This window comes from Pseudomonas sp. RP-B7 (assembly GCF_059803535.1).
On record NZ_JAPFHC010000021.1, the window covers coordinates 57,672 to 102,195 of the forward strand.

The following is a 44,524-nucleotide window of genomic DNA, read 5'->3' on the forward strand; positions in this document are numbered from 1 at the left end:
TACTTGATCCCGCACACCGCCAAGGATGCCGAAGTGATCGCGGTGATCGACTCCGATTACTGCGTATCGCCGAACTGGCTCAAGCACATGGTGCCGCACTTCGCCGACCCGAAAATCGCGGTGGTGCAGTCGCCGCAGGATTACCGCGACCAGAACGAAAGCACCTTCAAGAAGCTCTGCTACGCGGAATACAAGGGCTTCTTCCATATCGGCATGGTCACCCGCAACGACCGTGACGCGATCATCCAGCACGGCACCATGACCATGACCCGTCGCTCGGTGCTCGAAGAACTCGGCTGGGCCGACTGGTGCATTTGTGAAGATGCCGAACTCGGCCTACGGGTGTTCGAGAAAGGCCTGTCGGCAGCGTATTACCACGACAGCTACGGCAAGGGCTTGATGCCGGATACCTTTATCGACTTCAAGAAACAGCGTTTCCGCTGGGCCTATGGTGCAATCCAGATCATCAAGCGCCACACCGCAAGCCTCTTGCGTGGCAAGGGCACCGAGCTGACCCGTGGCCAGCGTTACCACTTCCTCGCGGGCTGGTTGCCGTGGGTGGCGGACGGCATGAACATCTTCTTCACCGTCGGCGCGCTGTTGTGGTCGGCGGCGATGATCATCGTGCCGACGCGGGTCGACCCGCCGCTGCTGATTTTCGCGATTCCGCCGTTGGCGCTGTTCGTGTTCAAGGTGGGCAAGATCATCTTCCTGTACCGCCGTGCCGTAGGCGTGAACCTCAAGGACGCGTTCTGCGCAGCATTGGCCGGCCTGGCGTTGTCCCACACCATCGCCAAGGCGGTGCTGTATGGCTTCTTCACCAGCAGTATTCCGTTCTTTCGTACACCGAAAAACGCGGATAACCACGGCTTCTGGGTAGCGATTTCCGAAGCCCGCGAAGAAATGTTCATCATGCTGCTGTTGTGGGGTGCCGCACTGGGGATCTATCTGGTGCAAGGCCTGCCGAGCAATGACATGCGCTTCTGGGTGGTGATGCTGCTGGTACAGTCGCTGCCGTACGTGGCGGCGCTGATCATGGCGTTCCTGTCGTCGTTGCCGAAACCTTCGGCAGCCGTGGAGCCCGCGCCAGCTGCGTAAAAACTTGCGCAATGCACTAAACGGCGGCCTCTGGTCGCCGTTTTGCTATAAGATAACGGCCGTTTTGCAAGACTTGGCCTGCACCAGTGCTTCATGTGAAAGCAGGTCTATGTGGGAGCGGGCTTGCTCGCGAATGCGGTGTGTCAGCCACACATGAATTGACTGACCCACCGCATTCGCGAGCAAGCCCGCTCCCACATTGGATCTGCGCCAGTTTAAGGTCCTCATACGTCCTGCGCCCATTACACGCTTCCCGGAGTTTTCCCATGACGGCCCATGCCGACCTTTCGCCGACCCTTCAACTTGCCATCGACCTGATCCGTCGCCCCTCTGTGACGCCGATCGACGCCGATTGCCAGAAGCTGATGATGCAGCGCCTGGGCGACGCCGGTTTTGCGCTTGAGCCGATGCGTATTGAAGACGTGGACAACTTCTGGGCCACCCATGGCAAGCACGATGGCCCGGTGCTGTGCTTTGCCGGTCACACCGACGTGGTGCCGACCGGCCCGGTGCAGGCCTGGCAGAACGACCCGTTCGACGCGCTGATCGATGACAACGGCATGCTCTGCGGCCGTGGCGCAGCGGACATGAAAGGCAGCCTGGCCGCGATGCTCGTCGCGTCCGAGCGTTTTGTCGCCGACTACCCGGACCACAAGGGCTCGGTCGCCTTCCTGATCACCAGCGATGAAGAAGGCCCGGCGCACCACGGCACCAAGGCCGTGATCGAACGCCTGGCCGCACGCAAGGAACGCCTGGACTGGTGCATCGTCGGCGAACCGTCGAGCACAACGCTGGTGGGTGACGTGGTCAAGAACGGCCGTCGCGGCTCCCTCGGCGCCACCCTGACCGTGCGCGGCGTACAAGGCCACGTGGCCTACCCACACCTGGCGAAGAACCCGATCCACCTGGCCGCTCCGGCCCTGGCTGAACTGGCCGCCGAGCATTGGGACGACGGCAACACCTTCTTCCCGCCGACCAGCTTCCAGATTTCCAACCTGAATTCCGGCACCGGCGCGACCAACGTGATCCCGGGCGACCTGACGGCGGTGTTCAACTTCCGCTTCTCCACCGAATCCACCGTCGAAGGTCTGCAGCAGCGGGTCGCCCAGATTCTCGACAAGCATGGCCTGGACTGGCACGTGGAGTGGGCGCTGTCGGGCCTGCCGTTCCTCACCGAGCCGGGCGCGCTGCTGGATGCGGTATCCGCGAGCATCAAGGCGATCACCGGGCGTGAGACCCAGGCGTCCACCAGCGGTGGCACCTCCGATGGGCGTTTCATCGCCACCCTCGGTACCCAGGTGGTCGAACTGGGCCCGGTCAACGCGACGATCCACCAGGTCAACGAGCGCATTCTGGCCAGCGACCTCGACGTGCTGACCGAAATCTACTACCAGACCCTGATCAAGTTGCTCGCCTGATGCTGGCCTGCCCCATTTGCAGTGCGCCGCTCAACGCGGTCGACAATGGCGTCGCATGCCCCGCCGGGCACCGTTTCGACCGCGCACGCCAGGGTTACCTGAACCTGTTGCCGGTGCAGCACAAAAACAGCCGCGACCCGGGCGATAACCTCGCCATGGTCGAGGCGCGCCGCGACTTCCTCAACGCCGGCCATTACGCGCCGGTCGCCAGGCGCCTGGCCGAACTGGCCGCTGAGCGCGCCCCGGCGCGCTGGGTGGACATCGGCTGCGGCGAGGGTTACTACACCGCGCAAATCGCCGACGCCCTGCCCCGCGCCGACGGCTATGCGCTGGACATCTCCAAGGAAGCGGTCAAGCGTGCGTGCAAACGCAACCCGGCGCTGACCTGGTTGATCGCCAGCATGGCCCGCGTGCCCTTGGCGTCAGGCAGTTGCCAATTCCTCGCCAGCGTATTCAGCCCGCTGGACTGGGAAGAGGCCAAGCGCCTGCTGAGCCCCGGCGGCGGTTTGATGAAAGTCGGCCCGACCAGCGGTCACCTGATGGAACTGCGCGAGCGCCTTTACGACGAGGTGCGTGAGTACACCGACGACAAACACCTGGCCCTGGTGCCGGAAGGCATGAGCCTGGCGCACAGCGAAACCCTAGAGTTCACGCTAAGCCTGGCGCAACCCCAGGACCGCGCCAACCTGCTGGCCATGACACCCCATGGCTGGCGCGCCAGTGCCGAACGCCGCAGCGACGTGATCGAGGCCGCCGAGCCGCTGATCGTCACCGTGTCGATGCGCTACGACTATTTCGTGCTTCAATAACCGACTTTTCCGCGAATGGATTTTTTAAATCCCGCAACGAGGAACATCCATGCGCCAACCCGATATCGAGATTTACCTGAAGGACGCCGACGTCGACTACAAGGCTATCGCCGCCTGGCTGGGCGCCGCCCTGGGCCCGTGCACCGACTGGGTCCAGAAAGGCCAGACCTACAAGTGCAAGGCCGGTAACGTGCCTGTCACCTGGCTGCCGAAGGCTGTAGGCAAATGGAACAGCCTGTACCTGGAAAGCGACCAGACCCCGTGGGACGACGACATCGCCTGCGCCCGCGCTGCATTTGCTGCGCTGAACGTCGAAGTGCGTTGCGCACCGGGTACGTGGGTTGAGGAAGAAGGCGAAGAAAGCGCCGATCGCTGGATGCGCATCAGCACAGATGGCGAAGAAGAAATCACCTGGAAAACCGCATAAAACCTGAGTTGTGAACCCAATCAACTGTGGGAGCTGGCTTGTGTGGGAGCTGGCTTGCCTGCGATGCAAGCACCTCGGTCTGTCAGGCAGACCAGGGTGATGCTATCGCAGGCAAGCCAGCTCCCACATGGGTTCAGCGGCGTTGCATGAATCTAGGTCAAAGACCCACCACATCCTCCGCCTGCAAGCCCTTCTCGCCGGTCACCACGGCGTATTCCACCTGCTGGCCCTCGGCCAACGAACGATGGCCTTCACCGCGAATGGCGCGGTAGTGCACAAACACATCCTTGCCATCATCCCGCTGAATAAACCCGTAACCCTTTGCATCGTTGAACCACTTCACATTGCCGGTTTCGCGCGTTGTCATCTGTCTTCCTCCCATATGCTTTTTATTGTTGAGTCGGTCGCATTGAACTGCCGAGTATAAGACAGGTTCAAAAACCATCAACTCAAGTTTACTTCGCGGCTTTTTTGCCGATTTTCGGCGAATACGGCACACTACCCGCCCGAGCACCTGCTCGGTTTTTCCCACTTGAAGCAGCACGCCTATGACCCGCTCCCCGTTCCGCCGTCTGGTGTTTGGCACCTTGCGCCGACTGTTGTACCTCTGGGTTCGCTCGGAGACGATCAACCAGTCGTCCCTTACCCTTAACCTCGACCGCAGTCGGCCGGTGTTCTACGTCCTGCAATCGCCCTCCCTCACCGAATTGGCCGTGGTCGATGCCGAGTGCACCAAGGCCGGCCTGCCGCGCCCGGTGCTGCCGGTATCGGTGGGCCCGTTGATGGAGCCGGCGGCGTTCTTCTACCTCACGCCCGAGCCGGACTGGCTCGGCCGCCAGGACAAGCGCGGCGCGCCGCCGACCCTGACCCGACTGGTCAACACCCTCAGCGAGCACGCCGAAGAGAATGCACAAATCATTCCGGTCAGCGTGTTCTGGGGCCAGTCGCCGGAAAGCGAGTCCAGCCCGTGGAAACTGCTGTTCGCCGACAGCTGGGCGGTCACCGGCCGCCTGCGCCGGTTGCTGAGCATCCTGATCCTCGGTCGCAAGACCCGTGTGCAATTCTCCGCGCCTATCAACCTGCGTGAGTTGATCGAGCACAATAAAGGCCACGAACGCACCGTCCGCATGGCCCAACGGATCCTGCGGGTGCACTTTCGCAACCTGAAGACCGCCGTGATCGGCCCCGACCTGTCCCACCGACGCAACCTGGTCAAAGGCCTGGTCAACATGCCGCTGGTGCGCCAAGCCATTGCGGACGAGGCCGAACGCGAAAAAATCGCCCCGGACAAAGCCAAGGCCCTGGCCCTGCGCTACGGCAACGAGATCGCGTCGGACTACACCTACACCGCGATCCGCTTCCTCGAAGTGGTGCTGAGCTGGTTCTGGAACAAGATCTACGACGGCATCAAGGTCAACAACATCGAAGGCGTGCAAAAGGTTGCCCAGGGCTACGAGGTGATCTACGTACCGTGCCACCGCAGCCACATCGACTACCTGCTGCTCTCCTACCTGCTGTTCAAGAATGGCCTGACCCCGCCGCACATCGCCGCCGGGATCAACCTGAACATGCCGGTGATCGGCAGCCTGCTGCGCCGTGGCGGTGCGTTTTTCATGCGCCGCACCTTCAAGGGCAACCCGCTGTACACCTCGGTGTTCAACGAATACCTGCATACCCTGTTCACCAAAGGCTTCCCGGTGGAGTACTTCGTCGAAGGCGGCCGCTCGCGTACCGGGCGCATGCTGCAGCCAAAGACCGGCATGCTGGCAATCACCCTGCGCAGCTTCCTGCGCTCTTCGCGCATGCCCATCGTCTTCGTGCCGGTGTACATCGGCTATGAGCGCGTGCTCGAAGGCCGGACCTATCTCGGTGAGTTGCGCGGCGCGAGCAAGAAGAAAGAGTCGATCTTCGATATTTTCAAAGTGGTCGGCGCGCTCAAGCAGCGCTTTGGCCAAGTCGCGGTCAACTTCGGCGAGCCGATCAAACTGGCGGAGTTCCTCGACGCCGAGCAACCGGACTGGCGCGCCCAGGAGCTGGGCCCGAACTACAAACCGGCATGGCTCAACGAAACCACCAACCGCCTCGGCGAGCGGGTGGCCCGCCACCTCAACGAAGCCGCTGCGGTCAACCCGGTCAACCTGGTGGCCCTGGCGTTGCTCTCAACCACACGCCTGGCCCTGGATGAACAGGCCATGGCACGCCAGTTGGACCTGTACCTGGCGCTGCTGCGCCGCGTGCCCTACTCGCCCCACACCACGTTGCCCGAAGGCGATGGCCTGGCGCTGATCAAGCACGTCAAGGACATGGATCTGCTGTCGGAACAGAGCGACGCCCTCGGTAAGATTGTGTACCTGGGCGAGCAAAACGCTGTCCTGATGACCTACTACCGCAACAACGTGCTGCACATCTTTGCCCTCCCGGCATTGCTCGCCAGTTTTTTCCAGAGCAGCTCGCGGATGAGCCGCGAACAGATCCTGCGCTACACCCACGCGCTGTACCCGTACCTGCAATCGGAGCTGTTTATCCGCTGGTCGCTGGATGAGCTGGACAGCGTGGTCGACCAGTGGCTGGAAGCCTTCGTCGAGCAAGGCCTGCTGCGCTTCGAGAACAACGTGTACCTGCGCCCGGCCCCGAGTTCAACGCACTTCGTGCTGCTGACGCTATTGTCCAAGAGCATCGCCCAGACCCTGCAACGCTTCTACATGGCGATCTCGCTGCTGCTCAACAGCGGCCAGAACAGCATCAGCGCCGAGGAGTTGGAGGACCTGTGCACGGTGATGGCCCAGCGCCTGTCGATCCTGCATGGTCTCAACGCACCGGAGTTCTTCGACAAGAGCCTTTTCCGACATTTTATTCAGACGTTGCTGGAGCAAGATGTGCTGCGCCGCGATGAAGCCGGCAAGCTGAGCTACCACGACCTGCTCGGCGAACTGGCCGAAGGCGCGGCCAAGCGCGTGTTGCCGGCGGAAATTCGCCTGTCGATCCGCCAGGTCGCACTGCATCGCGTCGATGGCGCGGCGCAAACGCCGCTCGAACCTGACGCCCCCACGCCTGAAGAAAGCCGCTAGATTGAATAAGGCGCCGGGCGGTTTCCGGCGCCGTTGACAAGGAGCAACACCATGAAAAAGATCATCCTCCTCGGCCTCACCGCCCTGCTCGGAGCCTGCCAATCCATGACGCCCGCCCCCAAGGCCAGCCTCGATGGCGAAGTATTCTACCTGCAACGCATCGCCCTGCCGCCCACCGCCATCTTGAGTGTCAGCCTGCAAGACGTGTCCCTGGCCGACGCGCCAGCCGTGACGCTGGCGGAGCAGAAAGGCCCGGTCAAAGGCCAGGTGCCCCTGGCGTTTCACCTGAGCTACGACCCAGCACAGGTCAAGCCTGGCCACAGTTATTCGGTCAGCGCTCGCATCGAAGTGGATGGCAAGCTAATGTTTATCACCACCGAACGGCACTCTGTGCAGCTCAACGGCCAGGACCCGCAACCCCTGCGCTTGCGCGTTGACGCCGCGGCCCACTGATAGCCTCCAGAATACACGCCCCATCAAAAGGAAGCGCCCATGCTCCGCAACTCCCTTCGCTTTACTGCCCTGTGTGCCGGCCTGCTGCTCGGCGCCAACGCCATGGCCCTGGACCTCAGCAGCCTGTCCCAGGGCGACGCCAGCGGCGGCCTGAAGGACGCCCTGACCCAAGGCGCACAGATCGCCGTGAAACAACTGGGTGTACCGGGAGGTTTCAGTAACAATCCGCAAGTGAAGATCGGTTTGCCGGGCAAGTTGGGCAAAGTGGCCGACAAGCTGAAGATGTTCGGCATGGGTGACCAGGTCACGCAGTTGGAAACCAGCATGAACAAAGCTGCGGAGTCCGCCGTGACCCAGGCCCAGCCGATCCTGGTAAATGCCGTGAAAAACATGAGCGTGACCGACGCCAAGGGCATCCTCAGCGGCGGCCAGGACTCGGCCACCCAATACCTGAACAAAAGCAGCCGCGAGCAGATCCGCGCCAAGTTCCTGCCCATCGTGAAAGCGGCGACCGACAAGGTCGGCGTGGCCCAGCAGTACAACGCCCTGGCCGGCAAGGCTGCGGCGTTTGGCGCAGTGGACGCAAAAAGCGCCAACGTCGAAAACTACGTGACCGAGCAGGCGCTGGATGGCTTGTTCAAGATGATCGCGCAACAGGAAGAAACCATTCGCAAGAACCCGGCGGCCGCGGCCACCAGCCTGGCGAAGAAGGTGTTCGGCGCGCTGTAAACGTTGGAAGGATCGCTCCCTGCAACGGGGAGCGATCTAATGCAGGACCGATTCCGCCAACCGCCCCACCATCAACGTGGCAAAGCAGCCAATCGCGATCGAGGTGGCGCGGTTGATCTTCAACGGCGTCAGCCAGGCCTTTTGAATCCCTTCGAAGCGACTGCCCAGCACAATCCACGCCGACCCTACCGGGATCACCACCAACACCAGGGTGAGCATGAACCCGGCATAGCCTGGCAACGTGGCAAAGGCGCCGACCGGCGCGATGAACGACACGATCAACAGGCCTTTGGGATTCATCACCGTCAGCCAGAAGAAATACAGCCCGGAGAAACGGTCGCGGCTCGGGTCGGCCGCGCTGTTCTTGCGTTGCCAGAGTTTGTACGAGACATACAGCAGGTAACACGCCGCCGCCAGTTGCGTGGCCTTCAACGCCCATGGCGAATACGCCGCCAGATACAGCAAGGCCACACCCCACAGCGAAACCTGCAGCAGGTAGGCCAGGCACTCGACAAATGCCAGTTGCCACGAGGCCCGCCAGCCGAACAACAGCCCTGCGCGAAACAGCAGGGTGTTGGTCGGGCCAGGGGCAAGCAATAACAACATCAGGGCTGAAACAGTGGCCAACATGATTACGCGACGTCCTTCCTCACTCGGAACCACGCAGCATACAGGGCCGGCAGGAACAATAGGGTCAACGCCGTCGCCACAATCAACCCACCCATGATCGCCACTGCCATCGGCCCGAAGAACACGCTGCGCGACAGCGGGATCATCGCCAGCACCGCCGCGAGGGCGGTGAGAACAATCGGACGGAAGCGTCGGACGGTAGCTTCGATAATGGCCTGCCATGGCGCCAACCCGGCCTTGATGTCCTGCTCGATCTGGTCCACCAGGATCACCGAGTTGCGCATGATCATGCCCGACAGCGCGATGGTGCCAAGCATGGCCACAAAGCCGAAGGGCTGGCGGAACACCAACAGGAACAGTGTCACGCCGATCAGGCCCAGCGGCGCCGTCAGAAACACCATCGCCGTACGTGAGAAGCTGCGCAGTTGCAGCATCAGCAAGGTCAGCACCACCACGATAAACAGCGGTACGCCGGCTTTGACCGAGTTTTGCCCACGGGCAGAATCCTCGACGGTACCGCCGACTTCCAGCAAGTAGCCATCCGGCAGTTCGGCGCGCACGCCTTCAAGGGTCGGCTGGATCTGCTGGACCAGGGTCGCCGGTTGCTCCTTGCCATAGATGTCGGCGCGGATCGTCACCGTCGGCAGACGATTGCGGTGCCAGATGATGCCCTCTTCGAAGCCGTATTCGAGGGTGGCGATTTGCGACAGCGCCACACTTTTACCGTTGTCGGTCGGCACGGCGAGGCTTGGCAGCAGCGACAACTCGGTGCGCTCGTGGACGGTGCCGCGCAGGAGGATTTCGATCAACTCGTTGTCCTCCCGGTATTGGCTGACGCTGGAACCTGTCAGCGAACTCTGTAGGAATTTCGACAGATTGGCGGTGCTCACACCGAGGGCGCGGGCGCGATCCTGGTCGATATTGAGGTAGACGATCTTGCTCGGCTCTTCCCAATCCAGGTGCACGTTGGCCACGTGGGTATTTTCGCGAACCTTGGCCGCCACTTTCCGCGCCAGGGCGCGGACTTCTTCGATGTGTTCGCCAGTCACGCGGAACTGCACCGGGTAGCCTACAGGCGGGCCGTTTTCCAGGCGCGTGACCCGCGAGCGTAGCTCGGGGAATTGTTCGTTGAGGGTTTCGATCAGCCAGGTGCGCAGGCTTTCACGTTCCTCGATGGTTTTGGCCAACACCACAAACTGGGCGAAACTGGCGGCCGGCAACTGCTGGTCCAGGGGCAGGTAGAAACGCGGCGAACCGGTGCCTATGTAAGCCACGTAGTTGTCGATACCGGCGTGATCCTTGAGCAGCGCTTCCAGACGTTTGACCTGCTCGGCGGTGTTGCTCAGGGAGGTGCCTTCGGCCAGCTTCAGGTCGACCATCAGCTCCAGGCGACCGGAGGCCGGGAAGAACTGTTGCGGCACAAAACGGAACAGCGCCACCGAGCCGATAAACAGCAGCAGGGTCAGTACGATCACGGTTTTACGCCGGCGCACGCACCACTCCACCAAACGTCTTACACGCTGGTAGAAGGGGGTTCCGTAGGGATCAGGACCGTCGGCACCATGTTTGGCCGCATGAATCTTCGCCAGGTCCGGCAGGAGTTTTTCCCCTAGGTACGGCACAAACACCACGGCCGCGACCCAAGAGGCCAGCAAGGCGATGGTCACCACCTGGAAAATCGAGCGGGTGTATTCACCAGTGCTCGACTGCGCTGTGGCAATCGGCAGAAAACCCGCGGCGGTGATCAAGGTGCCGGTGAGCATCGGGAACGCAGTGCTGGTCCAGGCGAAACTCGCGGCCTTGAGCCGGTCATAGCCCTGCTCCATTTTGATCGCCATCATTTCCACGGCGATGATCGCATCATCCACCAGCAGGCCCAGGGCCAATACCAATGCGCCGAGGGAGATCTTGTGCAGGCCGATCCCGAGGTAATACATACTGGCAAAGGTCATCGCCAGCACCAGCGGAATTGCCAGGGCGACCACCATGCCGGTGCGTACACCGAGGGAGAAGAAGCTGACCAGCAACACAATGGCCAGTGCCTCGGCCAGGACCTGGACGAATTCGCCGACACTGGTTTTCACCGCAGCCGGTTGATCCGACACCTTGCGCAGCTCCATGCCTGCCGGAAGGTTCTTCTGCAAGCGTGCGAATTCGCCTTCAAGCGCCTTGCCCAGCACCAGGATGTCGCCGCCGTCGCGCATGGCCACGGCCAGGCCGATGGCGTCCGCGCCCATATAGCGCATGCGCGGTGCCGGAGGATCGTTGAAGCCCCGGTGGATGTCGGCGACATCGCCGATACGGAAGGTGCGGTCACCCACACGAATCGGGAAGTTGCGGATCTCTTCCACCGTCTTGAAATTACCCGACACCCGCAGTTGCACGCGTTCGGTCGGGGTTTCGAAGAAGCCGGCGGTAGAGACCGCGTTCTGTTCTTGCAACGCCTGCTGTACCGCCGCCAACGGCAGGCCGAGGGTCGCCAGCTTGAGGTTGGACAACTCGATCCAGATCTTCTCGTCCTGTAGGCCAAGCAACTCAACCTTGCCCACATCCGGCACGCGTTGCAGTTGAATCTGGATACGGTCGGCGTAGTCCTTGAGCACGGCGTAGTCAAAACCATCGCCGGTCAGGGCGTAGATGTTGCCGAAGGTGGTGCCGAACTCATCGTTGAAAAACGGCCCCTGGATGTCCGGCGGCAAGGTCTGGCGGATGTCGCTGATCTTTTTGCGCACCTGATACCACAGCTCGGGGATCTGCGCCGAGTGCATGGAGTCGCGGGCCATAAAGGTGACTTGGGATTCGCCGGGACGCGAGAAGGAGACAATGCGCTCGTAGTCGCCGGTCTCCATCAGTTTTTTCTCGATGCGCTCGGTGACCTGGCGCGAAACTTCCTGAGCCGTAGCGCCGGGCCAGTTGGTCTTGATCACCATGGCCTTGAAGGTGAACGGCGGGTCTTCGCTTTGCCCCAGCTTGGTGTAGGACAAGGTGCCGACCACTGCCAGCAGGATCATCAGGAACAGTACGATCTGGCGATTACGCAACGCCCATTCGGAAAGATTGAAACCCATCGGGGACTACTCCTTGGCCGCCAGATTCACTATCCGGTTGGAGCGATCCACCGGGCGCACTTGCTGGCCCTCATGGAGCACATGCACGCCGGCGGCGATCACCCAATCAGTGGGACTCAAGCCTTCCAGCACCGGCACGGATTTTTCGCCGAACGCACCGATGCGCACCGGGGTGCGTTTAAGCGTGTTGTCTGCCTGTACACGCCACACGTAGGACGCACCGTTCTCCGCACTGAGGGCAGACAACGGCACCGACAGCGGAATCACACCGTCAGCCTGTATGAAAACCCGCGCACTCTGGCCCAGTTCGGCAGGGACCTTGCCGCCGGTAAATGCCACACGCGCGGCAAAGGTGCGCGATTTCGGGTCGGCTGCTGGCGACAGTTCACGGATACGCCCGGCGAAACGCTGATCCGGCTGGCTCCACAATTCGACGGACACCGGCTGGCCGATCTTGAACCGGGCGAAGCCTTGCTCGGGCAGGCTGATCAACACTTCACGCTCGCCATCGGTGGCCAGGGTGAATACGGTCTGGCCGGCGGATACCACCTGGCCCACTTCCACTGCGCGCTTGGCGACCACACCGTCCTGGGGCGCGCGCAACGTGGCGTAACCGGCCTGGTTGCTCGACACGTCGAACTCGGCCTTGATCTGTTTGAGACGTGCTTCGCCGGATCGGTAGAGGTTTTCAGAATTGTCGTACTGGGAACGGCTGACCATCTGACGGTCCATCAGGGTCTTGTAGCGATCACGCTCGGCGCGCACCAGGCTCAGGTTGGCCTCGGCGGCGGCGACCTGGGCGCGGGTGGCTTCCAGTTGCAGGCGCACATCCTGAGGGTCCAGCTCGGCCAGCGGCTGATTGGCCTTGACCCGCTCGCCCTCCTCGACCAGGCGCTTGCTGACTTTGCCGCCGATGCGAAAGGCCAGGTCCGGCTCATAGCGCGCACGGACTTCACCGGGATAGCTGTCACTCGCCTGCGCAGAAGGCTGCGGCTGCACCACCATGGCCGGGCGGATAACGGTCTGGGCCGCTTCTTCATGGCCGCAAGCGGCCAAGAGGAACGCCAAGCTGGCAGGCAACGCAAGGGGCAGGAAAGTGCTGCGCATGCTGAAGGACCTTTCGCAAATGGAGCTAGGAATAATTATACTGGCCAGTATGTTATTAATACCAAACTCACCAGTCCAGTATTAAAGGTGAAAATGTCCGACAATCCTGCCAACACCAATAGCCCCGGGCGTCCCAAGGACATGGCAAAACGCCAGGCTATCCTCGAAGCAGCGAAAATCCTGTTTTTGAGCAATGGTTACGCCAGTACCAGCATGGATGCTGTCGCCCTTGAGGCCGGCGTGTCGAAACTGACCGTCTACAGCCACTTCACCGACAAAGAGACCTTATTCACCGCCGCCGTGGTCGCCACGTGCGAGGAACAATTGCCGGTGATGTACTTCGAGTTGCCCGCCGACATGCCTGTGGAAACGGTGCTGTTGAACATTGCGCGGGGCTTCCATCGGCTGATCAACAGCAAGGAATCGGTGAACCTGCATCGCCTGATGATGACCACGGGCAACCAGGACGTAAAACTCTCACAGATCTTCTTCGAAGCGGGGCCGATGCGCATGCTGCAAGGCATGGAGCGCTTGTTGGGCAAGATCGACCAGAGTGGCGCGCTGAGCATCGACAAACCGTTTACGGCGGCCGAGCACTTTTTTTGCCTGCTCAAGGGCACGGCGAATTTTTGCTTGTTGTATGGCTGTGGCGGGCCGTTGAGTGAGGAGGCGGCCGAGGAGCATGTGCGGGAGGTGGTGGGGTTGTTTATGCGGGCTTATCGGGCTTGAAGTTTTGTGGTGGCTGGGCGGTCGCTTTCGCGAGCAAGCCCGCTCCCACATTTGGCCGCATTCCAAAGTTGGAACTCGGTCAAATGTGGGAGCTGGCTTGCCTGCGATGAGGCCCTAAGGGCCAATGAACATTCAGCCCTTGAGCGCCTTCTTCGGGTAGATGTCATACCGGCTGGACTTGCCATCCAACGCATGGCTCGGCTTGGGCCCCTCGATACACGGCGCCTTGCGCGGCCGTTTCACCACCACCCGGTGGCTGGCCAATGCCAGCGCCGCTGCGAGCAATGCCGGGGCATCCGGATCATCCCCCACCAACGGCCGGAACAGGCGCATTTCCTTCTTCACCAGGGCAGTTTTCTCACGATGCGGGAACATCGGGTCGAGATAGATCACCTGGGGCGGCTCGCCCTCCCAATTACGCATCACCTCGATGGAGTTGCCCTTGAGCAGCTGCATGCGCGCCACAATCGGTGCCACCTCAAAATCATCCGCGCCGCGCGCCAGGCCGTCTTCAAGCAAGGCGCCGATCAACGGCTGGCGCTCGATCAGGCTCATTTCGCAGCCCAGGCTCGCGAGTACAAACGCGTCCTTGCCCAGGCCCGCGGTAGCGTCCAGCACCCGTGGGCGCACGCCTTGGGCGATGCCCACGGCCTTGGCAATCATCTGCCCGCTGCCACCGCCATACAAACGCCGGTGCGCCGCGCCACCTTCGACAAAATCCACGCGCACCGGCCCCGGTGCATCCGGCCCGAGCTGTTGCAGCTGTAGGCCCTGTTCACCGACTTGCAGGGAAAAATCCGCATCCGCCTGCTGCAAAGGCAGGCCAAGCCGCGTCGCCCATTGCTCGGCAAGGGCCTGGAAACCTTCGGCCAAGGCCTCGACCCTGATGCGGCTGGCCGCTGGTTGTTCGCTCATCAATCGCTACGCTCAAAAATATTAAGGATCGGCAAATACCGGCCGATAAAAACAACAGTCAGGTATTTTGCCAGAGCTGAGCGTCGACCGAGAAAAATGTCAGACATTCTTCCCCTAACCATCGGTGTACTGCCGACCCACAACCACTACGGCCTGCGCAATACCCAAGCGCTGGCCGGGGTGAGTCATGTGTGGCAGGACTTCTTTGCCCGGGCGTTGGCCGAGCAGCTCGGCGACACGCCGGGCGCGCTCGCCGCCCAGGCGCCTGCACCGCTGGACCCGGAAGTTGAACCCAGTGCCGGCGCCGACCTGCTGTCGCAGATCCTCACCCAGCGTGAATGCGACGTGAAAGACACCGAAATCGCCCCGCCTGAGCCGTTGTTCCTGCCGATTGCCGAGTTCGAGACCGAACTGCTGCCACCGGCTGCGACACCATTGCCCGAAGAAGAAATCGTCGCCCAACAGCGCCAGCAAAACTTCGAAAGCGGCTGGGTTCGCCCAATCGTGCTGAGCGCCGGCCAACCGCTGCCGGAACCCGGCCCGGCGCCCGAGCCCCGCCCGCTGCACCTGCCGATTGCCGAGTTCGAACTGGACCTGCTGCCACCGGCCGCCACGCCGTACCCGACCGAAGAACTGCTGGCGCAACAAAAGGCCCTGGACTTCGATTACCACTGGGCTCGCCCGCTGATCACTCAGAACCTGCGCCTGGCCGCCTGATTCAGCGCTTGAAAAACTCGTTGGCCTGGTTGAACGGCATCTTGCGTTCAGTGAAGGTAAACGTCCCCAACTCATACACTTCCTGCGCTGCGCGATAAAACTCGCCATAGGCTGCCAGCGCCATGGCTGAGCCGACGCTGATCCGTCGCACGCCCATCGCACCCAACTGCGCCACGCTGAGGTTCAAGCCGCCGGACATCAACACGTTGACCGGCTTGGGCGCCACCGCCTTGACCACCGCCAATACTTCCTCGGCACTGCGCAGGGATGGCGCGTAGAGCACGTCGGCACCGGCTTCGGCGTAGGCTTGCAGCCGGCGGATGGTGTCAGGCAAATCCAGACGACCATGCAGGAGGTTTTCCGCACGGGCGGTCAGGGTGAAGGCGAATGGCAGGCTGCGCGCGGCAGCAACGGCGGCTTCTACACGCGCCACAGACAGGTCAAAGGCATAGATCGGCTCAGCGGCGATGCCGGTGGCGTCTTCGATGGAGCCGCCGACAATGCCCGTAGCCGCCGCACGCAGGATGGTCTGGGCGCAGCCTTCAGGGGTGTCGCTGAAGCCGTTTTCGAGGTCGGCGGCCACTGGCAATGGGGTGGCTTGGGCAATCAGCGTGGCATTGACCAATGTGTCGTCCAGGGACAACGCCCCTTCCGCATCCGGCCGTCCGAGGCTGAACGCATAGCCTGCGCTGGTGGTGGCCAGGGCTTCAAAGCCCAGGCTGGCGAGCATCACGGCGGAGCCCGCATCCCATGGGTTGGGCATCACGAAGGCACGATCACGCGCGTGCAAGGCCTTGAAGGTTTCGGCGCGAAGGGCTTGGGCATCCATGTCTGACTCCTGGCGATAAAAGGAGCCCTAGAGTAACCCCAGTTGCTCCACTTCAGGCGCTCGATTCAGGGTCGGCAGGGGTGGCAGGCCGGGCAGGCGCGCCATCAATTGTTCGTGAAAGCGCAGGGCCAGTTGTGCGGCCAGGCGGTTGTCCGAGGTGTGCAGGAAGATGTACGGCGTGCGGCCCTCTTCGATCCAGAAGGCGATTTTTTCCACCCACGGGACCAGGAACGGGTCGTTGGCTTGCAGTTCGGGATGACCGATGAAACGTACTTGGGGAAACAGGGTCAACGCCGCCGGACGTGGTGGCACCTTGGGTTTCTTCGACTGGGCATGCAACACCGCCGCCGAAGTCGACGTGCAGCTGAACAGCGCACGCGGGTCCAGGCAGATGCGCTCCACGCCTCGATCACGCAACAAACGGTTGAGCGTGCGCTCGGCGTCGCCCTTGGCGAAGAACTCCGGGTGGCGCACTTCAACGGCCATCGGGCGTTCAAGGCCGTCGATAAACCCGACCAATTCGGCAAGGCGCTGCGGCGCAAAGCCTGCCGACAACTGCAGCCACAGCGGCGAAACACGCTCCCCCAGCGGGCTCATCAGGCCGACAAAACTTTCCGCCGCCGGCAGTTGCTCACGCAAGTCGCCAGCATGGCTGATGTCACCGGGGAACTTCGCCGTGAAGCGAAAATCGGCAGGCATGATCTCGGCCCAGCGCTGCACCGTGGCGGCCGAGGGGCGGGCATAAAACGTGGTGTTGCCTTCAACGGCGTTGAAGACTTGGGAATACAGCGCGAGGTAATCGTTGGAACGTGCGTCGGCCGGGTACAGGTATTCGCGCCAGGCGTTTTCACTCCAGGATGGGCAACCGATGAAGTAAGGCAGGCGCATCAGATGTGGATGTCGAGGCCCAGCACTTCCATATCCCATTCGACAAAACCGGCGGTGGTCAGGTAGCTGGCCAGGGCGGTCGCGACGCTTTTGCTCATGGAGCGCGGGAAGACCATGTCTTGCTGACGGGCGGGAAGGCCGCTGATACGGGCTTGGGAGCTGGCTTGCGCATCGGATTGGACTTCGATGAAGTCCGGCGAATCCTCGACGGAGTCGTCCACCGTAGCGTTTGCCTTGCGCGGCTTGCGCTTGATTGGATAGGACGGTGAGGAAAAGCCATCAATACGCATAGGCGCGAACTCGCTATCAGTAATGGCATTTTAGTGGCGCAATCCGTAGCGCGCAAATGCTCTGGTGATAACTAGAACACATAATTTGAAAAAGGTTTAAAACCTCGGGCAAATTCTGACGATTGGCGTTTTTTGTCAGAAAATACCCGCACTTTTGGCGTCAAATAATCCCGCGAGGCCCACACCTTCACTGTGGCAAGGGAGCTTGCTCCCGCTGGACTACGCAGCAGTCCCTGCTCCCTCGCCACAATTACAGGCCGCGCTCAGCCTTGGTCTGCGCAACCTTATCGCGCAGGTACACCGGCGCCGCCTGGTCGGCGGGAATCGCCTCGCCCCGTTCAAAAGCAAAGCGCGCCAAGGTCAGCAGGTCTTCGGCGTGGGGCAACATGGCGGCGTCCTGCCCCACCAGCGTGACCCCAATGCGCTCGCCATAACCCCAACCGGTGCCGGCACCGAACCAGTCACCGCTGGCATCTGGTGGCAATACCGAGGATTCCGGCGGCTGCACGGCTTCCACGCCGACCAGGCGCATTTCGCCAGCGGTCTCGCGATAGCAACCCCAATAGACCTCATCCATGCGCGCGTCGATCGCCGCAGCCACCTGATACGCGCCGTGTTCGCGCAACGCGCGCTGGGCCAGCACGGCTAGGTTGGACACCGGCAACACCGGCCGCTCCAAGGCAAACGCCAAGCCCTGCACCACGCCGATAGCGATCCGCACGCCAGTAAACGCACCTGGCCCGCGGCCAAATGCGATGGCATCGACCGCCGCCAGGGTGGTGCCGGCGTCTTCGAGCAGTTGCTTGATCATCGGCAACAGCTTCTGCGCATGCAGGCGGGGGATCACCTCGTAGTGGCTTGTTACCTTGCCATCGTGCAGCAGGGCAACGGAGCAAGCTTCAGTCGCGGTGTCCAGGGCCAGCAGGGTGCTCATCGGTGTGGGTGTCCAAGTCGAAAAAAAGTGCGCCAGTATAAACAACAACGGCCCGCAAGCGGGCCGTTGTACACAAAGCTGAACGAAGGATCAGCTCAGTGCTTGCAACACCTTGGCGGTGATGGCTTCAACCGAGCCAACGCCAGGGATGTGGCTGTACTTGGGCTTGCCTTGGGCAGCCGACAGCTTCTGGTAGAAATCCACCAAAGGCTTGGTCTGGGAGTGGTAGACCGACAGGCGATGACGCACGGTTTCTTCGGTGTCGTCCTTACGCTGTACCAGCTCTTCGCCGGTCACATCGTCCTTGCCTTCGACTTTTGGCGGGTTGTACAGGGTGTGGTACACGCGGCCCGAGGCTTCGTGAACGCGACGACCGGCAATACGCTGCACGATTTCTTCATCTTCAACCGCGATTTCAACCACGGCATCCAGCTCAACGCCAGCCTTCACCAGGGCTTCAGCCTGGGGAATGGTGCGTGGGAAGCCGTCGAACAGGAAACCGTTCTTGCAGTCTTCCTGGCTGATGCGTTCCTTGACCAGGTTGATGATCAAGTCATCGGAGACCAGGCCACCGCTGTCCATCACGCTCTTGGCGATCAGGCCCAGCTCGGTGCCGGCCTTGACCGCTGCACGCAGCATGTCGCCGGTGGAGATTTGTGGAATGCCGAATTTTTCAGTGATGAACTTTGCCTGAGTACCTTTACCGGCCCCGGGAGCTCCCAGCAGAATGACGCGCATTGATGTGCTCCTCAATTTTTTATAGAGATGTCGCTCGGATTCGCCGCGTGGGGCCAATCGCGTAAAAATAGGATTCGGGCCGCCCAAACGGCCAAAGGCTGATCAAGATACACAGCGGGCGGTCACCATACAAGCCGCCAAAAGTCGCAGGAACCCGCGCAGGGCATGCGTCATAGGTAGGGTGTGCCTGAGTGCAACCCGCCCGCATAAACGCTGACCGCCCGTTTCCGGGCGGCCGTCGTGGTTTATCTGCAAGCCGTTGAGAACGCTTGGAAAACCTCAGCCGGTGTTGCGCAAACCGGCGGCAATACCGGCCACGGACACCAGCAGCGCCTGTTCCAGAGGGCTGTCCTGCGCCGCCTCTTGTTGACGCGAGCGCGCCAGCAACTCGGCCTGCAACAGGTGCAGGGGGTCGAGGTAGGTGTTGCGCAGACGGATGAACTCCAGGGTGTCCGGGCTATGGGCCAGCAGTTGCGACTGGCCAGTCAGGCCAAGCACCACACTGCATGCCTGCGACAATAGGTCGCGTAAGTGCGCCCCCAATGGCAGCAGGTCAGGCTGCACCAGACGCTCATCGTACAGTCGCGCAATGTCGGCATCGGCCTTGGCCAGCACCATTTCCAGCATATCGATGCGGGTGCGGAAGAATGGCCACTGCTCACGCATCTGCCCCAGCAGCTCGCCCTCACCGCGCTCCAGCGCCTTGCTCAGCGCCGCTTCCCAGCCAAGCCAGGCCGGCAGCATCAGGCGGGTCTGGGTCCAGCCGAAGATCCACGGAATCGCGCGCAGGCTTTCGATACCGCCCGCCCGGCGCTTGGCCGGACGGCTGCCCAAGGGCAAACGCCCCAACTCCTGCTCCGGGGTGGACTGGCGGAAGTACTCGACGAATTGCGGATTTTCCCGCACCACGGCGCGGTATGCGCTGACACCGTCTGCCGCCAATTCGTCCATCAAATGGCGCCACGCCGGTTCCGGCGGTGGTGGCGGCAACAGCGTGGCTTCCAACACGGCGGCGAGGTAGAGGTTGAGGTTTTGCTCGGCGATGTCTGGCAGGCCGAACTTGAAGCGGATCATCTCGCCTTGCTCGGTAGTACGGAAGCGCCCCGCCACCGACCCCGGCGGCTGCGACAGGATCGCCGCATGCGCCGGGCCACCACCCCGTCCAACCGTGCCACCGCGACCGTGGAACAACAGCAATTCCACCTGCTGCTCGCGGCAGATGTCGACCAGGCGTTCCTGGGCACGGTACTGCGCCCAGGCGGCGGCGGTGGTGCCGGCATCCTTGGCCGAGTCCGAGTAGCCGATCATCACTTCCTGCGGGCCTTGCAACCGCGCGCGATAGCCGGGCAGCAGCAACAGCCGCTCGATCACCGGGCCGGCGTTGTCCAGGTCAGCCAGGGTTTCGAACAGTGGCACCACACGCATCGGCCGCTGCACGCCCGATTCTTTGAGCAACAGTTGCACGGCGAGCACGTCCGACGCAGCTCCGGCCATGGAGATGACATACGAACCCAACGAAGCAGCAGGCGCGGCGGCAATTTCCTTACAGGTATTCAAGACCTCAGCGGTGTCCGCCGATGGCTTGAAATAGCCCGGCAACAGTGGCCGACGGTTGCTCAGTTCCTTGCTCAGGAAGCTGATGCGCGCGTCTTCATCCCATTCTTCATAGCGGCCCAAGCCAAGGTAGTCGGTGATTTCGGTCATGGCTGACGAATGCCGACTGGAATCCTGGCGCACATCCAGACGCACCAGGAACAAACCGAAGGTCACCGCACGGCGCAGGCAATCGAGCAGCGGCCCATCGGCGATCACGCCCATGCCGCATTCGTGCAGCGACTGATAGCACAGTTCCAGCGGATCGAGCAGGTCGCGGTTGTATTGCAGAACCTCCACGGGGGCCGGGGCGGCGGCGGTCAATGATGCGTGGGCCCATTGCCGGGTCGCGCGCAGACGTTCGCGCAGTTGTTTAAGCAGCGCACGATAGGGCTCGACACTGTCACCCACCTTGGCCTGCAACGCCGGGCTGGCTTGTTGCATCGACAGCTCCGAGGCCAGATGGTCGATATCGCGCAAGTACAAATCCGCCGCCATCCAGCGTGCCAGCAGCAACACTTCGCGGGTCACCGGCGCGGTGACGTTAGGATTGCCGTCCCGGTCGCCGCCCATCCACGAAGCAAAGCGGATTGGCGCAGCTTCCAGCGGCAAACGCAGGCCAGTGGCGGCGTGCAGGGCCTGGTCGGCCTTGCGCAAGTAATTGGGGATGGCGTGCCACAGCGAATGCTCGATCACCGCAAAGCCCCATTTGGCTTCGTCGACCGGGGTTGGCCGAACACGGCGGATCTCTTCGGTGTGCCAGGCCTCGGCGATCAACCGTTGCAGGCGCTCGCGGATCTGCGTGCGCTCGGCGGTGGTGAGATCACGGTGATCCTGCAGCGCCAGTTGCGCGGCAATCGCATCGTATTTCTGGATCAGGGTGCGGCGCGCCACTTCGGTGGGGTGGGCGGTGAGGACCAACTCGATCTCCAACCGCGCCAGTTGGCGGGCCAGGGATTCATTGCTGTGGCCTTCGCTTTGCAGGCGCGCAAGCAGTTCAGGCAACACGCGGGATTCGAACGGCGCCGGCTGCGACTCATCGCGCCGGTGAATCAGTTGGTATTGCTCGGCGATGTTGGCGAGGTTGAGGAACTGGTTGAAGGCACGGGCCACCGGCAACAGTTCGTCTTCCTGCAACTGGTTGAGGCTGCTGCTCAACTCATCGCCAGCGCCACGTCGATCGGCCTTGGCGCCTTTGCGGATCTGCTCGATCTTGTCGAGAAAAGCATCGCCGTACTGCTCTCGAATGGTGTTGCCCAACAGTTCACCCAGCAGGTGAACATCCTCACGCAAGCGTGCATCGATATCACTCATCAGCCAATCTCCAGCCAGAAATCCGGGACGCGCAGGTCTTGCAGAGTGCCGCCAGCATTCATTTATGACAAGACTTTAAACCTTGCGCGATGCAGCTAGTCTGAAGACTAAGGCGCCTGTGTTTACCCACACGGGCGACTGGTCACTCATCACCGCCCGCCATCCCGGGCTTTATTGAGGTTGCCATGAAAATTCGAGAATTGGCCCAGCATTGGGAAGAGAACGCCAAGGGTCGCTTGACCAAGAACGCGTACGCCGTCCACTTGGATCTGGAAGCCGCTGCCCGGCTGGCGGCCATCGCCGAGATGTACCCCAAGCGCCAGCCTGAAGAACTGCTCGCCGAGTTGATCGGCGCCGCCCTGGAAGAGCTGGAAGCCAGCTTCCCCTACATCAAGGGCCAGCAGGTGATTGCCACCGATGAAGAGGGCGACCCGCTGTATGAAGATGTCGGCCCCACCCCGCGTTTCCTGACCTTGTCGCGACGCTATCTGCATGACTTGTCGGCCGCCGCCGACGAACCGACACACTGATACATCCCTTCAAACCCCTTGTATTCCGGGCCTTGAACAGGCCCGGCGTACCACTGCGCAACGCAGAAGTTCCAATTTTTTGTGCTGACCGATCAGTCAGATATTTTTTTAGGCAAATCGCCATCTTCTCTGAACTATTCAAAAAAGCCTTCGGTCACACCCAGTAAGCCATCATTTGGAACGGTCGTTTCAACAGGCGTCATGTGCCTTATCCGCCGGGCCCGCAATCGACCTTACAAGATGGATTTTAAGTTTTTCAGGAGTTATCCAATGGAGTTGAAGACGATGAAGACCAGCACTGCCAAATCCTCGTTTAACCACCTGCGCGGGCTCAAATTGGCCGCGCTGGCAATCGGCACCAGCTTCGTCCTGGCGGGCTGCGCCGGCAACCCGCCAACCGAGCAATACGCGGTGACCCAGTCTGCGGTGAACAGCGCAGTCAGCGCTGGCGGCACCGAATATGCGGCCGTGGAAATGAAGTCGGCCCAGGACAAGCTCAAGCAAGCCGAAATCGCCATGCACGACAAGAACTACGAAGAGGCCCGTCGCCTGGCCGAACAAGCTGAATGGGACGCTCGCGTGGCTGAGCGCAAATCCCAGGCGGCCAAGGCTGAACAGGCTGTGAAGGATTCCCAGAAAGCTGTTCAGGAGCTGCGTCAGGAAGGCATGCGCCCGGCTGTGATCAAACAGCAATAAGCCGCCGCCCCCGATTGCACTGCACCCGATATCGAATTGAAAGGACGACACGACTATGCGTAAACAATTGATGATCCCTGCCCTGCTGGCGATGAGCGTTGCCCTGGCGGCCTGCTCCACCCCGCCGAACGCGAACCTGGAAAACGCACGGACCAACTTCTCGGCCCTGCAAACCAACCCGCAAGCCACCAAGCTGGCGGCACTGGAAACCAAGGACGCCAGCGAATGGCTGGACAAGGCTGACAAAGCCTACCGTGATAAGGAAGACCAGAAGAAAGTCGACCAACTGGCCTACCTGACCAACCAGCGTGTTGAAGTGGCCAAAGACACCATCGTGTTGCGCGAGTCCGAAGCCAAGCTGAAAAACGCCGGCGACGAACGTGCCCGCGCCCTGCTTGAGGCCCGCGACGCGCAGATCAAGCAACTGCAAGACAGCCTGAACGCCAAGCAGACCGAGCGCGGTACGCTGGTGACCTTTGGTGACGTGCTGTTCGCCACCAACAAGTCCGACCTCAAATCCAGCGGCCTGGTCAACATCACCAAGCTGGCGCAGTTCCTGCGCGACAACCCGGACCGTAAAGTGATCGTCGAAGGCTATACCGATAGCACCGGGTCCGATTCGTACAACCAGAGCCTGTCCGAGCGCCGTGCGGCTTCGGTACAGCGCGCACTGGCACAGCAAGGCGTGGATATTTCGCGCATCGTGACCCAGGGTTACGGCAAGGAATACCCGGTAGCCGACAACGGCAGCGCGTCGGGCCGTGCCATGAACCGCCGTGTTGAAGTGACTATTTCCAACGACAACCAGCCGGTCAAGCCACGGTCTTCCGTCGCCAATTGATTGAAGCTGGATAGAAAAACCCACCTCACGGTGGGTTTTTTTTGAGTATCAGAACTTGATCTGCTGGCCGGTATTCTCATCTCGCAGCTTCACGCTTTGAGTGTCGTATGAATTGTCCGAGAGCTTGGCCAGCAAGGTCTCGATCTTCTGTTCCTGCGCGTCGCGCCGCTCCAGCGCCGCTTGACATCTGGCCATGTCCAGCATGTTGCGTATTGCACCAATGACTATCGCCACATTCTTACCCCGCCCTGTGTAAGTGTCCTCGCCTTCTGTGGCTTCTTACACAATACGGTTCCAGATATTTCCGTGTACGGCCTATTGCTGCAATTGCGGGGTTTCCTGACCCAGGCAACGCACGGCTTGCTTCTTGTTGTTCACCAGCACACCGCTCAAGCCTTTCTGTTCGGTATCAAACATCACCAGCACGCCATCGACGCACTGCGCCACTTGCGCGGCCGGTGTCAGGGAAATCTTGTAATCCTCGCCGGGCACGGTCTTGAGCATGGTGAAGTCGCTGAGCAGCAACGCATCTTCGGGCTTGGCGAAGTGCAGGTAGCCATAGAACCACAGGCAGCCAACGGTGCCGATAATAGTGCCGATGCCGGTGAGGATCAGGGGGATCATGTTGCGTTCTTCGCTCATTGCGGGCTCTCTGATGAATCAACTTTGGGAATCGGATAGTTCGGAATTTCGCCCAGGCGGCGTAGGCCGTTGAAGTGCTGCGGGTCATCCAGATAACGCAGCATCACGGTCTGCCAGGTCTTGTCGGCAAAAGTCTGCACATGACCGCCACGGGTCAACTGCAGCACTCTCGGTGGCGGCGCCGCCTGATACAGGCGGATGCCATTGGCCAGGGGCACGATCGGGTCGTCCAGGCTGTGGAACAGCAGCTTCGGCACGCCGGTCAGCCTGGGCATGTCATGGATGGCGCTGTCGCGGTCCGGCACCAGCCAGGACAAGGGCACTTGCAACGGCCATGTTAACCAGGAGGTGCTCAGCGCGAATTGTCCTACATCACGATAACTGGCGGGCACTCCGTCCAGCACCAGCGCCTTGAGCTGCGCCTGACGCTCCGGATGGCCCGCCAGGTAATGCACCGCCAGCGCACCGCCGAGACTTTGGCCGAGGACGATCAACGGTTGGTGCTGGGTTTCGGCGGCGGTGTCAATCCAGCTGAACGCCGCGTCGAGGTCCTGGTAGACCGCCGGCAGTGATGGTTTGCCTTCGGACAGGCCATAACCGCGATAGTCCAGGAGCAGCACCTGGTAGCCCTGTTCCGGCAACCACCAACTGCCACCGAGGTGCCAGGCCAGGTTGCCGCCGTTGCCGTGCAGGTGCAGTACGGTGCCCTTGAGCGCCACACCAGGCTTGGCCGGCAGCCACCAGGCGTGGAGTTTCACCCCATCGGCGGTGGTGAGGGTCACGTCACGGTAGGCCAGGTGGGCTTTTTCCGGGGTGAACGGCAGGCCGGGCTCGGGGTAGAACAGCAGGGAGCTGCAACCGTTCAAGGTCAGTAGCAGGCACAGAATGCCGAGGATTCTCATCCGTTGAAGCCTCGCTATTATTCGATTTTCAGACTCACAGTGATTCAACAGTGGGAGCGGGGTTCTGTGGGAGCGGGCTTGCTCGCGAAGACGGAGTGTCAGCCAACTCATGTGTATCTGAAACACCGCCTTCGCGAGCAAGCCCGCTCCCACACAAGCTCTCTACCACATTGAGATCCGGTTTGGTCAGAGGATGTTGGAGTAATCCGCCTCGATCCGATCCAGGCTCAAGTGATTGAGGAAGTTGGAGAAGCACATCCACGCCGCCAGCGCGTTCATGTCGCGGAACTGCTCCGGCAGGTACTTTGGCGGTACCACCAGGCCTTCATCCACCAGTTGGCGCAAGGTGCGCATGTCTTCCAGGGTGGTCTTGCCGCAGAACAACAGCGGCACTTGCTCCAGCTTGCCTTTACGCACGGCCAGCTGGATATAGTTGTAGACCATGATAAAGCCCTTGAGGTAGGACAAATCCTTGGTAAACGGCAGCCCCGTCGGCACCGAGCCACGGAAGACGCGACTGGCGTTGCCGTAGCTTTCGGCCATTTCAAAGCCCTGCTCACGGAAGAACTCGAATACCTGCAAGAAGTCGGCGCCCTCCTCCACCATGTGGATGGCGCGGGTGCGGTTGGTCAGTTTGCGCAGGCGGCTTGGGTAGGAGGCAAAGGTGATGATCTCCATCAGGATCGCCAGGCCTTCCTGGGTCACGGTGGAGGACGGCGGGCCCTTGGACAGGAAGGTGCAGATCGGCTGGTTCTGGCCGTTGAGGGTGGTGCCCACGTGCACCAGGCCTTCATGCACCTCCAGGGCACGCACGTCGCGGTCGTTGAACATCGCGTCGGCGCGGATCTTGATGTAGTCGGCGCCGGCGGCGGCATCGGCGACGATGCCGTCGGACTCGAACACGCGGATGGTTTCTTCGGCCTCGCCAAACACCTTGTTCAGACGGGTTTGCAGCAGGGCCACGGCGTCCTTGGCGGTGAGGGTCTTGGCCTCATCCTTCAAGTCGCCACGGCCGTCGATATTGTTCAGGTAGTCGGAAAGCATCAGGCCCAGGTCAGCCAGGGTCGGGTCGCCGGCGTGGAAGGCATCGGAAGCGGCGCCGTAGAGCTCCTGGGAAATCAGGCCGAAATCCTCGGTGCCACGCGCTTCGAGCATGCGCACCACCATGCGGTATTCCTTGCACATGCGGCGCATGATCTGCCCCACCGGGCTGAACTGGCCGAGGCGACGGGTGATGTCGCGCTCAATGTTCTGGAATTCCAGCTTGACCGCACTGGAGTCGAACGACAGCGGTCGGTTCTGGTAATAGTCGCGGCTCACGGCAGGCATTTCCTTGCCCTTGGCCTTGAGGAATCCCTGGCGAATGTTGTCGTCCCACTTCACAGCGTCGAGGACGCGAATCGGTGTTTGTGCCAGCACAATGCGATCAGACAAGGTGCGTATCGTCTGCTGGTAATCGTCCACCTGATGCTTCCTCTTTAAACGTTATGTGCCCGCGCGGCCCCGCGTGTCAGCAGCCTACGTCAGACCGAAGCCAACACCAAATGCATGTAGCGCTTGAGGATCTCAAGCATCTCCTCAGCGGTCAGCGGTTCGGGGCTGCCCAGCAGGCCCTGATACTCCATCCGACCGATTATAGCCGTCAACACCTTGGCATCCTGTTGTGGCTCGCGCGAACCCAGTACCCGGAAAAACTGCTCGGTGCCCTGCAACAGGATCTGCTGGTGGGAACGCACCAGTTCGGCCAGGCGCGGGTTCAACAGAGCCTCCTGGCGAAAGGCCTGCTCGGCCATCAGGTGTTCGCGCCGGTTGGTCAGCTGACGCATCACGTAATCGGCGGTCAACCGCGCAATGTCGTCGGCCAACTGCGAACGCGACTGCGGGCTGCCATCGCCATAAGCGACCATTTCCCGCAGCAGGCCCTCGTTGCGCACCCACAGCTTGCCCATGAACTCGGCGCTGCGTTCGACGTACTGAGCAAAGGTATCGGTGAGCAGATCATCGATGTCCTTGAAGTAATAGGTGGTGGCCGACAATGGCACCCCCGCCTCCGCCGCCACTGCCCGATGGCGAACGGCGCGAACGCCATCACGCACGACGATGCGCATGGCCGCATCGAGAATATCTTGCCGGCGCTGCTCACTGCCCCGGCGGCTGGCCTTGCGGCCCTGATACTGGACGCTTTCCACCACAGCGGCAGCAATGCCGGCGGCGCTTTCTTGAGCGGTTACGCGGTTCACCCAAACACATCCTTGAATAGATCAAAACCTGGCGCTGTTTGCTTGACGCTTAAATACGCCGCATAAAAAAGCCGCCTTATAAAAGGCGGCTTCGGATTTCACTACGCTTACGCTTGTGGCCGCATGTGCGGGAACAAGATCACATCACGGATCGACGGTGAGTTGGTCAACAGCATCACCAGGCGGTCGATACCGATACCTTCACCTGCGGTCGGCGGCATGCCGTATTCCAGGGCGCGGACGAAGTCGGCGTCGTAGTGCATGGCTTCGTCGTCACCGGCGTCCTTGTCGGCCACCTGGGCCATGAAACGCTCGGCCTGGTCTTCCGCGTCGTTCAACTCGGAGTAGGCGTTGGCGATTTCGCGGCCACCGATGAACAGTTCGAAACGGTCGGTGACGTTCGGGTTGTCATCGTTGCGACGGGCCAGCGGCGACACTTCGAACGGGTACTGGGTAATGAAGTGCGGCTGTTCCAGCTTGTGCTCCACCAGTTCTTCGAAAATCATCACCTGCAGTTTGCCCAGGCCTTCGAAGCCCAGCACCTTGGCGCCGGCTTTCTTGGCGATGGCGCGGGCCTTGTCGATGTCGTTCAGGTCGTCAGCGGTCAACTCAGGGTTGTACTTGAGGATCGAATCGAACACCGACAGACGCACGAACGGCTCGCCGAAGTGGAACACCTTGTCGCCGTACGGCACGTCGGTGCTGCCCAGGACCAGCTGTGCCAGCTCGCGGAACAGCTCTTCGGTCAGGTCCATGTTGTCTTCGTAGTCGGCGTAGGCCTGGTAGAACTCCAACATGGTGAATTCTGGGTTGTGACGGGTCGAAACGCCTTCGTTGCGGAAGTTGCGGTTGATCTCGAACACCTTTTCAAACCCGCCAACCACCAGGCGCTTGAGGTACAGCTCGGGGGCGATACGCAGGAACATTTCCATGTCCAGCGCGTTGTGGTGCGTCTCGAACGGCTTGGCTGCGGCACCACCGGGGATGGTTTGCAGCATCGGGGTTTCAACTTCGAGGAAGTCACGCTGCATCAGGAAGCTGCGGATGTGCGCGATGACTTGCGAACGTACGCGGAAAGTGTGGCGCACGTCTTCGTTGACGATCAGGTCAACGTAGCGCTGACGGTAGCGCTGCTCGGTGTCGGTCAGGCCGTGGTGCTTGTCCGGCAGCGGGCGCAGGGATTTGGTCAGCAGGCGCACTTCGGTCATTTCGACGTACAGGTCGCCCTTGCCGGAGCGGGCCAGGGTGCCGACGGCGGCAATGATGTCGCCCATGTCCCAGGTTTTCACCGCTGCCAGGGTTTCTTCCGACAGGGTCTTGCGGTTGACGTAGACCTGGATGCGACCGGTCATGTCCTGGATCACCATGAACGAGCCACGGTTGAGCATGATGCGACCGGCAACCTTGACCGGGATTGCAGCTTCTGCCAGTTCTTCCTTGGTCATGTCCGCGTATTTCTTCTGCAGTTCTTCGCAGTAGTGTTCGCGACGGAAGTCGTTCGGGAAGGCATTGCCCTTGGCGCGCTCGGCAGCAAGCTTTTCCTTGCGCAGGGCGATCAGGGAGTTTTCTTCCTGTTGCAGGGCTTGCGGGTCGAGTTGTTGGTCGCTCATGTCTTTAAATATTCCATCAGGTTCGTTGCCCCAGCCTGCGGCTGGGGATCGCGGGCAAGCCCGCTCCCACAGGGATCGAGGGGTGTCAGGCAATCCCGCATTGCATGTGTTACAGGCCTGATTTCAGGCTGGCTTCCAGGTATTCGTCGATGTCGCCGTCGAGCACCTTGTCGCAGTCACTGCGTTCGATGTTAGTGCGCAAATCCTTGATCCGCGATGCATCAAGCACATAGGAGCGGATCTGGTGACCCCAGCCGATGTCCGACTTGGTGTCTTCCAGCGCTTGCGAGGCGGCATTGCGCTTCTGCATTTCCTGCTCGTACAACTTGGCCCGCAGCATTTTCATGGCGGTGTCTTTGTTGGCGTGCTGGGAACGTTCGTTCTGGCAGCTGACCACGGTGTTGGTCGGTACGTGGGTGATACGTACGGCCGAGTCGGTGGTGTTTACGTGCTGGCCACCGGCACCGGAGGAACGGTAGGTGTCGATGCGCAGGTCGGCCGGGTTGATCTCAATTTCGACCTTGTCGTCGATCTCTGGCGAGACGAACACCGCGCAGAACGAGGTGTGGCGACGGTTGCCGGAGTCGAACGGGCTCTTGCGTACCAGGCGGTGCACGCCGATCTCGGTGCGCAACCAACCAAAGGCGTATTCACCCTTGATATGCACGGTCGCGCCCTTGATACCGGCGACTTCACCGGCGGACAGTTCCATGATGGTCGCGTCGAAACCGCGCTTGTCGGCCCAGCGCAGGTACATGCGCAGCAGGATGTTGGCCCAGTCCTGGGCCTCGGTACCACCGGAGCCGGCCTGGATGTCCAGGTAGGCGTTGTTGGGGTCCATTTCATGGCTGAACATGCGGCGGAATTCGAGTTTGGCGAGGTTTTCCTCGAGACGGGCCAGCTCGGCGATGACATCGCCCACTGCGCCTTCGTCGTTTTCCTCGACGGCCATGTCCAGCAGGTCACGGCAATCGGCCAGACCGGTGTTCAGTTCGTCGAGGGTGTCGACGATCTGCGCCAGCGCAGCGCGCTCGCGGCCCAGTTCCTGGGCGTATTCAGGTTTGTTCCAGACAGCAGGATCTTCAAGCTCACGATTGACTTCGGTCAGGCGCTCATGCTTTTGATCGTAGTCAAAGATACCCCCGAATAGTTTCGGAGCGCTCGGACAGGTCCTTGATGGTGTTAAGGATCGGGTTGATTTCCATGGCGGGCAGCACTCGTTGGCGAACTTTTGAAAGCCGGCGAGTATAACGGGAAATGGGGGGCAGCGGCAGCCCGCTTGGCGAAAAGGCTCGGGGTTGGTGGTGGTTTATTGGTGGTGGGCATATCCGTTGCTGCGGTAACGGCCACTTAGGGTTTCGCGCTTACAGCGACTCACTTTTGGAAAGAGCCCAAAAGTAAGCAAAAGGCTCTTGCCCCAACACTCGGCACCTCGCCTAGGCTCGGTGTGCCCGTAATCCGCCATGGGTTTGGGGGGCCGCCTAAGATCAAGATCAAAAGCCAGAGCCAGAGCCAGAGCCAGAGCCAGAGCCAGAGCCAGAGCCAGAGCCAGAGCAAACTACAGTTCCATCTGAATACATGGAGATCCAAATGTGGGAGCGGGCTTGCTCGCGAATGCGGTGTGTCAGTCAACTCATTCATTGGCTGATCCATCGCATTCGCGAGCAAGCCCGCTCCCACAGTTTTGACCCCGTTCAACCCGCCCATGCCGGTCGGCTCCAAGGCCGCCGCGCTCTGGCTTTTGATCTTGGGTCGCCCCGTCAAACACGCTGGCCGTTTGGTTACTTTTGGGTCCCTCCAAAAGTGACCCGCTGTAAGAGCGGAACCATAAGCAGCCGTTACCGAAGAAACGGATATGTACCCAGCAAAACCCAGCGAAACCCAGCCCTACTCGATACCCACCTGATTGCGCCCATTATGCTTGGCCGTATACAACCCCTTGTCCGCCGCCAATATCAACTGCCGGCAATCACCGCCCTGCTGCGGCGTAACGGTGGACAGGCCAATACTGACGGTCAGGCTCGCACCTTCCGTCGGTGCAATGTGCGGGATCTTCAGCGCCGCAACCGCCATGCGCAGCTTCTCGGCCACCAGGCGTGCGCCACCCGGCGAGGTGTTCGGCAGCACCAGCGCGAACTCTTCGCCGCCATAACGCGCCGGCAGGTCCGAAGGACGACTGCTGGCATCGCGGATGGTCGCGGCGACTTTGCGCAAGGCTTCGTCGCCTTCGACGTGGCCAAAGCTGTCGTTATAGGTCTTGAAGAAGTCCACATCGATCATCAGCAACGACAACTGGGTCTGGTCACGCATGGCGCGGCGCCATTCCAGCTCCAGGTATTCGTCGAAGTGGCGACGGTTGGACAGCCCGGTGAGGCCATCGGAGTTCATCAACCGTTGCAGCACCAGGTTGGTGTCGAGCAACTGCTGCTGGCTGACCCGCAGTGCGCGATACGCCGCATCACGCTGCAGCAGGGTCATGTAGGAGCGCGAGTGATAGCGAATACGCGCCACCAGCTCGATGTTGTCCGGCAACTTGACCAGATAGTCGTTGGCCCCGGCCGAGAACGCCGCGCTCTTGATCAGCGGGTCTTCCTTGGTCGAAAGCACGATGATCGGGATGTTCGCCGTGGCCGGATGGTTGCGGTAGTCGCGTACCAACGTCAGCCCGTCGAGACCGGGCATGACCAGGTCTTGCAGGATCACTGTCGGCTTGATGCGGATCGCCTGGGCGATGGCCTGGTGCGGGTCGGCGCAAAAATGGAAGTCGATGTTTTCTTCGTGGGCCAGCCCACGCCGTACGGCTTCGCCGATCATGGCCTGGTCGTCGACCAGCAACACCATGGCGGCGTTTTCGTCGGTCTTGATGTCGTCGATCTGTAAATCATTCATGTGCAATCACCTGAATTACTGCCTGCAAGCCAGCACCGCGAGAGGTCATGTTCACTTTGCAAAGACCTCCAGCAGTCGGGGCGCAATTCTATCCAGTGGGCGAATTTCAACAGCAGCATCAATCGCCGCCGCCGCTTTGGGCATGCCATACACCGCACAGCTCTGCTGATCCTGGGCGATGGTCAAATATCCTTGTTCACGCATGAGTTTGAGACCCTGGGCACCGTCGCGGCCCATGCCGGTCAGCAATACACCGACCGCGTCGCCGTTCCAGTGGCTGGCAACGCTCTCGAAGAACACATCGATGGACGGCCGGTAAATCTCGTTCACCGGCTCGGCGGTGTAGGCCAGGGTGCCGTTTTTCAACAGGCGGATATGGTGGTTGGTGCCGGCCAGCAACACCACGCCACTTTGCGGCGGCTCGCCTTCGCGGGCCAGGCGCACCGGCAGGCCCGAGGCGCTGCTCAACCATTCGGCCATGCCGGCGGCGAACACCTGGTCCACATGCTGCACTAGTACGATGGCCGCGGAAAAGTCCCGGGGCAAGCCCTTGAGCAGGATTTCCAGGGCAGCCGGCCCACCCGCTGACGAACCAATCGCCACCAGGCTCTCGCGTTTGCCGGGGCTGCGCGGGGCTGTGGTCTCGGCGCGCACGCGGCTGCCGCGCTGGCCGATCAGCCAGCCGATATTGAGGATCTTGCGCAGCAACGGCGCCGCCGCGTCCTTGGGATTGCCCACGCCGAGCGCCGGCGTATCGACCACATCCAGGGCGCCATGGCCCATGGCTTCGAACACGCGGCTGACGTTGGCCTGGCGGTCCACGGTGACAATCACGATGGCGCATGGGGTCTCGGCCATGATCTGGCGCGTCGCCTCCACGCCGTCCATCACCGGCATGATCAGGTCCATGAGGATCAGGTCCGGGGTTACTTCAGCGCAGCGCTGCACCGCTTCCAGGCCATTGCTGGCCACCCACACCACCTGATGCGCAGGCTCGAAACTCAGGGCACGGCGCAAGGCCTCCACGGCCAGGGGCATGTCATTGACGATCCCAATCCTCATGCCCGCGCCCCTCCGATCAGCTCGACTACGGCGTCGAGCAGGGCGTCGTCATGGAAACTGGCCTTGGCCAAATAATAGTCGGCGCCGGCATCGAGGCCACGCCGTCGGTCTTCTTCGCGATCCTTGTACGACACCACCATCACCGGCAGCGATTGCAGGCGACTATCACGACGCAACAATGTGACCAATTCAATACCGTCCATGCGAGGCATATCAATATCAGTGATCAACAGGTCGAACTCTTCCGAACGCAGGGCATTCCAACCATCCATGCCATCCACCGCCACGGCGACTTCATACCCACGGTTCAACAGCAATTTGCGTTGCAGCTCACGCACGGTGAGCGAGTCGTCCACCACCAGCACACGCTTGCGCGGCGCTTCGGTGGCCTGCTGGCTGCGCCGGGCGATACGCTCCAGGCGGCCGGTATTGAGCAACTTGTCCACCGAGCGCAGCATGTCTTCGACATCGACGATCAGCACCACCGAGCCATCATCGAGCAAGGCGCCGGCGGAAATATCCTGGACCTTGCCCAGGCGATCATCCAGCGGCAACACCACCAGGGTGCGTTCGCCGATAAAGCGCTCCACGGCAATCCCGTACACCGCATCGCGCTCGCGGATCACCACGACCTTCAACGTATCCGCCGGATTCTGCCCCGCAGGGCGCTGCAACAGCTGGCTGGCGGCGACCAGGCCGACATGGCGGCCCTCGTGCCAGAAGTGCTGGCGGCCTTCCAGTTGCACGATGTCCTCGGGCGCCAGGTCGCACATGCGTTCGATATGCGCCAGTGGGAACGCATAGGCTTCCTCGCCGACTTCCACCACCAGGCTGCGCACCACCGACAGGGTCAGCGGTACCTCAAGATGGAAACGACTGCCCTGCCCCGCCGTTTGCTCCAGCTCAACCGCACCGCGCAGTTGGCGCACCATGTGCTGCACCGCATCGAGGCCGACGCCACGCCCGGACACTTCGGTGACCTTGTCGCGCAGGCTGAACCCCGGCAGGAACAGGAACGTCAGCAATTCCTCTTCGCTCAGGCGCAGGGCGGTTTCCAGCGGCGACAAATGCCGATCGACGATGGTGCCGCGCAAGCGCTCCAGGTCGACACCGGCGCCGTCGTCGCTCAGTTCAAGCACCAGCAACCCGGCCTGGTGCGAGGCGCGCAGGCGGATCAAGCCTTCCGCCGGCTTGCCCGCCAGCAGGCGTTGTTCGGGCATTTCGATACCGTGGTCGACGGCGTTGCGCAATAAATGGGTCAGCGGCGCTTCGAGCTTTTCCAGTACGTCGCGGTCGACCTGGGTCTTTTCACCCTCGATCTCCAGGCGCACTTGCTTGCCCAGGCTGCGGCCGAGGTCGCGGACCATACGCACCTGGCCCGCCAGCACGTCGGCAAACGGGCGCATGCGACAGGCCAGTGCGGTGTCGTAGAGCACCTGGGCGCGCTGCCCGGCCTGCCAGCCGAACTCATCCAGCTCGGCGGTTTTTTCCGCCAGCAGGGCCTGGGCTTCGCTCAGCAGGCGGCGAGTGTCGGCCAGGGCTTCCTGGGCTTCGAGGTTCAGGCCCAGGGTCTTGAGCTGGCCATCCAGGGTGTCCAGGGCGCGCACGCTCTGGCTTTGGATACGCTTGAGGCGCTGCATGCTGGACAGATAAGGCTTGAGCCGCTGGGTTTCCACCAGGGACTTACTCGACAGGTCGAGCAGGCTGTTCAAGCGTTCGGCGGTCACGCGCAATACACGCTCGCCACCTTCGGTCATGCGTCGATTGTGACGCGGCAGCTCAGCGCTCATGGGCGGCGCGGGCTCGGGCTCGGGCTCAACGGGCAGCTCTTCGACAACCGCAGCCGCCAAGGGCTCTGGCGCAGGCGGTGCTGGCGGCGGCGAGGCCTTGACGGGCGCCTGGGACGGATCGAGCAAGCGCTCCATCAATGTCACATACGCTTCAACGTCCGCCGGGCCCACGGTGTTGCCCGGCGTGGCGATGCGCATCAGCAGGTCGGTGCCTTGCAGCAAGGCGTCGATGTGTTCGGGTTGCAGGTACAGGCGGCTTTCCTGGGCGCTGACCAGGCAGTCTTCCATCACGTGGGACACGCTGACCCCGGCGTCCACCCCGACAATCCGCGCCGCGCCCTTGAGCGAATGGGCGGCGCGCATGCAGGCTTCGAGCTGGTCGGCCTGGGTCGGGTTGCGTTCCAGGGCCAGCAGGCCCGCGCTCAATACCTGGGTCTGGGCATCGGCTTCCAGGCTGAACAGTTCCAGCAGCGACGCGTCGCGCATCTGGTCGGGGGTCATGTGAGGCTCCGGGTCACGGCAGACAACAATTGCGCCTCGTCCAGCCACCGCAGGCTACGGCCTTTCCACTGCAACACACCCTGGGTGTAACGCGCGCTGGCCTGGGTGCCGGAGGCCGACGCCGCCTTCAAAGTGCGCTCATCGATGGCATGAATGCCGTCGACTTCATCCACCGGCACCACCACCGGGCCGTCCTGCGCGGCGATGATCAACATGCGCGGCATGATCCGCCCGCCGCTCGCGCCATTGCCGGTGGCATCCAGGCCGAGCAGTTCCACCAGCGACAAGCACGCCACCAGCGCACCGCGCACATTCGCCACGCCGAGCAGCGCACGCGAGCGTTGGTGCGGCAGGGAGTGGATCGGTTGCAACGGGGCGACTTCCACCAGGCAGCGGGTGGCGATGCCCAGCCATTCCTCGCCGAGGCGGAACATCAGCAGCGAGCGGGTGACCACCTCTTCGCCGACTTCGACGGCCGCCCGTGGGCGATGGTCGTCCTGCTGCAACGCGTAACGGTCGAGCAAGCGCGTGGCCGCCGCGGAATACACCGCGCAGTTGCGGCAATGGATATGGTCCACCAGCAGCGGGCAGGATTTGTCGCCATGGATACCGATACGGTTCCAGCAATCGTCGATGGCTTGGGTGTCGGCCAGGGTCAGATCCAGGCCGGCGGTATCGAGCGCTTCGGTGTTACTCATCGTTTGGACTCACTCTCAGCTCGCTCGCTACGCGCGGCACGCGCCTGCAAACGGCGCGCCCCCGCACTGTCGCCCTGGGACTCAAGCAACGCGGCCAGGTGCATCAGCGCCTGCGGGTGCTGCGGTTCCAGGTACAAGGCCTTGCGGTAAAACCCCTGGGCTTGCAGGGCACTGCCGGCCACATCGCTGAGCAGGCCCAGCCAGTAGAACACCTGGGCGGCCGGCGGGTGATTGCTCAAATAGCGCTCGCACGCGGCGCGGGCCTCGGCGCTTTTGCCTTCGTTGGCCAGGGTGGCGATCTGGCTGAGCAAATCGCCCGCATCGGACGGCGACGTCTTGATCGGCACCACCTGGGCACTGACCGTGCTGAACGGGCGCGGCTTGACCGGCTGCGAAGCTGCCGTGCGCAGCGGTGGCGGCGCTGGAATCGGCGCGAACACCGGTTCGGGCTTGAGCGGTTCGGCATGTCGGCTGAACGCAAAGGACTGCGGCACACCAATCGACTTCATGCCGTGACGCCCCAGCAGGCTACCTTCGGCGGGGCCGATGAACAGCACCCCGTCGACGTGGGTCAGCTCCTTGAGCACATCGAAGACTTGCTTCTGGGTCGGCTGGTCGAAGTAGATCAGCAGGTTGCGGCAGAACACAAAATCGTAGCTCGCCTCATTCGCCAGCAGCGTCGGGTCGAGCAGGTTGCCGACTTGCAGGCGCACCTGCTCACGCACGCGCTCGCGGATATGAAAGCCGTCGGCGGACTCGTTGAAGTGCCGGTCACGAAAGCCTATATCGGCACCCCGAAACGAATTCTTGCCATACACCCCGCGTCGCGCGCGCTCCACCGACAGCGGGCTGACGTCCAGGCCGAGCACCTTGAACTGGTGCGGTGCAAGGCCGGCATCAAGCAAGGCCATGGCAATCGAATAGGGTTCTTCGCCGGTGGAACACGGCAGGCTGAGGATACGCAAGGCGCGCATCTGCTTGATCTCGGCCAGGCGCGCCTTGGCCAGGCGGGCCAGGGTGGCAAAGGATTCGGGGTAACGGAAAAACCAGGTTTCGGGGACGATCACCGCTTCGATCAGCGCCTGCTGCTCATCATGGGAGCATTGCAGGTGCTGCCAGTAATCATCCGCCGTCTGCGCCTGCACAGCCTGGCTGCGTTGGCGCACGGCACGCTCGATGATCGCTTCGCCGACGGACGCGACGTCCAGGCCGATGCGTTCCTTGAGGAAGTTGAACACCCTTTGGTCGCTGCTCATAGGCTCGACTCGGCAGAAAACAGCAAGGCGCGCACGTCGTCGGTCAGCAGGTCGTCGACGCCAATCCACTGCATCAGGCCCTGGGGATCTTCCCGCACCGGCCCGAGGTACGGCGCCTGGTGATTGTCCAGGCCATAGGGCTGGAACTCAGCGGGATCGCAGCGCAAGGTGCCGGTGGCTTGCTCCAGGATCAACCCCAGCCAGCGCGGCGCAACCTCGGGCACGGGCTGGTAATTGACCAGCACCAGCCGCGTGCTGGTACGGGCCTGGGCCGCGCAGCCAAAGGTCAACGCACTCAGGTCGATCACCGGCACCAACGCACCACGATGGGCAAAGATCCCGGCGACCCACGCCGGCGCATGGGCGATGGGTTTGAGCGGCAGGCGCGGCAGCACCTCGGCCACTTCCGTGGCCTTGAGGGCGTAGCGTTCGCTGCCGATGTGGAACACCAGGAACAACGCCTTTTTCGCTGCCGGGACGGCGCCGCGTTTAGCCGCGAGGTCGCTCATCAGACTTTGAAACGCGACACGCCGCTGCGCAGACCCACCGCAACCTGGCTCAGTTCATCAATGGCAAAGCTGGCCTGGCGCAGGGACTCGACGGTCTGGCTGCTGGCATCTCCCAACTGCACCAGCGCGTGGTTGATCTGCTCGGCGCCGGTGGCCTGGGCCTGCATGCCTTCGTTGACCATCAACACCCGCGGCGCCAAGGCCTGTACCTGGTGGATGATCTGCGACAGCTGCTCGCCGACTTGCTGCACTTCAAACATGCCGCGACGCACTTCTTCGGAGAATTTGTCCATGCCCATCACCCCGGCGGACACCGCCGACTGGATCTCGCGCACCATCTGCTCGATGTCGTAGGTGGCCACGGCGGTCTGGTCGGCCAGGCGCCGCACTTCGGTGGCGACCACGGCAAACCCGCGCCCGTATTCACCGGCCTTCTCGGCCTCGATGGCAGCGTTGAGGGACAGCAGGTTGGTCTGGTCGGCGACCTTGACGATGGTCACCACCACTTGGTTGATGTTGCCGGCCTTCTCATTGAGGATCGCCAGCTTGGCGTTGACCAGATCGGCGGCGCCCATGACCGAGTGCATGGTTTCTTCCATGCGCGCCAGGCCTTGCTGGCCGGAACCGGCGGCCACCGAAGCCTGGTCGGCGGCGGTGGAAACTTCGGTCATGGTGCGGACCAGGTCCTTGGAAGTGGCCGCGATCTCACGGGAAGTGGCGCCGATCTCGGTGGTGGTCGCCGCGGTTTCAGTGGCGGTGGCCTGTTGCTGCTTGGACGTGGCGGCAATCTCGGTGACCGAGGTCGTGACCTGTACCGACGAGCGTTGGGCCTGGGAAACCAGGGCCGTGAGTTCGGTCATCATGTCGTTGAAGCCGGTTTCGACGGCGTTGAATTCGTCCTTGCGCTCCAGGTTCAGGCGCTTGCTCAGGTCGCCGTCGCGCATGGTGCCGAGGATTTCGACGATGCGCTGCATCGGCGCCATGATCGCGCGCATCAGCAACAGACCGCACAGGCCGGCGGCCAGGATCGCCACGACGAGGGACAGGAACATGCTGATTTTCGCCGCCGATACCGCGTCATCGATGGCATTGGTCGCACGGTCGGCGACGTCTTTGTTTTGGGTGATGATGTCGTTGAGCTTCATGCGGCCTGCGGTCCAGGTCGGCGTGAGCTGGGCATCGAACTCTTTGCGGGCGCCCACCTGGTCACCGCGCTGCAGGCTGTCGAGCACTGTGGCCAGGCTCTTGTTATAGGCCTGGTGCAGGGCTTCGAATCTGTCGAACTCGACCCGATCTTCAGTGGTGGCGATGGTTTTTTCGTAATTGCGCAGTTCCTGCAAGACGCGCCCTTCATAGGACTTGAACTCGGCCCGGTCGGCGTCGCTCAGCTGCTTGTCGGCGCGCAGGCCAAGCAATTCCAGGGTTTGCAGGTAACTGTCGACCCAGGCGCTGCGGATCATCGAACTGAGATAGACCCCCGGCACCGCGTCGTCACGCACCGCGACTTCGCTGGTTTCGATCTTGAGCAACCGTGAATAAGAGACCACAACCATTAACAGCATGATGGCGATAATGACCGCAAAACTTGCCAAGATCCGTTGGCGCAGGGTCCAGTTCTTCACAGTAATTCCTCGAAGGGCCATTCAAATGGAGGGGAGTATAGCTGAGCAGAAGCCCTCATTAATCAACGGGTTTTGCTGGAATGCTCACATAATCCAAAAACTACCCGGGTAACCGATAGAGACGGGAGCCGCCCTCCTTCGGAACAACGCCTGACTCGGAAAAAAATGTGGGAGCGGGCTTGCTCGCGAAGGCGGTGGATCAGTCAGCACATTCAGTGACTGAAACAGCGCATTCGCGAGCAAGCCCGCTCCCACAGTTTAATCGGTGTTTTGCAGGGAGTTATTGGCTCAGGCGCACCTGTTTTTCCAGCTCGGCCTTCAAGCCGGGCTCTAGCTTGAGCTGACGGGCCAATTCATCCAGATAGGCCTTTTCCATAAAGTTTTCCTCGTCCACCAGCATCACGCTGGCGATATACATCTCGGCGGCCATTTCAGGGGTGCCTGCGGCACGGGCCACGTCGGCCGGGTCCAGGGGTTTGTTGAGCTCGGCGTGCAGCCAGCCCTGCAGCTCGCGGTCGTTGTCCAGCTTGGTGAACTCGCCTTCGATCAGCGCGCGCTCGCGCTCATCGACGTGGCCATCGGCCTTGGCCGCCGCCACCAGTGCCTTGAGGATGGCCTGGCTGTGCTGCTCGATCTGGGCCGGGGGCAGGCGGTCGACGGTCTGTGGCTCGCCCTTTGGCGCATTGGCCTGTTGCGCCTGCCAGTTGCCATAGGCTTTGTAGGCAATCACACCCAATGCAGCCAGGCCGCCGTAGGTCAGGGCCTTGCCGCCGAACTTGCGCGCCTTTTTATTGCCCAGCAACAGGCCCATAGCGCCCGCCGCCAGGGCGCCGCCGCCCGCACCGCCCAACAGGCTGCCCAGACCTGCGCCGCCGAGCAGGCCGCCCAATGCGCCCTTTTCGTCTGATTTACGCTGCCCACCGGCCTTGTTTTGCAGCATGTCCTGGCCAGACTTGAGCAGTTGATCGAGCAATCCACGGGTATTCATTCGTAGCCTCCAGACACTGGGTTCGTAGGACCAATAGGCCACCAGCGTAAAACTAAGTGCCAAAAACCCCCGATCTAGAGTGCTTCCAGATGTAACGCGGCTACCCTTCGCTAAAACCGATATACACTCGGGTAAATCTATAAAAACACCCCACTGGTAATTCCAGCATGATGACCTTGCGTCAAATCCGGCACTTTATCGCCGTGGCCGAGACCGGCTCGATCTCGGCCGCCGCACAGACCGCGTTTATTTCCCAATCGACTCTGACCCTCGCTATCCAGCAACTGGAGCAGGAAATCGGCGTCAACCTGTTCAATCGCCACGCCAAGGGCATGACCCTGACTCACCAGGGCCATCAATTCCTGCGCCAGGCCCACCTGATCCTCGCAACCGTCGATAACGCCAAGCGCAGCCTGCAACAGAGTACCGACCAGGTGGCCGGGCAGTTGATCATCGGCGTGACCAGCCTGGTGGCCGGCTATTACCTGGCGGACCTGCTCACACGTTTCCAGCGTGCCTACCCCAACGTGGAAATCCGCGTGATGGAGGACGAGCGCCCATATATCGAACATTTGCTGGTCAGCGGTGAAATCGACGTGGGCGTGCTGATCCTCTCCAACCTCGAAGACCGCCACGCCCTGCAGACCGAAGTGCTGACCCACTCGCCGCACCGCCTATGGCTGCCGGCGCAGCACCCCCTGCTGGAACACGACAGCATCAACCTCGCCGACGTAGCGCGCGAACCGCTGATCCAACTGAACGTCGACGAAATGGGCCACAACGCCCAGCGCCTGTGGACCAGCGCCGGCCTGCAGCCGCGGGTAACCCTGCGCACGGCCTCCACCGAGGCCGTGCGCAGCCTGGTGGCCGCGGGCCTGGGCGTGTCGATCCAGCCGGACATGACCTACCGCCCCTGGTCACTGGAGGGCGACATCATCGAAGCACGGCCGATTGCCGACCTCAGCCAGACCCTCGATGTGGGCCTGGCCTGGCGCCGTGGCACCGCACGCCCGGCGCTGGTGGACCCGTTCCTGACGGTCGCCCGCGAACAGCCGCACCCACGCAAGCCATCTATTTAATCGAATGCTGCATTCAGTATTTAGTATTTGTTGACCTCGTGCCTGACCTCTAGTCTCTGTACATCCATAAGAGAAAGGTCAGGCCCTCGTAAGAGAACGCCCATGGCCACACAAGAAAAGAGATCGCGAAAAATGTCCGGCGCGCCCACCCCGCTGCTCACTGCGTTGCTGATCGACGGCGAACTGGTCCAGGGCCAGGGCTTTGTCGAACCGATCCTCAACCCGGCCACCGGCGAAGTGCTCACCCAGATCGCCGAGGCCAGCACCGAGCAGGTCGAAAGCGCGATCCTCGCGGCCCACCGCGCCTTTGCCGGTTGGTCGCGCACCACGCCGCAACAACGTTCGAACATTTTGCTCGGCATTGCCGATGCCATCGAGAAACAAGCCGACTACCTGGCCCGCCTGGAATCCCTGAACTGCGGCAAGCCCTTGCACCTGGCGCGCCAGGATGACTTGAGCGCCACCGTCGACGTGTTCCGCTTCTTTGCCGGTGCCGTGCGTTGCCAGACCGGCCAGCTCAGCGGCGAGTACCTGCCGGGCTACACCAGCATGGTGCGCCGCGACCCGATCGGCGTTGTCGCGTCGATTGCACCGTGGAACTACCCGCTGATGATGGCCGCGTGGAAAATCGCCCCGGCCCTGGCCGCCGGCAATACCCTGGTGTTCAAGCCGTCGGAACACACGCCGCTGTCGATCCTGGCCCTGGCCCCAGCCCTCGGCCAATGGCTGCCACGCGGGGTGATCAACATTGTGTGTGGCGGTGGTGAAGGCGTCGGCAGCCATTTGGTCAGCCACGCCAAAGTCCGCATGGTCTCGCTGACCGGCGACATCGTCACCGGGCAGAAAATCCTGCAAGCCGCGTCAAAAACCCTGAAACGCACGCACCTGGAATTGGGCGGCAAGGCCCCGGTGATCGTATGCAACGACGCCGACCTGCAAGCCGTGGTCGAGGGCGTGCGCGCCTATGGTTACTACAACGCCGGCCAGGACTGCACCGCCGCCTGCCGCATCTACGCCCAGGCCGGGATCCACGACAAACTGGTCGCCGAACTGGGCGCCGCGGTCAGCAGCCTGCGCTTCGCCGGCAAGCGCGACGCCGACAACGAACTCGGCCCGCTGATCAGCACACGCCAGCGCGATCGCGTGGCCAGTTTTGTCGAGCGCGCCCTTGGTCAACCGCACATCGAGCGTGTAACCGGCGCCGCCGTGCATTCCGGCGCGGGTTTCTATTACCAGCCGACCTTGCTTGCCGGCTGTAAACAAAGCGATGAAATCGTGCAGCGTGAAGTGTTCGGCCCGGTGGTCACCGTGACCCGCTTCGAAGAACTGGAACAAGCGGTGGACTGGGCCAACGACTCCGAATATGGCCTGGCCTCCTCGGTCTGGACCCAGAACCTGGACAAGGCCATGCAGGTGGCGGCGCGCCTGCAATACGGCTGCACCTGGATCAACAGCCATTTCATGCTGGTCAGCGAAATGCCCCACGGCGGCTTGAAGCGTTCGGGGTATGGCAAGGATCTGTCCAGCGATTCGCTACAGGACTACAGCGTGGTGCGCCACATCATGGCGCGCCACGGCCAGCATCTTTAAAACAACAACTAAGCTCATGCGTCACCGGCTGCAAAAAACTGCCCCGACCATAATTAAAGAAGAGGGAACCCCCATGTCCGCGCACAAGACCGCACTGCTCAGTGCCCTGGCCACCGCGCTGCTGGCCAGCGCCAGCCTGCAGGCCGCCGAACCGCTCAAGGCCGTAGGCGCTGGTGAAGGCCAGCTGGATATAGTCGCCTGGCCCGGCTATATCGAGCGTGGCGAAAGCGACAAGGCCTACGACTGGGTCACAGGCTTCGAGAAGGAAACCGGCTGCAAGGTCAACGTGAAAACCGCTGCCACTTCTGACGAAATGGTCAGCCTGATGGCCAAGGGCGGCTACGACCTGGTCACCGCCTCGGGCGATGCGTCGCTGCGTCTGATCGTTGGCAAGCGCGTTCAGCCGATCAACACCGCGTTGATTCCCAATTGGAAGAACATCGACCCGCGCCTCAAGGATGCGCCGTGGTATGTGGTCGGCCAGCAAACCTTTGGCACCCCGTACCAGTGGGGCCCGAACGTGTTGATGTACAACACAAACGTATTCAAGACCGCGCCCACCAGTTGGAACGTGTTGTTCGACGCGCAGAACCTGCCGGACGGCAAGCCGAACAAGGGGCGCGTGCAGGCCTATGACGGCCCGATCTACATCGCCGACGCGGCGCTGTACCTCAAGTCGACCAAGCCCGAACTGGGCATCCAGAACCCCTACGAGCTGACCGAAACCCAGTACAAGGCCGTGCTCGACCTGTTGCGCGCCCAGCAACCGTTGATCCACCGCTACTGGCACGACACCACCGTGCAAATGAGTGACTTCAAGAACGAAGGCGTGGTGGCCTCCAGCGCCTGGCCGTACCAGGTCAACGGCCTGCAAAACGAGAAACAGCCGATTGCCTCGACCATCCCCAAGGAAGGCGCCACCGGCTGGGCCGACACCACCATGTTGCACAGCGAGGCCAAGCACCCGAACTGCGCCTACAAGTGGATGGATTGGTCGTTGCAACCGAAGGTGCAGGGTGATGTGGCGGCCTGGTTCGGCTCGCTGCCGGCTGTACCTGCGGCGTGTAAGGAAAGTGAACTGCTCGGCGCCGAAGGCTGCAAGACCAATGGCTTCGATCAGTTCGACAAGATCGCCTTCTGGAAAACTCCGCAGGCTGAAGGCGGCAAGTTCGTGCCGTATAGCCGCTGGACCCAGGACTACATTGCGATCATGGGCGGCCGCTAAGCCCTCCAGATAACACAGGCCCCATGTGGAGCGGGCTTGTGTGGGAGCGGGCTTGCTCGCGAATGCGGTGTGTCAGCCAACACATCCATAACTGACCCAC

The 44,524-nt window shown here is 61.9% G+C and carries 41 protein-coding genes (1 of these 41 running past the window's edge); 15 read left to right on the plus strand and 26 right to left on the minus strand.

Translation table 11 applies throughout. From position 1 onward, the window contains the following. From OPU96_RS19060 to OPU96_RS19075, 4 genes are all read left to right on the plus strand, one after another. Positions 1 to 1,098: the 3' end of a glycosyltransferase gene (locus OPU96_RS19060; protein ID WP_192299361.1), read on the plus strand. 1,494 nt of this gene lie to the left of the window's left edge; only the last 1,098 of its 2,592 coding nucleotides appear in the window; the start codon falls outside the window, past its left edge; it ends in the stop codon at positions 1,096 to 1,098. 266 nt (positions 1,099 to 1,364) lie between these two features. Then, positions 1,365 to 2,516: a succinyl-diaminopimelate desuccinylase gene (dapE, locus tag OPU96_RS19065; RefSeq protein WP_058425298.1), complete on the plus strand. Its 1,152-nt coding sequence runs from the start codon at positions 1,365 to 1,367 to the stop codon at positions 2,514 to 2,516. Then, the gene (locus tag OPU96_RS19070; RefSeq protein WP_226455883.1) at positions 2,516 to 3,325 is read left to right on the plus strand and encodes a putative RNA methyltransferase; all 810 of its coding nucleotides are present in this window, start codon (positions 2,516 to 2,518) and stop codon (positions 3,323 to 3,325) included. Before dapE ends, OPU96_RS19070 begins: the two co-directional genes overlap by 1 nt. A gap of 49 nt (positions 3,326 to 3,374) precedes the next feature. Further along, the gene (locus OPU96_RS19075; protein ID WP_498559513.1) at positions 3,375 to 3,752 is read left to right on the plus strand and encodes a hypothetical protein; all 378 of its coding nucleotides are present in this window, start codon (positions 3,375 to 3,377) and stop codon (positions 3,750 to 3,752) included. 157 nt (positions 3,753 to 3,909) lie between these two features. Here the strand turns inward: OPU96_RS19075 and OPU96_RS19080 are convergent, their stop codons facing one another. Continuing rightward, positions 3,910 to 4,119: a cold-shock protein gene (locus OPU96_RS19080; protein ID WP_226455884.1), complete on the minus strand. Its 210-nt coding sequence runs from the start codon at positions 4,117 to 4,119 to the stop codon at positions 3,910 to 3,912. Positions 4,120 to 4,300: 181 nt separating this feature from the next. On the opposite strand from OPU96_RS19080, the gene plsB reads away from it, so the two are divergent. From plsB to OPU96_RS19095, 3 genes are read left to right on the plus strand one after another with little or no spacing between them, the layout of a single operon-like run. Continuing rightward, a complete protein-coding gene (gene plsB / locus OPU96_RS19085; RefSeq protein WP_226455885.1) occupies positions 4,301 to 6,820 on the plus strand; it encodes a glycerol-3-phosphate 1-O-acyltransferase PlsB in 2,520 nt (839 codons plus the stop codon). A 51-nt stretch (positions 6,821 to 6,871) separates the two neighbouring features. Continuing rightward, positions 6,872 to 7,273, plus strand: coding sequence for a YbaY family lipoprotein (locus OPU96_RS19090; RefSeq protein WP_192299365.1), 402 nt, complete (start codon positions 6,872 to 6,874; stop codon positions 7,271 to 7,273). Between the two features lie 39 nt (positions 7,274 to 7,312). Then, entirely contained in the window at positions 7,313 to 8,002 is a 690-nt protein-coding gene (locus OPU96_RS19095) for a DUF4197 domain-containing protein (RefSeq protein WP_226455886.1), read from the plus strand. Between the two features lie 36 nt (positions 8,003 to 8,038). On the opposite strand, the gene OPU96_RS19100 is transcribed toward OPU96_RS19095, so the two are convergent. The 3 genes from OPU96_RS19100 to OPU96_RS19110 are packed head-to-tail and all read right to left on the minus strand — an operon-like array spanning position 8,039 to position 12,807. After that, a complete protein-coding gene (locus OPU96_RS19100; RefSeq protein ID WP_192299367.1) occupies positions 8,039 to 8,632 on the minus strand; it encodes a LysE family translocator in 594 nt (197 codons plus the stop codon). Positions 8,633 to 8,634: 2 nt separating this feature from the next. Then, entirely contained in the window at positions 8,635 to 11,700 is a 3,066-nt protein-coding gene (locus OPU96_RS19105) for an efflux RND transporter permease subunit (protein ID WP_226455887.1), read from the minus strand. 6 nt (positions 11,701 to 11,706) lie between these two features. Beyond that, positions 11,707 to 12,807, minus strand: coding sequence for an efflux RND transporter periplasmic adaptor subunit (locus OPU96_RS19110; protein WP_192299369.1), 1,101 nt, complete (start codon positions 12,805 to 12,807; stop codon positions 11,707 to 11,709). Between the two features lie 93 nt (positions 12,808 to 12,900). Here OPU96_RS19110 and OPU96_RS19115 point away from each other — a divergent pair, with 93 nt between their 5' ends. Then, the gene (locus tag OPU96_RS19115) at positions 12,901 to 13,536 is read left to right on the plus strand and encodes a TetR/AcrR family transcriptional regulator (protein WP_305392179.1); all 636 of its coding nucleotides are present in this window, start codon (positions 12,901 to 12,903) and stop codon (positions 13,534 to 13,536) included. A gap of 132 nt (positions 13,537 to 13,668) precedes the next feature. Here the strand turns inward: OPU96_RS19115 and OPU96_RS19120 are convergent, their stop codons facing one another. Next, positions 13,669 to 14,451 carry a class I SAM-dependent methyltransferase gene (locus tag OPU96_RS19120; protein ID WP_192299371.1) on the minus strand — a complete coding sequence of 261 codons (783 nt, stop codon included), beginning with the start codon at positions 14,449 to 14,451 and terminating at the stop codon, positions 13,669 to 13,671. Between the two features lie 96 nt (positions 14,452 to 14,547). On the opposite strand from OPU96_RS19120, the gene OPU96_RS19125 reads away from it, so the two are divergent. After that, a complete protein-coding gene (locus tag OPU96_RS19125) occupies positions 14,548 to 15,168 on the plus strand; it encodes an energy transducer TonB (RefSeq protein WP_226455888.1) in 621 nt (206 codons plus the stop codon). Position 15,169: 1 nt separating this feature from the next. Here the strand turns inward: OPU96_RS19125 and OPU96_RS19130 are convergent, their stop codons facing one another. From OPU96_RS19130 to ppc, 6 genes are all read right to left on the minus strand, one after another. After that, a complete protein-coding gene (locus OPU96_RS19130; RefSeq protein ID WP_498559514.1) occupies positions 15,170 to 15,997 on the minus strand; it encodes an isocitrate lyase/PEP mutase family protein in 828 nt (275 codons plus the stop codon). A 27-nt stretch (positions 15,998 to 16,024) separates the two neighbouring features. Next, positions 16,025 to 16,885, minus strand: coding sequence for a DUF72 domain-containing protein (locus OPU96_RS19135; RefSeq protein ID WP_226455890.1), 861 nt, complete (start codon positions 16,883 to 16,885; stop codon positions 16,025 to 16,027). Beyond that, the gene (locus OPU96_RS19140; RefSeq protein ID WP_192299375.1) at positions 16,885 to 17,175 is read right to left on the minus strand and encodes a hypothetical protein; all 291 of its coding nucleotides are present in this window, start codon (positions 17,173 to 17,175) and stop codon (positions 16,885 to 16,887) included. The genes OPU96_RS19135 and OPU96_RS19140 overlap by 1 nt, the downstream gene beginning before the upstream one ends. Positions 17,176 to 17,425: 250 nt before the next feature. Next, on the minus strand, positions 17,426 to 18,109 hold the full coding sequence (gene tsaB / locus OPU96_RS19145) for a tRNA (adenosine(37)-N6)-threonylcarbamoyltransferase complex dimerization subunit type 1 TsaB (protein WP_192299376.1): 684 nt from the start codon (positions 18,107 to 18,109) through the stop codon (positions 17,426 to 17,428). A gap of 90 nt (positions 18,110 to 18,199) precedes the next feature. Continuing rightward, the gene (adk, locus tag OPU96_RS19150) at positions 18,200 to 18,847 is read right to left on the minus strand and encodes an adenylate kinase (protein ID WP_192299377.1); all 648 of its coding nucleotides are present in this window, start codon (positions 18,845 to 18,847) and stop codon (positions 18,200 to 18,202) included. A 279-nt stretch (positions 18,848 to 19,126) separates the two neighbouring features. Beyond that, positions 19,127 to 21,754 carry a phosphoenolpyruvate carboxylase gene (gene ppc, locus OPU96_RS19155; RefSeq protein WP_192299378.1) on the minus strand — a complete coding sequence of 876 codons (2,628 nt, stop codon included), beginning with the start codon at positions 21,752 to 21,754 and terminating at the stop codon, positions 19,127 to 19,129. A 185-nt stretch (positions 21,755 to 21,939) separates the two neighbouring features. On the opposite strand from ppc, the gene OPU96_RS19160 reads away from it, so the two are divergent. The 3 genes from OPU96_RS19160 to lptF all read left to right on the plus strand — a co-directional run bounded on the left by OPU96_RS19160 (position 21,940) and on the right by lptF (position 23,821). Further along, a complete protein-coding gene (locus OPU96_RS19160) occupies positions 21,940 to 22,284 on the plus strand; it encodes a pilin assembly protein (protein ID WP_192299379.1) in 345 nt (114 codons plus the stop codon). Positions 22,285 to 22,554: 270 nt separating this feature from the next. Beyond that, positions 22,555 to 22,980: a DUF4398 domain-containing protein gene (locus OPU96_RS19165; RefSeq protein WP_192299380.1), complete on the plus strand. Its 426-nt coding sequence runs from the start codon at positions 22,555 to 22,557 to the stop codon at positions 22,978 to 22,980. 55 nt (positions 22,981 to 23,035) lie between these two features. Further along, positions 23,036 to 23,821, plus strand: coding sequence for a lipotoxin F family OmpA-related lipoprotein LptF (gene lptF / locus OPU96_RS19170; RefSeq protein ID WP_498559515.1), 786 nt, complete (start codon positions 23,036 to 23,038; stop codon positions 23,819 to 23,821). Between the two features lie 48 nt (positions 23,822 to 23,869). Here lptF and OPU96_RS19175 read toward each other — a convergent pair whose 3' ends face one another. The 15 genes from OPU96_RS19175 to OPU96_RS19245 form a co-directional block, all read right to left on the minus strand. After that, on the minus strand, positions 23,870 to 24,016 hold the full coding sequence (locus tag OPU96_RS19175; RefSeq protein WP_226455893.1) for a hypothetical protein: 147 nt from the start codon (positions 24,014 to 24,016) through the stop codon (positions 23,870 to 23,872). Between the two features lie 120 nt (positions 24,017 to 24,136). Continuing rightward, positions 24,137 to 24,463: a PA3694 family proteiin gene (locus OPU96_RS19180; protein ID WP_104995690.1), complete on the minus strand. Its 327-nt coding sequence runs from the start codon at positions 24,461 to 24,463 to the stop codon at positions 24,137 to 24,139. Next, positions 24,460 to 25,365 (minus strand): alpha/beta hydrolase, encoded by a 906-nt coding sequence (locus OPU96_RS19185; RefSeq protein ID WP_226455894.1) that lies wholly within the window; start codon positions 25,363 to 25,365, stop codon positions 24,460 to 24,462. Before OPU96_RS19185 ends, OPU96_RS19180 begins: the two co-directional genes overlap by 4 nt. 186 nt (positions 25,366 to 25,551) lie before the next feature. Next, entirely contained in the window at positions 25,552 to 26,829 is a 1,278-nt protein-coding gene (locus OPU96_RS19190) for a flavohemoglobin expression-modulating QEGLA motif protein (protein ID WP_192297249.1), read from the minus strand. A 59-nt stretch (positions 26,830 to 26,888) separates the two neighbouring features. Beyond that, positions 26,889 to 27,605 carry a TetR/AcrR family transcriptional regulator gene (locus OPU96_RS19195; RefSeq protein WP_192297250.1) on the minus strand — a complete coding sequence of 239 codons (717 nt, stop codon included), beginning with the start codon at positions 27,603 to 27,605 and terminating at the stop codon, positions 26,889 to 26,891. A 107-nt stretch (positions 27,606 to 27,712) separates the two neighbouring features. Continuing rightward, positions 27,713 to 29,215, minus strand: a complete 1,503-nt coding sequence (gene lysS / locus OPU96_RS19200; RefSeq protein WP_192297251.1) for a lysine--tRNA ligase — start codon at positions 29,213 to 29,215, stop codon at positions 27,713 to 27,715. 109 nt (positions 29,216 to 29,324) lie between these two features. Further along, positions 29,325 to 30,420, minus strand: a protein-coding gene (gene prfB / locus OPU96_RS19205; protein WP_192297252.1) for a peptide chain release factor 2 whose coding sequence is annotated in 2 segments (ribosomal slippage) — positions 29,325 to 30,347 and positions 30,349 to 30,420 — 1,095 coding nt in all. Because the reading frame shifts where the segments join, the coding sequence is not laid out codon by codon here. A gap of 682 nt (positions 30,421 to 31,102) precedes the next feature. Further along, positions 31,103 to 32,104, minus strand: coding sequence for a diguanylate cyclase (locus OPU96_RS19210; RefSeq protein WP_192297253.1), 1,002 nt, complete (start codon positions 32,102 to 32,104; stop codon positions 31,103 to 31,105). A 51-nt stretch (positions 32,105 to 32,155) separates the two neighbouring features. Further along, the gene (locus OPU96_RS19215; RefSeq protein ID WP_226455895.1) at positions 32,156 to 33,166 is read right to left on the minus strand and encodes a chemotaxis response regulator protein-glutamate methylesterase; all 1,011 of its coding nucleotides are present in this window, start codon (positions 33,164 to 33,166) and stop codon (positions 32,156 to 32,158) included. Beyond that, positions 33,163 to 35,457: a hybrid sensor histidine kinase/response regulator gene (locus OPU96_RS19220; RefSeq protein WP_498559516.1), complete on the minus strand. Its 2,295-nt coding sequence runs from the start codon at positions 35,455 to 35,457 to the stop codon at positions 33,163 to 33,165. The genes OPU96_RS19215 and OPU96_RS19220 overlap by 4 nt, the downstream gene beginning before the upstream one ends. Beyond that, positions 35,454 to 36,155, minus strand: coding sequence for a chemotaxis protein CheW (locus OPU96_RS19225; protein WP_226455897.1), 702 nt, complete (start codon positions 36,153 to 36,155; stop codon positions 35,454 to 35,456). The genes OPU96_RS19220 and OPU96_RS19225 overlap by 4 nt, the downstream gene beginning before the upstream one ends. Then, the gene (locus OPU96_RS19230) at positions 36,152 to 37,411 is read right to left on the minus strand and encodes a CheR family methyltransferase (RefSeq protein WP_305392174.1); all 1,260 of its coding nucleotides are present in this window, start codon (positions 37,409 to 37,411) and stop codon (positions 36,152 to 36,154) included. Before OPU96_RS19230 ends, OPU96_RS19225 begins: the two co-directional genes overlap by 4 nt. Further along, entirely contained in the window at positions 37,408 to 37,920 is a 513-nt protein-coding gene (locus tag OPU96_RS19235; protein ID WP_226455899.1) for a chemotaxis protein CheW, read from the minus strand. The genes OPU96_RS19230 and OPU96_RS19235 overlap by 4 nt, the downstream gene beginning before the upstream one ends. Next, complete coding sequence (locus OPU96_RS19240) at positions 37,920 to 39,542, minus strand: methyl-accepting chemotaxis protein (RefSeq protein WP_226455900.1); 1,623 nt, start codon at positions 39,540 to 39,542, stop codon at positions 37,920 to 37,922. The genes OPU96_RS19235 and OPU96_RS19240 overlap by 1 nt, the downstream gene beginning before the upstream one ends. 280 nt (positions 39,543 to 39,822) lie before the next feature. Continuing rightward, a complete protein-coding gene (locus OPU96_RS19245) occupies positions 39,823 to 40,530 on the minus strand; it encodes a tellurite resistance TerB family protein (RefSeq protein WP_226455901.1) in 708 nt (235 codons plus the stop codon). A gap of 167 nt (positions 40,531 to 40,697) precedes the next feature. On the opposite strand from OPU96_RS19245, the gene OPU96_RS19250 reads away from it, so the two are divergent. The 3 genes from OPU96_RS19250 to ydcS all read left to right on the plus strand — a co-directional run bounded on the left by OPU96_RS19250 (position 40,698) and on the right by ydcS (position 44,424). Next, positions 40,698 to 41,609, plus strand: coding sequence for a LysR family transcriptional regulator (locus OPU96_RS19250; protein ID WP_071488759.1), 912 nt, complete (start codon positions 40,698 to 40,700; stop codon positions 41,607 to 41,609). 132 nt (positions 41,610 to 41,741) lie between these two features. Next, positions 41,742 to 43,199, plus strand: a complete 1,458-nt coding sequence (locus tag OPU96_RS19255; RefSeq protein ID WP_498559517.1) for a gamma-aminobutyraldehyde dehydrogenase — start codon at positions 41,742 to 41,744, stop codon at positions 43,197 to 43,199. Between the two features lie 73 nt (positions 43,200 to 43,272). Next, positions 43,273 to 44,424, plus strand: coding sequence for a putative ABC transporter substrate-binding protein YdcS (gene ydcS / locus OPU96_RS19260; protein WP_305392172.1), 1,152 nt, complete (start codon positions 43,273 to 43,275; stop codon positions 44,422 to 44,424). Positions 44,425 to 44,524 lie beyond the last annotated feature (100 nt).

What these genes read in the sequence shown, in the direction of transcription:
- OPU96_RS19130 (WP_498559514.1), bottom strand. Translation starts at nt 15,997, where the DNA reads ATGGATGCCCAAGCCCTTCGCGCCGAAACCTTCAAGGCCTTGCACGCG.
- OPU96_RS19080 (WP_226455884.1), bottom strand. Translation starts at nt 4,119, where the DNA reads ATGACAACGCGCGAAACCGGCAATGTGAAGTGGTTCAACGATGCAAAG.
- OPU96_RS19075 (WP_498559513.1), top strand. Translation starts at nt 3,375, where the DNA reads ATGCGCCAACCCGATATCGAGATTTACCTGAAGGACGCCGACGTCGAC.
- OPU96_RS19235 (WP_226455899.1), bottom strand. Translation starts at nt 37,920, where the DNA reads ATGAGCGACCTCGCGGCTAAACGCGGCGCCGTCCCGGCAGCGAAAAAG.
- OPU96_RS19125 (WP_226455888.1), top strand. Translation starts at nt 14,548, where the DNA reads ATGTCAGACATTCTTCCCCTAACCATCGGTGTACTGCCGACCCACAAC.
- OPU96_RS19070 (WP_226455883.1), top strand. Translation starts at nt 2,516, where the DNA reads ATGCTGGCCTGCCCCATTTGCAGTGCGCCGCTCAACGCGGTCGACAAT.
- OPU96_RS19225 (WP_226455897.1), bottom strand. Translation starts at nt 36,155, where the DNA reads ATGAGTAACACCGAAGCGCTCGATACCGCCGGCCTGGATCTGACCCTG.
- OPU96_RS19095 (WP_226455886.1), top strand. Translation starts at nt 7,313, where the DNA reads ATGCTCCGCAACTCCCTTCGCTTTACTGCCCTGTGTGCCGGCCTGCTG.
- plsB (WP_226455885.1), top strand. Translation starts at nt 4,301, where the DNA reads ATGACCCGCTCCCCGTTCCGCCGTCTGGTGTTTGGCACCTTGCGCCGA.
- OPU96_RS19140 (WP_192299375.1), bottom strand. Translation starts at nt 17,175, where the DNA reads ATGCGTATTGATGGCTTTTCCTCACCGTCCTATCCAATCAAGCGCAAG.
- OPU96_RS19230 (WP_305392174.1), bottom strand. Translation starts at nt 37,411, where the DNA reads ATGAGCAGCGACCAAAGGGTGTTCAACTTCCTCAAGGAACGCATCGGC.
- OPU96_RS19165 (WP_192299380.1), top strand. Translation starts at nt 22,555, where the DNA reads ATGGAGTTGAAGACGATGAAGACCAGCACTGCCAAATCCTCGTTTAAC.
- OPU96_RS19090 (WP_192299365.1), top strand. Translation starts at nt 6,872, where the DNA reads ATGAAAAAGATCATCCTCCTCGGCCTCACCGCCCTGCTCGGAGCCTGC.
- OPU96_RS19160 (WP_192299379.1), top strand. Translation starts at nt 21,940, where the DNA reads ATGAAAATTCGAGAATTGGCCCAGCATTGGGAAGAGAACGCCAAGGGT.
- OPU96_RS19175 (WP_226455893.1), bottom strand. Translation starts at nt 24,016, where the DNA reads ATGGCCAGATGTCAAGCGGCGCTGGAGCGGCGCGACGCGCAGGAACAG.
- OPU96_RS19135 (WP_226455890.1), bottom strand. Translation starts at nt 16,885, where the DNA reads ATGCGCCTGCCTTACTTCATCGGTTGCCCATCCTGGAGTGAAAACGCC.
- ppc (WP_192299378.1), bottom strand. Translation starts at nt 21,754, where the DNA reads ATGAGTGATATCGATGCACGCTTGCGTGAGGATGTTCACCTGCTGGGT.
- OPU96_RS19115 (WP_305392179.1), top strand. Translation starts at nt 12,901, where the DNA reads ATGTCCGACAATCCTGCCAACACCAATAGCCCCGGGCGTCCCAAGGAC.
- dapE (WP_058425298.1), top strand. Translation starts at nt 1,365, where the DNA reads ATGACGGCCCATGCCGACCTTTCGCCGACCCTTCAACTTGCCATCGAC.
- tsaB (WP_192299376.1), bottom strand. Translation starts at nt 18,109, where the DNA reads ATGAGCACCCTGCTGGCCCTGGACACCGCGACTGAAGCTTGCTCCGTT.
- OPU96_RS19250 (WP_071488759.1), top strand. Translation starts at nt 40,698, where the DNA reads ATGATGACCTTGCGTCAAATCCGGCACTTTATCGCCGTGGCCGAGACC.
- lptF (WP_498559515.1), top strand. Translation starts at nt 23,036, where the DNA reads ATGCGTAAACAATTGATGATCCCTGCCCTGCTGGCGATGAGCGTTGCC.
- OPU96_RS19105 (WP_226455887.1), bottom strand. Translation starts at nt 11,700, where the DNA reads ATGGGTTTCAATCTTTCCGAATGGGCGTTGCGTAATCGCCAGATCGTA.
- OPU96_RS19210 (WP_192297253.1), bottom strand. Translation starts at nt 32,104, where the DNA reads ATGAATGATTTACAGATCGACGACATCAAGACCGACGAAAACGCCGCC.
- ydcS (WP_305392172.1), top strand. Translation starts at nt 43,273, where the DNA reads ATGTCCGCGCACAAGACCGCACTGCTCAGTGCCCTGGCCACCGCGCTG.
- OPU96_RS19185 (WP_226455894.1), bottom strand. Translation starts at nt 25,365, where the DNA reads ATGAGAATCCTCGGCATTCTGTGCCTGCTACTGACCTTGAACGGTTGC.
- OPU96_RS19215 (WP_226455895.1), bottom strand. Translation starts at nt 33,166, where the DNA reads ATGAGGATTGGGATCGTCAATGACATGCCCCTGGCCGTGGAGGCCTTG.
- lysS (WP_192297251.1), bottom strand. Translation starts at nt 29,215, where the DNA reads ATGAGCGACCAACAACTCGACCCGCAAGCCCTGCAACAGGAAGAAAAC.
- OPU96_RS19100 (WP_192299367.1), bottom strand. Translation starts at nt 8,632, where the DNA reads ATGTTGGCCACTGTTTCAGCCCTGATGTTGTTATTGCTTGCCCCTGGC.
- OPU96_RS19120 (WP_192299371.1), bottom strand. Translation starts at nt 14,451, where the DNA reads ATGAGCGAACAACCAGCGGCCAGCCGCATCAGGGTCGAGGCCTTGGCC.
- OPU96_RS19255 (WP_498559517.1), top strand. Translation starts at nt 41,742, where the DNA reads ATGTCCGGCGCGCCCACCCCGCTGCTCACTGCGTTGCTGATCGACGGC.
- OPU96_RS19110 (WP_192299369.1), bottom strand. Translation starts at nt 12,807, where the DNA reads ATGCGCAGCACTTTCCTGCCCCTTGCGTTGCCTGCCAGCTTGGCGTTC.
- OPU96_RS19180 (WP_104995690.1), bottom strand. Translation starts at nt 24,463, where the DNA reads ATGAGCGAAGAACGCAACATGATCCCCCTGATCCTCACCGGCATCGGC.
- adk (WP_192299377.1), bottom strand. Translation starts at nt 18,847, where the DNA reads ATGCGCGTCATTCTGCTGGGAGCTCCCGGGGCCGGTAAAGGTACTCAG.
- OPU96_RS19245 (WP_226455901.1), bottom strand. Translation starts at nt 40,530, where the DNA reads ATGAATACCCGTGGATTGCTCGATCAACTGCTCAAGTCTGGCCAGGAC.
- OPU96_RS19220 (WP_498559516.1), bottom strand. Translation starts at nt 35,457, where the DNA reads ATGACCCCCGACCAGATGCGCGACGCGTCGCTGCTGGAACTGTTCAGC.